The following is a 55,556-nucleotide window of genomic DNA, read 5'->3' as shown; positions in this document are numbered from 1 at the left end:
GAGGTGCTGGCCGATCCGCAGATCCAGGCGCGTGGCATGGTGCTGGAGCAGGCGCATCCGGCGCTGGGAACGATCCGCCTGCCCAACCTGCCGTTCCGCTTCTCCGGCTGCGACACCACCGAGACCCGGGTCGCGCCCGACCTGGGCCAGCACAACGCCGAGATCGCCGCCGGCCTGGGCTTCGACGAGGCCGAGATCGCCGCCATGCAGGCCGACGGCGTGCTCTTCGGCAAGTGAACGAAAGAACGGAAGACTTCCCATGAGCGACCGCTACGCCGTCATCGGCAACCCCATCGGCCACACCAGATCCCCGCTGATCCACGGCAGCTTCGCCGCGGCCACCGGCCAGGACATCGACTACACCGCCATCGAAGGGCCGCTCGACGGCTTCGCGCACGCCGTGCACGCCTTCCGCGACGCGGGCGGCCGCGGCATGAACGTGACCGCGCCGTTCAAGCTGCAGGCCCTCGAACTCGCCACCGAGCGGCTCGAACGCGCCGAACTCGCCGGCGCCACCAACGCGCTGAAGTTCGAGGGCGACCGCATCCTGGCCGACAACTTCGACGGCGTCGGGCTGGTCGCCGACATCACGCGCAACCTCGGCGTGGCGATGAAGGGCGCGCGCGTGCTGCTGCTGGGCGCCGGCGGCGCGGCGCGTGGCGCGCTGCTGCCGTTCCTGGCACAAGGTCCGACCGAACTGGTCGTGGCCAACCGCACGCCGGCGACGGCCACCGCGCTGGCCGAGCGCTTCGCCGCCCACGGCCGCGTGACGGCGGCGGCCTGTGCCGACCTGGCCGGCGAGCGTTTCGACGTCGTCGTCAACGCCACCTCGGCCAGCCTCAGGGCGGAACTGCCGCCGGTGCCGGTCGGTGTCTTCCACGGCGCGCAGCTGGCCTACGAGCTGGTCTACGGCAAGGGCCTGACGCCTTTCCTGCGCCTGGCGCGGGACGCGGGCGTCGCGCGGCGGGCCGACGGCGTGGGCATGCTGGTCGAGCAGGCGGCCGAGGCCTTCGCCTGGTGGCGCGGCGTGCGACCCGACACGCGCGCCGTCATCGAGCGCATGACGATCCCGCTGGTCTGACACGGAGCGCCGATCCATGACCCACCGCATCCTGATGCTGCACGGCATCAACCACGACATGTTCGGCAAGCGCGACCCGGCCCAGTACGGCACGGTCACGCTGGCCGAGATCGACGCGCGACTGCAGGCCCTGGGCCGCGAACTCGACGCCGAGGTCGAAAGCTTCCAGACCAACGCGGAAGGCGCGATGTGCGAGCGCATCCACCGGGGCTTCACCGACGGCGTCGACGCGGTGCTGATCAACGCCGGCGCCTGGACGCACTACAGCTACGGCATCCGCGACGCGCTGGCGATCCTGACCTGTCCGGTGGTGGAACTGCACATGTCCAACATCCACGCGCGCGAGGCGTTCCGGCACCATTCGGTGTTCGCGGAGATCGTGAAGGGCCAGATCTGCGGCTTCGGCGTCGACAGCTACCTGCTGGCGCTGCGCGCGGCGGTCTCGGCCGTCCGGCAGGCCGCGGGCTGACGTCTACAGTCCCCCCTCTCCGGATCATCTCCGGCGTCCCGTCGCGGGGACGCCCGCCCACGGCATGCTCGACGTCCTCGCCATCACCTCGCCCATCTTCATCGCCATCGCGCTGGGCTTCCTCACCACGCGCGCGGGACTGTTCGAGCGCGCCGACATGCGGGTGCTGGGTCGCTTCGTCGTCCACCTGGCGCTGCCGGCGCTGCTGTTCCGCCTGATGGCGACGCGGCCGCTGGCCGAGATCCTGAACGCCACCTACCTGCTGGCCTACCTCGGCGGCTCGCTGGCCGTGCTGGCGGGGGCATGGTTCTGGCATCGCCGCGTCGGCCGGCTCGACGAGGCCGCCAGCGCCTTCCGGGCCATGGGCATGGGCTGCGCCAATTCGGGCTTCGTCGGCTATCCGATCCTGCTGCTGCTGTTCGCACCGGTGGCCGGCGTCTCGCTGGCGCTCAACATGCTGGTGGAGAACGTCGTGCTGATCCCGCTGGTGCTGGTGCTGGCCGAGCGCGGGCGCGCCGGCGCGACCCCGGGCTGGCGCGCGGTCGGCGCGTCGCTGCTGCGCCTCGGCCGCAACCCGATGATCCTGGCGATCTTCGCGGGCCTGGCGGTGTCGCTGGTCGGCGCCCGGCTGCCCTCGCCGCTCTCCCGAGCGATCGAGTTGTTCGCCGCGGCCAGCGCGGCGCTGTCGCTGTTCGTCATCGGCGGCAGCCTGGTGGGCCTGCCGCTCCAGGGGCTGGGGCGCGAGATCGCGCCGATCGCGGCGGGCAAGCTGCTGCTGCATCCGATGGCCGTGGGGGTCGCCCTGTAGACCGTGCAGGGGCTGGGCCTGCCGCCGCTCGAGCCGATGCTGCGTAACGCCCTCGTGCCGATGGCCGCCACGCCCATGCTGAGCATCTACCCCGCGCTGGCCCAGCCCTACCGTCAGGAGCGCATCGCCGCGCCGGCCCTGCTGGTGACGACGCTGGCCTCGTTCTTCACGCTGAGCGCGGTCATGTGGATGCTCGGGTCCGCCGGCCGCTGAGGCCGGCCGACCGGGGTCCGCTCGATCCGCCAGGCCCGTGCCGTGCGGACGATCACCCGGCGGGCCCGCACGGCCGGGGAGACCCGCGCCATCGGCGGCAGGACCGACGCGGCGATCGTCACGACGCCACCACCACGGCGGCGGCGTCGGCGCCGATGCGGACCTTCCCGCGCGGCGAGGCCACGACCAGGAAATCGACGATCAGCGCCACGGCGCACACCACCAGCGCGCAGAGGGCCAGATCGCGCCAGACCGTCCAGCGGGCGCCGGGCGGGACGGAGGGGTCGAGGTCTTCGGTGGCAACGAGTGGCATGGGAATCTCCTGCGGGCATCGGCATCGGTGGCGCGCACGTCCGGTCGGCGTCGATCCGGCGGATTCTGCGCACGGAGGGTGGCGCCGCCAACGAACGAATGCGAATTTGCAGATCGGTTTTTCGTCGCCGCGACGGCGCCTGTCGTGCAGCACGATCCGTGCCCGTCGATCCGCGCCCCCGCCGGCATCCCGGCCCGGCGACGCCGCTACCGCCGGAGGCCGCGCCCGCTTCGCCGCCGCGCGGCGACCCGGCGCAGCAGCCGCGAGAGCTGCTCGACCGAATAGGGCTTGTGCAGCAGTTCGAACCCGTGGCTGCCGTCCTGCGCCAGCACGTGGCTGTAGCCGGAGGTCAGGAGCACGGGCAGGTCGGGATGCCGGCGCCGGATCTCGCGGGCCAGGTCGATGCCGTTCATCCCGGGCATCAGGACGTCGGAGAACACCACGTCGAAGCGGTCCGCGTCCTTCGCCAGCTCGGCCAGGGCCGCCTCGGCGTCGCGGGCCAGCACGCTCACGTAGCCCAGGTCCTCGAGCGTCTGCACGGCGATGGCGCCGACGTCGGCGTCGTCCTCCACGACCAGTACGCAGGTGCCGTGTCCGTCCGACGCGGGCTCGGGCTCGCCTCGCGGCGGCGACCGCTCGGGCGCGACCACCCGCGGCAGGTAGAGGGTGAAGGTGCTGCCCCGGCCGACCTCGCTCTCGACCACCACCTCGCCCCCGGACTGCCGGGCGAACCCGAACACCTGCGAGAGGCCGAGGCCGGTGCCGTGTCCCACGGCCTTGGTGGTGAAGAACGGCTCGAAGATCCGTTCCAGCCGCTCGGCCGGGATGCCGCCGCCCGTGTCGGCGATGGCGACCGCGACGAACGCCCCGGCCCGGGCGGGGTGCTCGCGGACCGCGGGCATCCCGTCGACCGCGCGGACGCCGATCGTGATGCGACCCTGTCCGTCCATGGCGTCGCGCGCGTTCACGGCCAGGTTGACCAGCGCCGTGTCGAACTGGTTGGCGTCGGCATGGAGGTGGCAGGGCTGCGCGGGCAGTTCGGTGACGATCTCGATGCGCGTGCCGGTCAGCGTCGCCAGCATCCCCACGAGCGACCGCACGCTGTCGCAGGCCGCGAACACCTCCGGATGCAGCGCCTGCCGCCGCGCGAACGCGAGCAGCTGCGCGGTCAGCCTGGCGGCCCGGTCGACCGTGTCGGAGATCGCCGCGATGTAGCGGTCGCGCCGCTCGTGCGGGAGGCCGGGACGCTTGAGCAGCTCGGTCGACGACCGGATGACGGTCAGCAGGTTGTTGAAGTCGTGGGCGACCCCGCCCGTGAGCTGGCCGATGGCCTCGAGCTTCTGCGACTGGCGCAGGGCCTCCTGGGCCTGCGCCAGATCGTCCTGCCGCCGGCGCTCCTCGGTGACGTCGCGCCCGGTGGCGTAGGTCAGGTCGCCGGCGGGCGCGGCGGTCCAGGCGATCTGTCGCGTCGAGCCGTCCCGGTGGCGGTAGCGGTTGACGATGCGCGGCAGCCCGCCGGTGGCCGCCTCGGTGTAGGCCTCGATCGTCTCCGTGTGGTCCTGCGGCACGACGAACTCGTTGACGTGGTGCCCCACCAGCTCGTCAGGCGCATAGCCGAGCACGCGCGTCCAGGCCGGATTGACCCGGCGGAACACGCCCTTGAAGTCGAGCACCAGCATCAGGTCGGGCGAGGCGTCCCACATCCGGTCCTGCTCGGCCGACTGCGCCTGGACCCGTCGCTCCAGCGCGACCCTGCGGGCGTGCGACCGCGCCTCGGCCCGCACCAGGTCCGTCACGTCCTGGAAGCTGCCCAGCATCCGGCGCTCGCCGTCCGGACCCTGGATCACGATGCCGGTGCTCCTGACCGAGCACCGCGCGCCGCCCGGATGGACGACGTCGTAGCGGCAGTCGATGCGGGCGCCGGGTTCCCCGGCGTCGAAGGCCACGCCCAGCCCGATCGTCGCCATGGTCTCCGCCTGCACGCGATCGACGTCCTCGGGCGCCAGGCGCGCGAAGACCTCCGAGACCTCCACCGGGCCGTCCGGTGCGAAGGCGAAGATCTCCCGGCCCCGGGCGTCGATCTCGACGGCGCCGGTGGCGAGGTTCCAGTCGAAGGTGCCCAGGCGCGCCAACCCGAGGGCCGTCTCCAGCCGCGTGCCGGTCTGCCGGGCCAGCCGTTCGGCCTCCAGCCGTCGCGTCGTCTCGGTGGCCAGCAGCACGACCCCCGCGAACTCGCCGCTCTCGCCCTGTACCGGCGAGAAGCTGTAGGTCCACACGGTCTTCTCGTCCCGCCCGTGCCGGCGCATCACCAGCGGCAGGTCCTCGATGGCGAAGCCCTCGCCGGTGCGCAGCACCTGCGCCACCTGCGGTCCGAGCACCGGCGCGATGTCGGGCAGCGCCTGCGACATCGCGCGTCCGAAGGCCCAGGGATGCCGGTCGCCGAGCGCGTCGGCATAGGCGTCGTTGTAGAGCAGCCGCTGCTCCGGCCCCCAGTACAGGGCGGCGATGCCCTTGGCGTTCAGGACCAGCGACAGCGAGGACCGCAGCGACTGCGGCCAAGTCCGGTAGTCACCCAGCGGCGTGCGGGACCAGTCCGTCTCGCGCAGCAGCCGGCCCATCGCGCCGCCGCCGATCGGGGGAGGCACGGAACCGTCAGGCAGGGAGGTCATGGAAGCAGGCCGGTCTCATCGATGGACGAAGAATCGACTCGAAACTTCGCGAACTGGACGGCTGTCGAGCATAGGCGCTGGTGCGGCGTCCCGACGCCCACGCCGGTCCCGGAACCCGCGAAAGTCGACTCGCTCTTCCCGCCTAACACTTTCCATTTAAGGAGCAGACCGCGCTCCGTCCCTGGCGATCCGGACGCCGGTCGGCTCGCGGCGGCGTGTCCGCCGTGATTCCGGGGGATGCCGAGCCCGCGAAAAGGCGGTAGAAATCCGCGAACGGCGCGCGAATGGCGATTCCCCGCCCACCGACGCCGCCGTCCCCGGATCGATTCCAAGGAGCACTTCCCATGTCCATCCATCTGTACTACCACCCCTATTCCCGCGCGGCCGGCACGGTCTGGGCGCTCGAGGAGGTCGGCGTTCCCTACGAACTCGAGGTGATCGACATCGCGCGCGGCGAGCAGAAGGGCCCCGCGCTGATCGCCAGGAACCCGATGGGCAAGCTGCCCACGCTGGTCGACGGCGAGACGGTGGTCACCGAGGCCGCCGCCATCGCGCTGTACCTGGCCGACCGCTACGCGCCGGGGCGGCTGGCGCCGGCGCTGGACGACCCGCGGCGCGGCACCTACCTGCGCTGGTCGGTGTTCGCGCCCAGCGTCGTCGAGCCCGCCGTCATGGCCGCGGAGGCCGGCTGGGAGGTCAAGGAGGTCTCGGCCGGCTGGGGCAACCGCGACGCCATGCTGGCCGCCGCCGAGAGCGCCGTCGCCGGCCGGGATTTCGTGCTGGGCGACGCCTTCTCGATGGCCGACGTCGTCTTCGGCGGCACCTTGCGCTTCATGGCCGGCTTCAGGCGCATCGAGCTCACGCCCTCCCTCGCGGCCTACGTGGAGCGCCTGGACGCGCGCCCCGCCAGCCGGCGCGCCGACGCCAAGAACCTGGCCATGCGGAAGGAACTGGGGCTGCGGTGAGCGCGTCGCCGTCGCGCTGCGATCAACGCATCGGTACCTCTCCGGATGGAAATGTACATGATGGTAATATACATATCATGATCGATCTCGACACCATCACGGGTTTCGACTGGGATGACGGCAACGCCCGCAAGAACGAAAAGCACGGCGTTACGACCGCCGAGGCCGAGCAGGTCTTCTTCAATGCCCCCCTGCTGCTTCTGGAAGATGCAGCGCACAGCCTCCAGGAAGTGCGCTTCCACGCCTTGGGCAAGACCGACGCCGGACGTGTGCTGCACGTCACGTTCACCCTGCGCCGGTCGGGGCTGTCGATCCGCGTGATTTCAGCCAGGGACATGCACCGCAAGGAACGAGCCATCTATGAACAAGCCGACTAAACCGATTCCGAAATTCGCCACCGAAGCGCAGGAGCGCGCGTACTGGGAAACGCACGACTCCACCGATCACCTCGACTGGACGAAAGCCAGGAAAGCGACGCTCCCCAACCTGAAGCCGACGACCAAGACGATCTCGCTGCGACTGCCGCAACATCTGCTCGATTCCATCAAGGTGGCGGCGAATGCACGTGATGTGCCCTACCAGTCGCTGATCAAGGTCTGGTTGCAGGAGAAGCTCCACACGTCCTGAGTCGACGCCGTAGGACCGCCCCACGCTCACTTCCACAGCGCGCAGCGGCTCTCGGCCTTGGTCGTGAAGACCTCCTCGCCCTTGAGCTTCTGCACCACCTTGTAGTAGTCCCAGGGCTCCTTCGACTCGGCCGGCGACTTGACCTGCACCAGGTACATGTCGTGGACGAAGCGGCCGTCGGCGCGCACCGTGCCCTTGGCGTAGAAGTCGTCGATCGGCGTCGACTTGATCTTCGCCATGACCTGATCGGCATCGACGGTCTTGGCGGCCTGCACGGCCTTGAGGTAGGTGGTGGTGGCCGAGTAGTCGGCGGCCTGGATGTCGGTGGGCATGCGCTTGGTCTTCTCGAAGAAGCGGCGGCCGAAGGCGCGCGTCTTCTCGTCGAGGTTCCAGTCCCAGCTGGTGGTCAGCAGCAGGCCCTCGGTGGTCTTCAGGCCCAGGCTGTGCACGTCGGTCACGAACACCAGCAGCCCGACCATCTTCATCGTCTTGGCGATGCCGAACTCGCGCGCCGCCTTGATCGCGTTGATGGTGTCGCCGCCGGCGTTGGCCAGGGCCAGCACCTGGGCCTTCGAGTTCTGCGCCTGCAGCAGGTAGGACGAGAAGTCGGAGGTGTTGAGCGGGTGCTTGACGCTGCCCAGCACGCTGCCGCCCTTCTCCTTGATGACCTTGGTGGCGTCGGCCTCCAGCGCCTGGCCGAAGGCGTAGTCGGCGGTGAGGAAGTACCAGCTCTTGTCGCCGCGCGCGATCACCGCGCTGCCGGTGCCCTTGGCCAGCGCGACGGTGTCGTAGGCGTAGTGCACGGTGTAGGGGCTGCACTGCTCGTTGGTCAGGGCCGAGCTGCCCGCGCCGTTGACCACGAAGACGCGCTTCTTCTCCTGCGCCACCTTGGCCATGGCCAGGCCGGTGCCCGAGCTGGTGCCGCCGAAGAGCATCGTCAGGCCCTGGGTGTCGATCCACTCGCGCGCCTTGGAGGCGGCGATGTCGGCCTTGTTCTGGTGGTCGGCGGTCAGCAGCTCGATGGGCATGCCGTTGACCTTGCCGCCGAAGTCGTCGATGGCCATCTGGATCGCCAGCGCGCCGTTCTTGCCCTCGACGTCGGCGTACAGGCTCGACATGTCGGTGATGAAGCCGATCTTCAGCTTGTCCTGGGCCTGGGCGGCGCCGGCGGCCAACGCCAGCGCGGCGACGGCCAGGACGGGGATGCGGTGCGGGTGCTCGTGCTTCTTCATGGATCGGGTCTCCGTTCGTTCGGTCGTGGAAGGGCCATCAAGGCGGAAAGGACCGGGTGCCTCGTGCGCGACACCCGGCAAGGCGCTCGGCTCGTCAAATCACGGCCGACGAAGGAATATCCGGTGCGCCGCCCGGCGCGGCATCCGGACTTCTCCCCACCGTACAAACCCATGCCTCGCCCCGTCGATCGAGGAACGGAGACCCGCATGACCACCGATGCCCCCCTGCTGCTCGCCCGCGACGGCGCCGTGGCCACGATCCGCTTCAACCGGCCGGCGGCGCTCAACGCCATCGACCCGCCGATGGCGCGCGCCTTCCTCGCCGCCGTGCGCGAGGTGGCCGCCGACCGGAGCGTGCGCGCCGTGCTCATGAGCGGCGCCGGCAAGGGCTTCATGGCCGGCGGCGACCTGGCCGTGCTGAGCGCCGACCCGCAAATCGGCGCGGCCGGGCTGATCGGCCCGCTGCACGAGGCCCTGACCGTGCTCGACGCCATGGACGCGCCCGTGGTCGCCCAGGTGCACGGCGTGGCCGCCGGCGCGGGCCTCAGCCTGATGCTGCAGGCCGACTTCGTGCTCGCCGCCGCCGGCACGCGCTTCAACCTCGCCTACGCCAACATCGGCGCGAGTTGCGACGTCGGCGCCTCGTGGGCGCTGCCCCGGCGCGTCGGCCTGCGCCGGGCGCTGGAGATCGCGCTGCTGGGCGACACGCACGACGCCGAGGCGGCCGAGCGCATGGGCCTCATCAACCGCGTGGTGCCCGCCGCCGACCTGGCGACCGAGGCGATGGCATTGGCGCAGCGCCTGGCGCGCGGCCCGACCGTGGCGCTGGGCCACCTGCGCCGCCTGATGCGCGGCGCGCTCGACCGCGACCTGGCCGGCCAACTCGACGCCGAAGCCGCCGCCTTCCAGGCCTGCGCGGCCACCGACGACTTCCGCATCGGCCTGGACGCCTTCCGCGAGCGCCGGCCGCCGGCCTTCACCGGGCGCTGAACCGTTCCCTCGCTTCTCTTCTTTTTTCCTCTCTGAAAACCTCTGGAGACCGCTTCATGACCCTGCCCGACATCTTCGTGATCGGCACCGCCCGCACCGCCATCGGCACCTTCGGCGGCGCGCTCAAGGACGTACCCAACACGCAACTCGCCACCACCGCCGTCAAGGCCGCCATCGAACGCAGCGGCGTGCCCGCCGACGCCATCGGCCACGTCGTGATGGGCAACGTGATCCCCACCGACGTCAAGGACGCCTACCTGAGCCGCGTGGCCGCCATCGACGCCGGCTGCCCGATCGAGACGCCGGCCTTCAACGTCAACCGCCTGTGCGGCTCGGGCCTGCAGGCGATCGTCTCGGCCGCGCAGGCCATCGCCCTGGGCGACTGCGACATCGCCATCGGCGGCGGGTCCGAGTCGATGAGCCGGGGGCCGTACTTCGACACGGCGGCGCGCTACGGCGCGCGCATGGGCGACGCGGTGCTGCTCGACTACATGCTGGGCATCCTGCACGACCCCTGGGAGAAGATCCACATGGGCATCACGGCGGAGAACGTGGCCGCGCGCTACGGCATCTCGCGCGAGCGCATGGACGCGCTGGCCGCGACCAGCCAGCAGCGCGCGGCGGCGGCCATCGCGGCGGGGCGTTTCAAGGAACAGATCGTCCCGGTCGAGGTGAAGACGCGCAAGGGCGTCACCCTCTTCGACACCGACGAGCACGTGCGTGCGGACACCACCGTCGAATCGCTGGCCAGGATGAAGCCGGCTTTCAAGAAGGACGGCGCCGTGACGGCGGGCAACGCCTCGGGCATCAACGACGGCGCCGCCGCCGTGGTGCTGGCCAACGCCGATCGCGTGCGCGCGCTGGACCTGAAGCCGCTCGCGCGCCTGGTGGGCTACGCGCACGCGGGCGTCGAGCCGGCCTACATGGGGATCGGTCCGGTGCCGGCCACGCGCAAGGTGCTCGAGCGCACCGGGCTGAAGGTGGGCGACTTCGACGTCGTCGAGTCGAACGAGGCCTTCGCGGCGCAGGCCTGCGCGGTGATGCAGGAACTGGACTTCGATCCGGAGAAGGTCAACCCCAACGGCTCGGGCATCTCGCTGGGCCACCCGGTGGGCGCGACCGGCGCCATCATCACGACCAAGGCCATCGCCGAGCTGCACCGCACGGGCGGGCGCTACGCCCTGGTGACGATGTGTATCGGCGGCGGCCAGGGCATCGCGGCGGTGTTCGAGCGGGTCTGAGGACGGCGCATCGCTATGCGGCCAGCCGCTCGCGCAGTTCCCGCTTGAGCAGCTTGCCGCCGGCGTTGCGCGGCAGCGGCGCATCCGCCCAGGTGATCGTCTCGGGCACCTTGTAGTCGGTGAGCTGCGCGCGGCAGTGGGCGCGCACGGCCTCGTCGTCGTGCGGCACGCCGGGCGCGTGGATGAAGGCGTGCACGCGCTCGCCCAGCACCGGGCAGGGGCGGCCCACCACCGCCGCCTCGACCACGCCCGGCAGCGCCATCAGCGCGTGCTCCACCTCGACCGAGTAGATCTTGAAGCCGCCCCGATTGAGCATGTCCTTCTTGCGATCGACCAGGCGCACGAAGCCGGCCGCGTCGATGCTCCCCAGGTCGCCGGAATGCCAGTACCCGCCGGTGAAGGCGCCCGCCGTCGCCGCAGGATCGTCCCAGTAGCCGCGCACCACCATCGGGCCGGCGATCCACAGCTCGCCGGTCTCGCCGGCGGGCAGCTCGCGCCCGGCCTCGTCCATCGCGCGGACGTCGGCGCAGGGCAGCGGGACGCCGACGGTGTCGGCGTGGTCGCGCGTCAGGCCCGGGGGCATGAGCGTGGCGGGCGAGGTGGTCTCGGTGGCGCCGTAGGCGTTGAGCAGCGTCAGCCCCGGCAGGCGCCGCGCCAGCCGGTCGATGGCGGCCACCGGCATCGGCGCGCCCCCGTAGCCGCCGATGCGCCAGCGCGACAGGTCGGCGCCCTCGAATTCCGGACTCATGAGGCACAGCGTGTACATCGCCGGCACCATCAGCGTGTGCGTGACGCGCTCGGCTTCCATGACGCGGATGAACGCGGCGGCCTTGAACTCCGGCAGCATCACGACCGCGCCGCCCACGTGGACCATCGCCGCGACGATGGCGACCAGCCCGGTGACGTGGCTGGCCGGCACCGCCAGCGCCGAGCGGTCGCCCGCGCTCAGGCCCATGCCCACCTCGTAGTGGCGCACCGAATGCGCGATGTTCAGGTGCGTGAGCATCGCCCCCTTGGGGCGGCCGGTGGTGCCGGAGGTGTAGAGGATGACGGCCGTGTCCTCGGGCTGCACGACCTGCGCCTCGACGCGTGCCGTGCCCGTGGCGGCCAGCGCCTCCAGCGTCACGACGTCGTCCGCTGCCGATGCCGATGCCAATGCCGAGCCCGCGGTCGCGGCGTCGTCCCGGGCCGGAACGCCCGCCGCCGACCCCGGGCCGGCCGCCGCGCCCGCGACCACGCGCAGCCGCAGGCCGGGCGCTTCCGCGACGTCGGGCACGCGAGCGGCCAGCGCGGCGTCGACCACGATGGCGCGGGCGTCGCATTGCCGCAGCACGTAGGCCAGGCCCGGGCGCTGCTCGCGCTCGCCCACCGGCACCGCGATGGCGCCCAGGCGCTGCAGGGCGAACAGCACGGCCATGAAGGCCGGCCGGTTGCCCATGAACAGGACCACGCGGTCGCCGGCGGCCACGCCCCGCGCCGCGAAGCCGCCGGCCAGGCGCGCGACCTCGGCGTCGAGCCGGGCGTAGGTCCAGCGCACGTCGCCGCACACCACGGCGTCGGCCTCCGGATGCATCCGCGCGGCGCGCTCGAGCAGCGCGTGCAGGCTGGCGGGCCGTTCGGCGAAGCAGCGCACGACGCGGTCGCCGTAGACGCCCTCCCGGCGCATCGCCGGCAGGCCGCCCGGCAGCTCGTCCCAGGGCGAACGCGTCATGCGGGCACCTCCGGCATGGCGTCGGCATCGGCGGCCGGGTCGTGCGCGGCTTGCGGCGCGACGTTGGCGCCGCGCTCGATCACGTACTCCACGTCCACCAGCCGGCGCGAATGGTTGAGGTCCGACTGCGCGATCAGCACCGTCAGGTCGCCGCCGCGCAGCCCGGCGATGACCTCGCCCAGGCGCATCGACAGGGCCGGCGCCACGCCCTCGAAGGGCTCGTCGAGCAGCAGCAGCCGCGTGCCCACGCCCAGGGCGCGGGCCAGCGCGACCAGCTTCTGCTGCCCGCCCGAGAGCAGCAGGGCACGGCGCTCGCGCATGGCCGCGAGTTCGGGCAGCACGCCGTAGACGAAGTCCAGGCGCTGCGCGACCGCGCGCGACTTGGTCGCCCACAGCGGCACCAGGATGTTCTCCTCCACCGTCAGCTCGGGCACCAGCCCGCGGTCCTCCGGCATGTAGCCGATGCCCATGGCGGCGCGTTCGTGGCGGCTGCAGGACGCCAGGTCACGGCCGTCGAAGGCGATGCGGCCCCGGGACGGCGCGAGGTGGCCCATGACCGAGCGCAGCAGGGTCGTCTTGCCCGCGCCGTTGCGCCCGATGAGCCCGGCCATGCGCCCGGCGGCGACGTCGAGCGACAGGCCGCGCAGCACCTGCACGGCGCCGATGGCGACATGGATCGATTCGATGGCGAGCATGGTGTCTAGTCCCTCGGCGGTTCGGCGTCCGGGCGCAGCGTGCCCGTGACGTAGCGGCGCACGTCGTCGGCCGCCAGCGCCACGGCCGGCGCGTCGTCCGCGATGATGCGGCCGGCGTAGAAGGCGATCACGCGGTCGGCGTAGCGCGCGACGATGTCCATGTCGTGCTCGACGAACAGCACCGTCATGCGCTCCTGGCCGAGCGCGCGCATGACGATCTCCATCATCGGGAACTTCTCCTCGGCGGAGACGCCGCTGGTGGGCTCGTCGAGCAGCAGCAGGCGCGGCTCGCCGGTCAGGGCCATCGCGATGTCCAGCAGCTTGCGCACGCCGCCGGGCAGCTCGGCGACGCGGCGCTCGCGGTGCTCGGCGAGGTTGAAGCGCTCGAGCAGCGCGTCGGCGCGCGCCACCGCGTCGGCGCGCCGGGCGGTGCGCCAGAACGACAGCCGCTGGCCGTGGCAGGCCAGCGCCACCAGCATGTTCTCCAGCACCGACATGCCGGCGAACAGCTGCGGGATCTGGAACGAGCGCGCCACGCCCAGCCGCGTGATCGCGCGCGGGTCCAGGCGCGTGATGTCGCGCCCGCCCAGCACGATCGAGCCGGTGTCGGGCTTGAGGTAGCCGGTGATCATGTTGACGAAGGTGGTCTTGCCCGCGCCGTTGCTGCCGATCAGGCTCACGCGCTCGCCGGCGGCCACGGCCACGTCCAGGCCGCTGGCCGCGACCACGGCGCCGAAGCGCTTCTCGATGCCGCTGGCGCGCAGCAGGACCTCGCGGCCCGCTGCGGCCGCCAGCGCGGCGCGGTTGCCGGCCGACACCGGCCGCGCCGCCGCCGGCGGCTCGTCGACGACCGCGCTCACGACCGGTCCCCCCGGGCGCCGCGGTCCACCCACAGCGAGCCGATGCCGCGCGGCAGGAAGCGGATCATCAGCAGCAGGAAGATGCCCAGCGACAGTTGCCAGGTGTTGGGGAAGTACAGGCTGGAGAACGAGCGCACGACCTCCAGCAGCGTCGAGGCCACGAACACCGCCAGCACGCTCTGCCAGCCGGCCAGGATGGCGACGAAGACGAACTCGCCCGAGGTCGTCCAGTAGCTGAAGTTGGGGTCGATGTGGCCGAGCGACATCACCGTGAGCGCGCCGCCCGAGCCGCCCGCGAAGGCCGCCAGCAGGAAGTTGATGCTCATGGCCTGGCGCACCGAGCCGCCCAGGTACTCGACCCGCAGCTCGTTCTCCCGCACCGCCTGCGTGACCAGCCCGCGCGTGGAATCGAAGTACGTCCGCGCCGCCAGCGCCAGCACGCCCGCGACGACGATCGTCACGCCGTAGAGCACGTGGCCCGAGCGCGCGTCCGGCAGCGCCTGGCCGAACAGCGTCGGCCGCCCCATGTTGAAACCGTCCGAGCCGCCCAGCGCGCTGGTCTTGACCAGCACGCCGTAGGCCACCATCGACATCGCCAGCGTCAGCATGGCGAAGAAGATGCCCCGGTAGCGCGCGAGCAGCGGCGCGAACGGCGCCGCCACCGCCGTCGCCGCCACCCCGCCCAGGACCGCCAGCCCCAGCGCGTCGGTGAAGCCCAGCCGGTTGAACGCCAGCGCCGCCGCGTACCCGCCCACCGCGAACACCAGCCCCTGCCCGAAGGACACCACCCCGCCACGCATCAGCAGCACGATCCCCAGCGACACCAGCCCGTGCGACGCCGCCATCGTCAGCAGGAAGGTCAGCCACTTCGGCATGAACGCCCCCGCGACGACCAGCGCCACGATCAAGACAACACCACCCGCCATGACCCAAACGCCGCGAAGCGGCGAAGCGCCAGAAACACCGAGGAACCGGCTTTGCCGGGCCTCTGGTGTTGCCCCCTGCAAGGGGGTTGGCGAAGCGACACGAAGTGCGCGAAGACTGGGGGTGTTCATATTCTTCTTGCCTGGATGCGCTGGAACAGGCCTTCGGGTCGGACCATCAGCACCAGCGCCATCACGATGTAGATCGAGAACAGTTCGGCCTGCGGCACCACGTGCACGGCGAAGGACCGCGCCAGCCCGACGATCAGCGCGCCGATGGCCGCGCCCTCGATGCTGCCGAGCCCGCCGATGATCACCACGGCGAAGGACACGATGATCACGCCCACCGACACGCCCGGCTGCACCGAGATCAGCGGTGCGGTGAAGGCGCCGCCCAGCGCCGCCAGGAAGACGCCGACGCCGAAGGCCAGCATGTAGACCCGCGAGACGTTCACCCCCATGCTGGCGGCGACCTCCTCGCTGTGGATGACGGCCAGCACGATCTTGCCCTGGCGCGTGCGGTTCAGCCCCCACCACACGGCCAGCCCGACGGCCACCGCCAGCCCCATGAGCATGAAGTCGTAGCCGACGTAGACCTGATCGCCGATCTCGACGTTGCCGAACATCGCGTAGGGCTCCGAGACGTAGTACGGGTTGGCGCCCCACAGCAGCTTGGTGACGTCCTCCAGCACCAGGAACAGCGCGTAGGTCACCAGCACCAGCAGCACCTCGTCGCGGCCGTAGAAGAAGCGCATCAGGCCGCGCTCGGTCAGGGGCGCCACCAGCACCGCCACGGCGACGGCCGCGAACAGCATGGCCACCAGCGACCACTCGGGCGCGAACTTCATGCTGGCGAACCAGCCGACGAAGCTCGCCGCCGCGTACGCGCCCAGCGCGTAGAAGCTGCCGTGCGCGATGTTCAGGATCTTCAGCACGCCGAAGACCAGGGTCAGCCCGAGCGCGACGATGAACAGCCACGAGGCGTAGCTCAGGCCGTCGATCAGGATGGTGAGGGCGGTGGCCATGAGGGCGATCGCGGACTCAGTTGCACTTCGCGCCGGCGAAGTCGGACTTGATCCAGTCCTCCGACTTCACGTTGACCGGCGGATTGACGCACTCGGCCGGGAAGCGCTGGATGTCGTCGAGCACCACCATCTTCTTGCCCGCGTCGTAGCGCGTCCTGCCGATCGCCGTCTCCTGCGTGGCCTGGTGGCCGCCGCCGAGCGTCATGCGGATGCGCCCGCCGGGCGAGTCCCATTCGGCATTGGTCAGCGCGGCGGCGAGCTGCTCGGTGGTCGGCTTCTTGCCGCCGTTGGCGGCCATCGCCTTCTCGGCGGCCATCTTCAGGCCCATGAGCGCCTGCGCCATCCGGTACGGCGCCTGCGCCGGGTAGGTCTGGTAGCCCTTCTGGTAGACGCTCCACCACCAGTCGTTCAGGGCCGACTTGGGGGACAGCAGCCCGTAGGCGCCGCGCGCGCCGAGGATGGCGCCGTCGGGCATCTTGTCGCCCAGGTTGGTCAGCACGTGGTCGGCCGCCGACAGCACCACCTGCGAGCGCTTGAACAGTCCGCGCGGCCCCGACTGCAGGATGAAGGCCTGCAGGTCGCCGCCCCACAGGCTCGAATGCGTGACGTCGGCGCGCTTGGACATCAGCGCCGAGATCTCGGTGCCGTACTGCCCGGCGCCGAACTTCGGCAGCAGGTCCTCGCCCAGCTTCGCCTGCGGATAGAGCTGCGCCATCGACAGCGTGAAGTCCTTGCGCGAGTCCTGGCCCCAGGCGTAGTCCTGGTTGATCATGTTGAAGCTCTCGGCCTTGACGTTGCGCGCCTTGAGATAGCGCGCCAGCGCCACGTTGTCCATCGTGGCGTGCGAGGCGGTGCGGAAGACGTAGGCGTACTTGGCGTCCTCGAAGATGCGCGGCGTGCCACAGTCGTAGAGGATGAGGAACTTCTTCATCTCCTCGGCCACCGGCGCCACCGCCAGGCAATCGCCGGAACTCACGTACCCGACCACCGCGTCGACCTTCTCGCGGTCGTAGAGGTTGCGCAGTTCCTGCACCTGCTTGGTCGCGCCGCCGTTCTCGTCGATGTAGACGGCCTCGATCCGCATGCCGCCGATGCCCGGCTTGTTGTAGGGCGCCGGCGCCTCGCCCTTGTTGAAGGCGTCGACCAGCACCTTGGCGCCGTTGACCGCCGGGATGCCGAAGCTCTCGGCCGCCTGCCCCGACAGGAAACTGACGATGCCGACCTTGAAGGTCTCCGTGGCGGGCGCCTGGGCCTGGGCCCGGGCGGCCGGGGCGATGGCGCCGGCGAGTCCGGCGATGGCCAGGGCCAGGGTCGGGACCGTGCGGGATGCGCGTGCTTTCATGCTTGTCTCCTTCGTTGTGTTCATTGACCCGAGGGTGGCGCGCCGGCGGACCGGTCGGCCGTGGCCGCCTGGACCGGCGTGCCCATGTCGAGCCCGGTCATCTCGAAACCCTTGCGGAAGTCGTTCATGTGCCGGCGCGTCCACTCGGCCGCACCGTCGGCGTCGCGCCGCCGCAGCGCGTCCAGGATGGCGCGGTGCGCGTCCAGGTTGCGCGCCTTGGACTGCGGCAGGTGCAGGTGGATCCGCAGCAGCGTCGGGTTGTAGAGCAGGCTGATGGGCTCGCGCGCCAGCATCAGCGCGCGGTTGTGGCTGGCGCGGCCGACCAGGGCGTGGAACTCGACGTCGAGGTCGACCAGGCGCCGGTGGTCCTCGACGGTGGCGGCGCCCCGGGCCTGCAGCTGCCGGGTCAGCGCGGTGTTGGCCTCCAGCGCGTCCAGGTCCTCGTCGGTGGCGTGCGCCGCCGCCAGCCGCGCGGCCAGCGGCTCCAGCGTGATGGCGACCTGCCACAGTTCCTCGAAGGTGGTCTGCTGCAGCAGCAGCAGGCGCGCCGCGCGCGGCGCCAGGTCGTAGAGGCCGGGCAGCGTGACGAACAGCCGCCGGCCCTCGCGGCGCTGCAGCAGTCCCTCCTGCTCGACCTGCCGGATCGCCTCGCGCACCGTCGAGCGGTGCACGCCGAAGCGCTCGGCCAGGCTCTGCTCGGTCGGCAGCGGCATGCCGGGCTTGATCTGGCCGCTGAGGATGCTGCGTTCGATCTCCGAGGACACGACCTTGTACGCCGGCGCCAGGTTGAGCCGGTCGAACAGCCCGGCCGCGTCGGGCGACGGCGTCGGCGCGGTCGGGTCCGCGGGTTCGATGGTGCTGGCTGCCAAGGATCGTCTCCTGTCCGGTGGCCGTGCGACGCGGCGGAAAGGTGGGTCCGTCGGTTTGTCGGACAAGCGATTCTGGGCAGTGAGGACCGCCGCGCAGGAGCGGGTTTCCCCTCCTCGCCTGACGCGGTCGCGACAGCGGGCCATGGCGCCCGGGTAATCCCTCGATCGTTGCGGCTGGCGGAAACGTCGCGCTTCGGCCGTAATGGATCGCGCGCCGGACGGGGACCATCATCCGGTCGCCAAACAACGATTGGAGACAAGACACATGACTCGGATTTCGGATTGGACGATTCGCGGTGCCGCGCACGGCGGCATCGTGCTGGTGGCGATGCTGCTGGCCGCCTGCGGCGGCGGCGACGGCGGCGGCGACACCTCCACCGGGCCGGCGGGCACGTCCCGCCTGCCCGCCGCGCGCAGCGCCCTGGTACCGCCGGAGAGCACCTCGCCCTGCACGATCACGCGCTCGGCCATCGAGCGCTTCGACGTCAAGGGCAGCGGCCTCGCCTTCGGCGGCGCGAGCTTCGGCGATGCGGGCACCTACACCTACATCCTCGCCGAGGCCACGGCCACGGTGGCACCGGCCGACGAGTGCGCCGGCACCATCGTCGACCTGAAGAACGCCGTGCCCGACGCCGCCGGCAACGTGCGCTACCGCTTCGACATCGTGCTGCTCGCGCCCACCGACCCCGCCCGCGCCAACGGCACGCTGTTCTACGAGGTCACCAACCGCACCCGCTCGCTGCTGGTCCCGGCCCTCAACGAGGGCTCCGCCAACGACCTGTTCGCCGGCGTGCGGCCGCAGGTGGTGGCCACGGCGTCGGGCGGCGACGTCGCCGGCATGGGCGCGGGCAACGGCTTCCTGATGAACCAGGGCGCGAGCATCGTGTGGGCCGGCTGGCAGGGCGACCAGCCGCAGACGCTCGCCGGCCCCTCGGCGGCCATCACCGCCGCGCAGCGCTGGTACGCGCCGGGCATGACCTTGCCGGTCGCGGTCGACCGCGCCAACGGCGACGCGCCGATCACCGGCCGGGTGCAGGACGAACTGGTCGCCGACAGCGCCACGGCCAACCTGCTGGGCACCTACTACAAGATGGCGCCCGGCACGCTCGCCACGGCCACCCTCACGGTACGCCGGACGCCGACCTCGGCCCCCGTCACCGTGGCGCGGTCGCTGTGGACCTACACCGCCGGCACCGCCACGGCGCCGGCCGGCGGCACCGGAGCCGACGGCTACGGCTTCGTGACCATCGACCGCGCCGCCGTGCGCGCCGACGCCGCGAACGCCCCCGCGCTGGACGCCGGACGGGACGACGGCTCGATCTACCAGTTCGACTACACCGCCGTCGAGCCCCGGGTCATGGGCCTGGGCTTCCTCGCGACGCGCGACTTGGTGAGCTTCCTGCGCCACGGCACGGTCGACGCCGCGGGCAACCGCAACCCGCTGGCCGGCCGCGTCCGGACCACGCTGTTCGGCGGCATCTCGCAGTCGGGGCGCTACGTGCGCGACTACCTCTGGCAGGGCTTCAACGCCGACGCGCAGAACCGCCGCGTGTTCGACGGCATGTTCCCGCTGGTGGGCGGCTCGCGCAAGACCTACACCAACTACCGCTGGTCCAAGCCCGGCGACTACGCGCGCCAGCACGAGACCCACTACACCCCGGGCGACCAGTTCCCCTTCGGCTACGCCACACTGACCGATCCCGTGAGCGGCCGCACCGACGGCCTGCTGGCCAAGTGCACGCGGGACGCCACCTGCCCCAAGGTCGTCCAGTACGACAGTCCGATCGAGTTCGGCGGCGCGCGCGCCTCCCTGGTGGCCACGGACGGCGCCGGCAACGACGTCGCGGTGCCGGAGAACGTGCGCCTCTTCTATGCCAACGGCACGCAGCACAGCCCCTCGGCGCTGTCCGCCAATGCGCGCACGCAGCCCGACATGACGACCAACCGCGCCGTCGCGGCGACCGCGCCGACCTACGCGCCCAACGTGCTCAACGCCAGCACGGCCCTGGTGCGCGCGCTCTACCTGAACCTGGAAGGCTGGGTCCAGGGCACGGCGCAGCCGTTGCCCAGCGTCTGGCCGTCGGCGCGCGGCGGCACGCTGGCCGTGCCGACCGTCTCGGTCGCCAGCCTGGGCGGACCGGACCTGTCGGCCGTCGCGTTCACCGGTGTGGCCGGCACGCCGGGCCTGAGCTTCAACGGCGTGTACAACACCCTGAGCCTGAACGACGAGAGCGTGATCCCGTCGGCCGTGTCGTCGAAGCTGTACGTGGTGCAGCTGCCGACCCTGGACGCGCAGGGCAACGACGTCGCCGGCGTGAAGATGCCCGACTCGGCGGTGCCGCTGGCCACCTTCAAGGGCTACAGCCTGCGCCGGCCGGGCTTCGTGGCCGGCGACCAGTACGGCCTGAACGGCTCGCAGCTGGCCTTCGCCGTCACCGACGCGCAGCGCCAGCCGGGCGATCCGCGCCGCAGTGTGCAGGGCCTCTACGGCTCGAAGGCCGGCTACGTGGACGCGGTCGACCGCGCGGTCGCCGACCTGGTGGCGCGCGGCCTGATGCTCGACGGCCGCTTCGGCGCCGACGACGCGGTGGCCTACCGCGCGCGGGCGCGCTCGCAGAGCCTGCAGCCGGGCTTCGCCGCCCTGCCCTGACCCCGGCGCCCGCTCACTCGGCCTCGATGCCCGCCGCCTTGACGACCTTGCCCCACTTGGCGAGGTCGGACCTGATCAGCGCCGCGTAGGCCTGCGGCGTGCCGCCCTGGACCTCGATGCCGGCGGCCTCCAGCTTGGCGCGCACGTCGGGCAGCTTGAGCGCGGCGTTGATCTCGGCGTTGAGCTTGTCGACGATCGCTTTGGGCGTGCCGGCCGGCGCCAGGAAGCCGCCGTTGGTGTTGGCGTCGTAGCCCTTGAGGCCCTGCTCGTCGGCGGTCGGCACGTCCGGCAGCGAACTCGTCCGCTTGAGCGTCGAGACCGCGACGGCGCGCACGTTGCCGGCCTTCACCTGCGACTGGATCGCACTGATGGTGTCGATGTAGAGCGCGGTGCGGCCGGCCAGCAGGTCCGGGTGCGCCGCCGACGAGCCCTTGTAGGGCACCAGCAGCATCGGCGCGCCGCTGGCCAGGCGGAACATCTCGGCGGCCATCTCCTGGGCACTGCCGCGCCCGGATGTGGCGACCTTGGCGTCGTTCGGGTGCGCCTTCATCCAGGCGACGAACTCGGGCAGGGTCTTGGCCGGGATCTGCGGCGAGATGGCGAACACCAGCGGCACCTCGTGCGTGTAGACGATCGGCTCGAAGCTCTTCTCCGGGTCCCAGCCGAGGTTCTTGAACAGGAACTTGTTGATGTTGTGGCTGCCGCCGACGATGCCGATCGTGTAGCCGTCGGGCGTCGCCTTGGCCAGCACGTCGGTGCCGAGGTTGTTGGAGGCGCCCGGCCGGTTGTCGACGATCACGGGCTGCCCCATGGACGCGCCGATCTTGTCGCCGACGACGCGCGCGATGGTGTCGATGGCGCCGCCCGGCGGGGCCGGCACGATGATCCTGACGGCGCGCGTCGGGTAGGCCTGGGCCGAGGCGGCGACCGGCACGGCGGCCAGGGACGCCGCGACGGCGAGGACCTTGAGCATGGAAGCGATGGGCATGGAAGTCTCCTTGTTGTGAAAGATCAGGATCCGGCCGTCAGCCGCGGCCGACGAAGGGCATGGCGCTGGCCATGACGGTCATGGTCAGCACGTTGGCCGACAGGGGCAGCGCGGCGATGTGGCGCACCGCGTCGGCCACGTGGACCGCGTCCATCATGGGTTCGGCCGCCACCGTGCCGTTGGCCTGCGTCACGCCGCGCGTTATGCGCTCGGACAGCTCGGTCAGGGCGTTGCCGATGTCGATCTGGCTGGCCACGATGCCAAAGGCGCGACCGTCGAGCGCCAGCGACTTGGTCAGGCCGGCGACCGCGTGCTTGCTCATGGTGTAGGGCGCGGTGTTCGGTCGCGGCACGTGCGCCGAGATCGAGCCGTTGTTGACGATGCGCCCGCCCTGCGGCGACTGGCGGCGCATCAGGCCGAAGGCGGCGCGGGCGCACAGGAAGACGCCGGTCACGTTGGTGTCGAGCACGCTGAACCAGCGCTCCAGCGGCAGCTCGTCCATCGGCACGGCCGGGGCGTTGACGCCGGCGTTGTTGAACAGCAGGTCGAGCCGCCCGAAACGGTCCTCGATGGTGGCGAACAGCGCCTCGACGCTGCCGGGCACGGTGACGTCGGTCGGCACGGCGAGCGCGCTCCGGCCCCGGGCCTCGGCCTCGTCGGCCAGCGCCTTCAGCGGCTCGAGGCGGCGGCCCGCCAGCACGACGCGCCAGCCGTCGTCGAGCAGGCCGAGCGCCACGGCGCGGCCGATGCCGCTGCCGGCGCCGGTGACCAGCGCGATCTTTCCGTGGGGGGTGGTCGTCATGGGGTGTCTCCTGGGTTCGACGGGATGAGGGACGGCGCGCCGTCGACGGTCATGGCGAACTCGCCGATGCCGGCCACGCCGCCGGTGACGCGCTCGCCGTGGCGCAGCGCGCCGACGCCCGCGGGCGTGCCGGTGTAGACGAGGTCGCCCGGCGCCAGCGTCACCGAGCGCGACAGCATGGCGATCAGTTCGGCCACCGGCCACGACAGGTCGGACAGGTCGGCGCGCTGGCGCTCGACGCCGTCGACCGCGAGCCAGATCGCGCCGCCGCGCGGGTGTCCGCACACGGCGGCCGGCACCAGCGGCGTGCAGGGCGCCGAGCGGTCGAAGGCCTTGGCGGCCTCCCAGGAAGCGCCCGCGCGCTTGGCCGCCTGCTGTAGGTCGCGCCGCGTCAGGTCCAGCCCGGCGGCATAGCCCCAGACGTGGTCGGCCTCTACCCGCGCCGCGTCGATGTCGCGGCCGCCGACGCCGATCGCCACGACCAGCTCGATCTCGTGGCAGAAGTCTTCCGTGCCCGGCGGATAGGGCAAGGCGCCGCTCGCCGGCACCACCGAGGTGGCCGGTTTCATGAACCAGCCGGGCAGCGCGCGCGGCGGCGGCTCGTCCGGTCGCCAGGGGTAGTTGCGGCCGATGCAGAACACCCGGCCGACGGGGAACCGCGCCGGGGTGTCGCGCACCGCCAGCGTGGTCGGCGCCGGCGGGGGGAGGACGAATTCCGTCATGGTCGGCGGCGCCTCAGGTGGTCAGGCTCATCGCCGGGCGCTGGCCGGCCAGCGCCTGGGCGATGCCCGCGAGCACCATCTCGCCCATCGCCGTGCGGGTCTCCCAGGTGGCGCTGGCGCGGTGGGCCTGGAGCGTGGCGCGCTCCGAGCGGCGCAAGGCCTCGGGTACGCGCGGCTCGTCGACGAACACGTCCAGCCCCGCGCCGGCGATGCGGCCGGCGGCCAGCGCCTCGGTCAGGTCGGCCTCGTTGATCAACCGGCCGCGCGCGACGTTGATCAGGAAGCCGCGCGGGCCGAGCGCCTCGAGCACCGCCGCGTCGACGATGCCCTCGGCCTGGTCCGCCGCCGCGCACAGCACCAGCGCATCCGCGCCCCGGGCCAGGTCGACCAGGTCGGGGACGAACGGATGGGCGACGTCCTCCATCGCGCGCAGGTCGGTGTACGAGATCCGGCAGCCGAAGGCCGCCGCCCGCACCGCCACCGCGCGGCCGACCCGGCCCATGCCGACGATGCCCACGCGCATGCCGCTGAAGCGCCGCGCCAGCGGGATCGCGCTCGGCTGCGGGTGCAGCTCCCACTGGCCGTCGCGCACGAAGCGGTCGCCGGCGCACAGGTTGCGGCAGGCCGCGATCAGCAGGCCGATGGCCAGGTCGGCGACGTCCTCGGTCAGCGCGCCCAGGGTGGCCGTGACGGGCAGGCCGCGCTCGCGGCAATAGGCCAGGTCCACGGCGTCGGTGCCCACGCCGTTGACCGCCACCACCTTCAGGCCCGGCAGGCGCTCCAGCAGCACGCGGGAGATGCCGGTGTGGCCGCCGGTGATGACGGCCTGGATCGCGTCGGCGTGCTCGCGCAGCCAGGCCTCCGGGTCCGTGAGTTCGTAGAACCGGTGGACGTCGTAGAGCGCCGCGAGCTGGTCGTTGATCGCCGGGATCAGGATCGGGTTGAGTTGCAGGACCGAGGGTTTCATGGGGAGATGGAAGGGGTTGTCTCGAAGTGTCCCGATGGTATGTATCAGTTGATTCAACGGTCAATATTGATGTATAAAATCAATATATATAGATCCGAGAACGCGATGGGAGGACGGTCATGGGTGCGTGGATGTCGATGGACGAGGCCTGCCGGCTCCTGGGGGTGCGGCCGCAGACGATCTACGCCTACGTCAGCCGCGGCAAGCTGGAGGTCGCGGCCGATCCGGCCGACACGCGACGCAGCCTCTACCGCGCCGAGGACGTCGCCGGCCTGGCCCGGCGCAAGCAGGCCGGCCGCAAGCACGAGACCGTCGCCACCAACACGCTGTTCGGCGCCGAGCCCAGCATCCCGACGGCGCTGTGCGCGTTCGTCAGGGGCCGGCCCTGCTACCGGGGCCGCGACGTCGTCGAGCTGGCGCGCTCGGCCGGCCTGGAGGACGCGGCGCGGCTGCTGTGGGACACGCGGGAGGCGGTCGACTTCGCCGTCGCCCGGCCGGCCCGGGCGCGGCGCGCCGCCGAGCCCGGTCGCGTGGCCGCCTTCACGGCGCTGGCCGGGCTGGCGGCGGTCGGGCATTCCACCCGGGGGCGGCTGACCCGCGTGCTGCACGTGGAGGGCCAGAGCCTGGTGGGCACGCTGGCCGAGGCCTTCGGCGCCGCGCCGGGCGACGAGGCGCTGCACCGGCGCTTCGCGCGCGGCTGGAAGCAGCCCGACGAGGTCGCCGAGCTGCTGCGCACGGCCATGGTGCTGCTGGCCGACCACGAACTGACGAGTTCGGCCTTCGCCACCCGCATCGCCGCGTCGACCGGGGCCTCGCTGCCGGCCTGCCTCATGGCGGGGCTGGCCACGCTGTCCGGGCCCCTGCACGGCGACGCCTCGGGCCGGGTGCAGGCACTGTTCGGCGAGGTCGAGCGGCTGGGCGAGGACGCGGTGCTGGCGCACTACCTCTCGACCGGCTCGCCCCTGGCCGGCTTCGGCCACCACCTCTACCCCGACGGCGATCCGCGCGCGGCGGCGCTGCTGGCGCTGTTCGATCCGCCGCCGGTGATCGCGCGCTTCATCCGCCAGGTGGCCGACCAGACCGGCCTGCAGCCCTCGATCGACGTCGCCCTGGCGGCGCTGGCGGCCCACCACAGGCTGCCCGCCGACGCGGCCTTCGGCCTGTTCGCCACGGCGCGCAGCGTCGGGCTGCTGGCGCACGGCCTGGAGCAGCTGGGCACGGCGCAGGTGATCCGTCCGCGCGGGCGCTACGTCGGCCCGGTGCCCGACGCGGCGCCCGGTCCGAAGGCCGGCCCCGGGTGAGGCGCGGCACGCCGGCCCGGCTTCCCCACGCGGCGACGCGGGTCAATCGCGTCGGTGTTCCACTGGCTGCCCAGACAACAACTCCCGGAGAACGCGCATGGAAATCCACATCAACACCGGCAACGGCATGGACAACCGCGAGGACCTCGAACGCTGGGCCGACGGCGAGATCCGCCTGACCCTCGCGCGCTTCGCCGAGGACGTCAGGCGCGTCGAGGTGCACCTGTCCGACGTCAACGGCACCAAGGGCGGCGCGACCGACAAGCGCTGCCTGATCGAGGCCCACATCCCGCAGCACGCGCCGGTGGCCGTCTCGCACCAGGCGCCCTCGCTGGACCAGGCGTTCCGTGGCGCCGAGACCAAGGCGTTGAGCGCCCTGGACAGCGTGCTCGGCAAGGAGAAGCGTCACCGCGACCGCACGAGCATCCGGACCGATCCCGAAGCGGTCTGACGCGCGACCCGTCCGGACCAAGCGCTCGGGCCTCGCCGCCGATGCGCAGGCGGCAGGGCTCGGCGGATCACGACCGAACGCCGTCGCCCTGTCCCTGGCCGGCAAGGACCCGGATCAGGACGTGATCGGCGAACGGCCTGAGCGCGTGATGCTGCGCCGCCGCGTCGGTGACCAGGGTCCAGGCCCGGTTCATGGGCGTCCAGTACATCTGCGAACGCCGGCTGAGCTTCTCGGCGGTGGCCAGCACCACGACCTCGCGGGCCCGGCGGAACACCTTCTCCTTGAACCAGGCCTGCTCGGCCGATCCCTCGCACAGGCCCAGGTCCGCGTCCACGCCGTCGGCGCTGGTGAAGACCTTGTCGAAGGTCAGCCGCTCCAGCGACAGGTCGGCCAGCGGCCCGAACACGCTCATGCTGCCCGCGCGCAGGTCGCCGCCGAGCAGCGACACCGACATGCCCCGGGAGGCGAACACCTGCACCGCCAGCAGGTTGTTGGTGAAGACCTTCGCCGTCGAGTCGGCCGGCAGTTCCATGGCGAGGAACTGCGTCGTGGTCCCGGCGTCGATGAAGACCGTGTCGCCCTCGGACACCAGGCGCGACGCCTGGCGGGCGATGTCCGTCTTCGCCGCGTGGTGGTGCGACTGGCGCGACTCCAGGGACTCCTCCGGCTCGTGCTGGATCGGATGGGCCACCGCCCCGCCGTAGGTCCGCAGCAGGCGCCCTTCCTGCTGCAGGACGTGCAGGTCGCGCCGCGCGGTGGCTTCCGAGACGCCGAACTTCTCGCACAGCGACGTCAGGTCGGAGGTGCCTTTCTGCACGGCATCCAGGATGGCCTCGCGGCGATTGGCGACTTTCATACTTCGGGCTTTTCGGGGGATGGAAAGGGTTGACGGGGGAACGGCGGAGCGCGGAAGGCGCCATTGTCACGGCACGCCGAGGTGGGTCCGGCGGCCGGAACCCGGCGAGTCACGGGAAGACAAGATCTTCGCATTTCTATCGGTTCGATCATCAGAGGAAGGGAAAGTACCGATTTTTGCATTTTCCGATCATGTTCTGATCGGTGCAATCATCGATTGATCGAAACCCGCAGCGGTTGGCGAACGATCCATGAGCCGTGGCTCGGCCGTGAACGCTTCGGGCGGATGGCGGGCCTGTGTTGCGAGACCCTTTTCACCAGCGATCCACCATGACTCCAATCCGCTCCTCGAAGCGCCGCCTCCTGTCGGCGGGATTCCAGTTCGCCCTGGCCGCCGCGCTGGGCGCGGCCGCCCCGTTCGCGGCCGCCGCCGAGGCCTATCCGGCCCAGACGATCAAGGTCATCATTCCCTTCCCGCCGGGCGGCACGCTCGACGCCGTCGGCCGCACCCTGGCGCAGCGCCTGGCCGAGCAGCTGGGCCAGCCGGTCATCGTGGACAACCGCCCCGGCGGCAACGCGACCATCGGCGCCGGCGCCGTGGCCCGCGCCCCGGCGGACGGCTACACCCTGCTGTTCAACGCCTCCACGTTCCTCAGCGGCCCGATGATCTCCAACGCGGTGCCCTACAGGATCGACAAGGACTTCCAGCCGATCGCCCTGGTGGCCAAGGCGCCGCTGTCGGTGGCCGTGAACAAGAACCTGCCGTTCGGCGACATCGCCGGCATGGTCCGGTACGCCAAGGCCAATCCGGGCAAGATGACCTTCGCCGTCGGCTCGATCGCCTCGGCCGGCCACCTCTCGACCGAGCAGCTCAAGCGCACGGCGGGCATCGACACGCTGATCGTCCCGTACAAGGGCACCGCGCCGGCCTTCCAGGACCTGATCGGCGGACAGATCGACGCCTTCGTCGACCCGGTGCTCGGCTCGCTGCAGTACCACAAGTCCGGCATGCTCAAGGTCATCGCGACCACGGCGAAGAACCGCGTCGCGTCGCTGCCCGACGTCCCGACCGTGGCCGAGACCCTGCCCGGCTTCGAGTTCTTCAGCTGGTACGGCCTGTGGGCGCCCGCCGGCACGCCGGCGGCCATCGTGACGCGCCTCAACAAGGAGGTGAACATCGCCCTGAAGTCGGAGGCGATGGCCAAGTTCTCGGCCCAGGGGCTGGAGCTGGACCCGCAGTCGGTCGACGCCTTCGTCAAGTTCCAGAAGGCCGAGACGGACAAGTATCAGAAGATCGTGACGGAGGCCGACATCAAGCTGTGAGGCACGGCATCGACGGGCGCCGCCTCGCGCGGCGCGGTCTACGAGTGCGAAAGGCCGGGTTCCCGGCCTTTCCTGCGTCTGCGGAGGCGCCGATCGGATGCCATGGACAGTACAAACCCTGATGATGATCGAATCAGTCGTAAATTATGATTGGTTCAATCAAAATGATTGCTTCCTGATTTCCTTCTTCACCGAACGACCCTCGTGAACCACGCCTTCCTCATCATCGCGGACGATCTCTCGGGTGCGGCCGATTGCGCCGTGGGATTCGTCGCGGCCGGCTTCGACAGCGTCGTGATGCTCGGCACCGGGAGCCGGGACGTCCTGTCCTCGACCGCGGTGGTGGCGGTGGACACCGACAGCCGGCGCGACGCCGCTCCCGTGGCGGCCGGCAAGGCGCTGGCGGCGCTCGACGCCCACGGGGCGGAGCGCCGCGTCGTCAAGAAGATCGATTCCACGCTGCGCGGCGGCTGGGCGGCGGAGGTCGCGGCGATGCAGCCCGCGCTCGGCCTGGCCCTGGTCGCCCCGGCGTTCCCCGACCTGGGCCGCACCGTGCGCGACGGCACGGTCCTCGTCCACGGCACGCCCCTGGCGGAAACCGCGACCTGGCGGCTGGAGCACGCCGATCGCGAATCGCGTCCGGCGCGGCTGCTCGAAGCCGCCGGCCTGCGCTGCGACACGGTGCCGGCGGCGCTGCTGGACGGCGCGCCCGACGCACTGCGACACGCGATCGCGCAGGCCCGCGACCGGGGCTGCCAGGCGCTGGTGTTCGACACCGCGCACGCCGCGCAGCTCGGCATGCTCGCCGAGGCCACGCGCGACCTGCCGGACGTGTTCTGGGTGGCGTCGGCGGGCCTCGCCCGCGAGATCGCCCGCTGCGCGCGCCTGGAACCGTCGGCCGTCGCGGCGGAGGCAATGTCGACCGCGGGACGTGGGGTGCTGACGGTCGTCGGCAGCCTGTCGCCGATCGCCGAACGGCAGATCGCCTGCCTGGCCGAACGGCCCGGCTCCCCGGTCCACACGATCGCTCCCGGCCTCCTGCGCGACCTGCCGGTGTCCGGCGCCGTGGCGCAGCCCTGGGCCGAGGCGATCCGTGCCGACGTCGCGCGGGGCCTGGACCCGGTGGCGTGCATCGGCGCCGATGCCGACCTCGATCCGTCCGAAGGCCCGCTGCTGGCGCGCTGCCTGGCGCGCCACCTCGCGCCGGCGATGCGCGACGCGGCCGGCCTGGTGCTGACCGGGGGCGAGACGGCGCGCGCCATGCTGGAGCAACTGGGCATCGCTCGCCTGAGGGTGCTCGGCGAGACCGAGCCCGGCGTGGCGCTTTCGTGCAGCATGGCGACCCGTCCCCAGTACGTCGTCACCAAGGCCGGCGCCTTCGGCGACGCCGGCTCGCTGGCGCGGGCCCGCGAGGCCATCCGATCCCGTTCGACCGCCGCACCGGCGCCCTGAATCCCACGTTCCCCGTTCGAAAGACCCTCATGACTGCTTACGTCCCCACCATCGGCATCACCCTGGGCGATGCCGCGGGCATCGGCCCCGAGATCATCGCCAAGAGCTTCGCGAACCACGACCTCTCGACCATGGCCCGCGCCGTGGTCGTCGGCGACGCCGGCCGGCTGCGCAAGGTGGCCGACCTGCTGGGGCTCGACGTGCGCGTGCGGCCCATCGCCTCGATGGAGGAGGCGCGCTTCGAGCGCGGCGTCATCGACTGCTTCGACCTGCAGCTGATCCCCGAGGACCTGCCGTTCGGCAAGCTGTCCGCGGTGGCGGGCGACGCGGCCTTCCGCTTCATCGAGAAGGCGGTCGAACTGGCCAAGGAGGGCAAGATCGACGCCATCTGCACCGCGCCGCTCAACAAGGAAGCGCTGCACGCGGGCGGCCACAAGTTCCCCGGCCACACCGAGATGCTGGCCCACCTGACCGGCGTCGAGGAGGTCTCGATGATGCTGGTGGCGCCCAACCTGCGCGTGATCCACGTCACGACGCACATCGGCATCATCGACGCCATCCGCAAGATCGAGCCCGGCCTGGTGGAGCGCACCATCCAGCGCGGCTACGACACCCTGCGCAAGGCGAAGATCGAGAACCCGCGCATCGCCGTCTGCGGCATCAATCCGCACGCCGGCGAGAACGGCCTGTTCGGCTACGGCGAGGAGGAGGAGAAGATCCTCCCGGCCATCGAGGTGTTGCGAGCGCGCGGCATGAACATCGAGGGACCGCTGCCGGCCGACACCCTGTTCTTCCGCGCCGGCCGGGGCGACTTCGACCTGGTGGTGGCGATGTACCACGACCAGGGCCACGGCCCGGTCAAGGTGATGGGCCTGGAAGCGGGCGTGAACATCACCGTGGGACTGGACGTGATCCGCACCTCGGTCGACCACGGCACCGCCTTCGACATCGCCGGCAAGGGCATCGCCGACGAGCGCAGCCTGCTCGAGGCCCTGCGCCAGGGCGCCGAGCTCGCCACCCGCCGCTGATCCTCACCTCATCCCCCCTCTTCCGGAGCCTCCCACCATGCACATCCACAGCACCGTCCTCGCCGGCGTCGGTGTCCTCGACGACATCGCCTACCTCGTGAAGGGCAGGAACCGCGTGCTCTTCGTGAGCGACGCCAACATCATCCGCATCGACGGCGTGCAGCGCCTGCTGCAGCAGCTGCGCGGCCTGGCCGCCGAGGTGCAGGTGATCGATTCGGTGCCGCCCGAGCCCAGCGACGAGGACGTGCGCGCCATCCTGCGCGACTACCGCCTCGACGGCCTGGACCTGGTCGTCGGCGTGGGCGGCGGCAGCGTGCTCGACGTCGCCAAGCTGCTGTCGGCCCTCGCCGCACCCGATTCGCCCTCGCTCGACGCGCTGCTGTCGGGCACCGTCAAGGTCGGTCGCCGCATCGCCTCGATGCTGGTGCCGACCACCGCCGGCACCGGCTCGGAAGCGACGCCCAACGCCATCCTCGCCATCCCGGCGCGCGAGACCAAGGTCGGCATCATCTCGCCGGTGCTGCTGCCCGACTTCGTGGTGCTGGCGCCGGAGCTGACCACCTCGATGCCGCACCGCATCGCCGCCTCCACCGGGGTGGACGCGCTGTGCCACCTGATCGAGTGCTTCACCTCGAACATCGCGAACCCGGTCTGCGACGACCACGCCCTGATCGGCCTGAAGAAGCTGTTCGCCAGCATCGAGACCTCCGTCGCCGAGCCGGACGACCTGCAGGCGAAGCTCGACATGCTCTGGGCCTCCTACCACGGCGGCGCCTGCATCGCGCATGCCGGCACGCACCTGGTCCACGCCATGTCCTACCCGCTGGGCGGCAAGTACCACATCGCCCACGGCGTGGCCAACGCCATCCTGCTGGCGCCCTGCTTCGAGTTCGTGCGCCCGCTGGCGGTCGAGAAGCTCGCCCGCGCCTACGATCTGGTGCCCGGCGCCGACACCGGCCTGGACGCCGAGGCCAAGTCCAAGGCGCTGGTCGCGTACTTCGCCGACCTGGTGCGGCGCCTGAAGCTGCCCACCAGCCTGCAGGAGCTGGGCATCGCCCCGGACCACCTGCCCACGCTGGTGCAGGGCGCGCTGGACGTGCAGCGCCTCATCAAGAACGTGCCCGGCCCGGTGGCCGCGCCCGACATCGAGGCGGTCTACCGCAAGCTGTTCGCCTGACGCCCCCGCCTGTCCCTCCCCCCACCGACTCCCAAGGAAGACCCCATGTCCAAGAAGATCGAAGGCGTGCTGACCGCCATCGTGACGCCCGTCGATGCCGACGACCGTTTCCACGAGAAGTCCTTCCGCGAGCAGGTCGAGCGTCAGCTCGCCGCCGGCAACGGCATCTTCTGCGGCGGCACCAACGGCGAGTTCTTCGCCCTGACCGAGTCCGAGCGGCTGGCCGTGGCGGAGGTCTCCGTCGACCAGGTGCGCGGCCGCGCGCCGGTGGTCGGCCACGTGGGCGAGAACTCCACCGCCGAATGCATCCGCACGGGCCGGCGCATCGCGGCCATGGGCGTGGACGCGGTCGCCGCCATCACGCCCAACTTCGTGCCGCTCTCGCAGGACGACCTGGTCTGGCACTTCACGGCCGTCGCCGACGCCCTGGACGTGCCGGTCTACCTCTACAACATCCCGGCGCGCACCGGCAACACGATCGCGCCGGAGACCGCGCTGCGCCTGGCGGCCCATCCCCGCATCGTCGGCATCAAGGACAGCGCGGGCACCTACGAGAGCCTCAAGGGCTTCATCGACGCCGCGCGCCAGGCCGAGGACTTCGCCGTCTTCAACGGTCCCGACAGCCTGATCCACCAGGGCTTCGTCGAGGGCTGCGCGGGCGCCGTATCGGGCCTGGCGAACGTCGCGCCGCGCGAGATCAACGCCATCTGGCGCCACTTCGCGGCCGGCGACGTCGCCGCCTCGCGCCAGGCGCAGGAGGCCGTGACCCGCCTGCGCGAAGCGCTCTACAAGGTCGCCTTCGCGCCGGCGGTCGTCAAGCGCGCGGTGCGCCTGCTGGGCTTCGACGTCGGCAACAGCAAGTACCCGGTGCGCCTGTCGGCCGAGCAGGACGAGGCCATCCGCCAGGTGCTGCGCGACTGCGCCATCCAGCCCTGAGCGCGGCCGCCCGCGACCCGCCCGAAGCCCCGGAGAACCAGATCATGACCGAGACGAGCACCGAGGACATCCGCCGCGACGGCGTCCTCGCCCCCCACCCGGACGACGCCGCCCGCCGCCAGGCGATGCTGCCGACCGACCGGCCGCAGAACCACGCCTCCAACCTGCTGCCCCTGCCCGACGGCGACCTGCTGTGCGTCTGGTTCGCCGGCACCCAGGAGGGCGTGGCGGACATCTCCATCTTCATGTCGCGCCTGCCCGCCGGCGGCACGCGGTGGACGCCGGCGGTGCCGCTGTCGGACGACCCGGACCGCTCCGAGCAGAACCCGATCCTGTTCCTGGCCGACGACGTGCTGTGGCTGATCTGGACCGCGCAGGCCTCGGGCAACCAGGACACGGCCGTGGTGCGCTACCGCCAATCGACCGACCTGGGCCGGACCTGGGGCGCGATCGGCACGCTGTTCGCCACCCCGGGCACCTTCGTGCGCCAGCCGCCGGTGGTCACGGCCAGCGGCCGGTGGCTGCTGCCGATCTACTACTGCCGCACCCGGCCCGGCGAGAAATGGAGCGGCAACCACGACGTGAGCGCCGTCAAGATCTCCGAGGACCGGGGCCGCACCTGGCGCGAGGTGCCGGTGCCCGAGAGCACCGGCTGCGTCCACATGAGCATCGCGCCGCTGGCCGACGGCAGCCTGCTCGCCCTCTTCCGCAGCCGCTGGGCCGACGCCATCCACGAAAGCCGTTCCAGCGACGACGGCGAGACCTGGTCCGCGCCGGTGCCGACCGAGCTGCCGAACAACAACTCGTCGATCCAGGTCGCGACGCTCGCCAACGGCGACCTGGCGCTGATCTTCAACGCCAGCAGCGCCGCCGACGCCACCGAGCGGCGCGAGTCGCTCTACGACGAGATCGAGGACGAGAACCGCCACGGCGACGAATCGAACGTGCTGACCGAGGCGCCGGTGGTCGAGCGCGCGGCCTTCTGGGGCGCTCCGCGCGCGCCGATGACGCTGGCGATCTCGGCCGACGGCGGCCGGACCTGGCCGTGGCGGCGCAACCTCGACGAGGGCGACGGCTACTGCATGACCAACAACTCGGAGGCCAAGCTCAACCGCGAGTTCTCCTATCCCAGCGTCAAGCAGTCCGCCGACGGCCGCCTGCACCTGTCCTACACCTACTTCCGCCAGGCCATCAAGTACGTGGTCGTGGACGAAGCGTGGGCCAAGGCATGAGCGGGACGACGTCGGCGTCCGGACCCCGCCGCGCGCTGGTCACCGGCGTGAGCTCCGGCATCGGACAGGCGATCGCCCGCACGCTGCTGGACGCCGGCTGGATCGTCGACGGCATCAGCCGCTCGGCGGTGGACGGACTGGGCGACGGCTTCCACGGCCACCGCGTCGACCTGGCCGACCACGCCCGGGTCGCGGCCTGCCTGGCGGAACTGCCGGTGCCCGACGCCCTGGTGCACGCGGCCGGCCTGATGCACGCGGCGCCGCTGGGGGAACTCGACCCCGCCGCCGGCGCCCGGCTGTGGCACCTCCACGTCGCGACCAGCGAGTTGCTCGCCGGCACCTTCGCGCCGCGCATGGCCGCGGGCGGGCGCATCGTGCTGATCGGCAGCCGCACCTCGCGCGGCGCGGCCGGCCGCAGCCAGTACGTCGCCACCAAGGCCGCCATGGTCGGCATGGCCCGCAGCTGGGCGGCGGAACTCGCACCGCATGGCATCACGGTCAACGTGGTGGCGCCGGGCGCCACCGAGACGCCGATGCTGCTGCAGCCCGGCCGCGCCAGCTCGCCGCCGAAGCTGCCGCCGATGGGCCGCTACATCCGGCCGCAGGAAGTGGCCGACCTGGTGGCCTACGTGCTGTCGCCCTCCGCCGCAGCGATCACCGGGCAGGAGCTGGTGATCTGCGGCGGAGCGTCGCTCTAGGGATCCGTCGACGCCGCGCGAGGGGTCGCGACGGTCGACGAGGTGCGGGCGAGAGGGTGTCTGCGTCGCTCCCGGCCTCGCGGGGCAAGCTGCGACCATCGGGTCCCGGCACGACCCCGGCGCGTCGGCCGCGGGTCTCAGAACCGCGGGCCGCCCGAACGCGCCGTCGCCTGCTGCCGGAACTCGCTGGGCGTGACGTGCTTGATCTCGCGGAAGCGCCGATTGAAGTTCGCCAGGTTGTTGAATCCCACCTCGTAGCAGATGCTGGAGATGGGCGAGGCGCTGCGCGCGAGCAGCTCGCAGGCCTTGTTCACGCGCACGCGGTTGACGAAGCCGGTGAAGTTGCCGTCGGTGGTGTTGCCGAAGTAGCGCGACACGCTGCCCTTGCTCAGGCCCACGTGGGCCGCCACCTCGGCGAGCGACAGGGATTCGGCGTGGTTGTCGTGGACGTAGCGCAGGATCTTCTGGATCGTGGCGCCGACCGTTCCCTCGCCCGGATCGACGGCCGAATCGGACGACAGCAGCCGCACGTCCTCGCAGCGCTGGAGCAGCGAGAGCAGGGCCGCGAACTCGGCGAAACGCTGCAGGCCCCGGCTGCGCTTGATGCGGTGGAAGCGCGCCGCCACGTCCTCGCTGATGCCGAAGAACTCCACGCCGCGGCGCGCGCGCTCCAGCAGGGGCCGCAGCTCCTCCAGCTCCCGGATCGACTGCATGGCCGCGGTCAGCGGCTCGCCGCGGAACTGGACCACCAGGCTGCGGACGTCGTCGGCGACCTCGGACACGACCTCGGTCGTGATCCAGTTGTGCGGCAGGCGCGGGCCGGTGAGCACCAGGTGGCCCGGCTCGAAGTGGCCCACGTGGTCGCCGACGAAGGCCCGGCCCCGTGCCCCGACGATCAGCTGCAGCTCGTACTCGTCGTGGTAGTGCCAGCGCTCCAGCGAGGTCGGCCGCGCGTGCTCGACGCAGCGCACGAACTCGACCGTGTCGGGCGCCTCGTAGCCCAGGCTAGGGTGACGGATCAGGTCGTGCTCGAACTCGGCGTTCGGTCTGCGGCGGGTGGTGGCCATGGCGGTTCGCCCGCGCGTCCCGGCGGGATCGGGGAAAAGGAGCCGCGCATCTTAGAAGCAGCCGCGCGACGCGGCACGCGCCGCGCCGGGACACGCCGTCACGCCCCGGGGCTTCTCCGGATCGCTTCGCCGCCAGCGTCGTCGTCACCGCCACGCTCCATGGCCTCGACGCCCGTCCTGATCGACGGCTCGGGCACCGGCGCGTCGCCCGGCGCGGCCGCGTCCGGCACGTTCCTGCCGCTCGGTCCATCGAGGCCGGATGCGGGACCGCCCGTGCCGGGGAAGATCGATCCACCGGGATGACCCGCCGTGCCGGCGCCCGTCCGCCTCGCCGCGAACGCCGGCGGATCGAAGGCGGTGACGACCGGCAACGCGCCGCGCCAGCGCTCCACCTCCACCTGCGTGCTCTGCGCGGCGCAGCCCTGGCTCAGGCGCGAGCTGCCGACGTCGCGCGTCACGACGTTGGGGTTGCCGTGCTTGTCGAGGCTGCCCGGCGTCGCGGGGTCGATCGGGTCGTACCAGGCGCCGGTGGCCATGTGGACCACGCCGGACCGGACGTCCTCGGAGACCACCGCGCCCGCGAGGAACTGGCCGCGGGCGTTGAAGACCCGCACCACGTCGCCCGGGGCGATGCCGCGTGCCCGGGCGTCGTCGGCGTTCAGGGTCAGGGGCTCGCGGCCGGCGATCTTCGAGGCGCGGCTCACGCCGCCGTGGTCGTACTGGCTGTGCAGCCGGGTCGCCGGCTGGTTCGACAGCAGGTGGAGCGGCCCGTCGGCAGGCTCGGGCTCGTACCAGCGCGCATGGCCGGCGCAGTCGTCGCAACCGAAGCCGTGGATGCGTTCCGAGAAAAGCTCGATACGGCCCGACGGCGTGGGCAGTGGATGGGCGACCGGATCCGCCCGGTAGCGATCGAGCAGGACGACCGGTCCGCGCGGCCGGCGGGCCGCCTGCGCCAGGTCGACGCGTCCGGCACGCCAGAACGCGTCGAAATCGGGCAGCGCGATCCCGGCCGCCTCGGCGCGCGGACGGGACGCCTCGTACAGGTGACGCAGCCATTGCCCCGCGTCGCGCTCCTCGGTGAAGGCGCGCTCGAAGCCCAGGCGGCCGGCGAGCCGCGCGAACACGGCGTGGTCGTCGAGCGCTTCGCCCACCGGCGCGATGGCCGCGCGCATGGCGATCATGAAACGCTCGCTGCCGGCGCTGCCGATGTCGTCGCGCTCCAGCGGCGTGGTGGCCGGCAGCACGATGTCCGAGTACCTGGCCTGCGCGGTCCAGTAGGGCTCCTGGGTGACGACGGTCTCGGGCCGCCGCCAGGCCTCGATGGTGCGGTTGAGGTCCTGGTGATGGTGGAACACGTTGCCCCCGGCCCAGTACACCAGGCGGATGTCGGGATAGCGATGCGAGGCGCCGTCGTAGTCGAAGGCCCAGCCGGGCCGCAACAGCATGTCGGCCACGCGCGCCACCGGGATGAAGTCGGCGACCGGGTTGTCGCCCTGGGGCAGGCGCGCGCCGGAGAAGTCGCCGTGCCCGCTGCCGATGTAGTTCATGCAGCCGTAGCCCAGGCCGAAGCCGCCGCCGGGCAGGCCGATCTGCCCGAGCTGCGCGGCCAGCGTCACCGTCATCCAGAAGGGCTGCTCGCCGTGCCGCGCGCGCTGCAGCGAGAAGCTGCAGTTGATCAGCGTGCGCCGGCTCGCCATGCGGCGTGCCAGGTCGGCGATGGCCGCCGCGTCGATGCCGCAGCGTTCGGCGGCCCAGTCCGGGGTCTTGGGAACGCCGTCCGCCACGCCCAGGACGTGGTCGCGCACGGCGTCGAAGCCGACCGCGTGGCTGCGGCAGAAGGCCTCGTCGTGCAGGCCCTCGTCGATCAGCACGAAGGCCAGGCCGAGCATCAGCGCCGTGTCGGTGCCGGGGCGCACCGGCAGCCACCGGGCGCCGGCCACGGCATCGAGGTCGGCGCGCACCGGGCTGACGTTGACGAAGGCGGTGCGCCCCGCCGCGGCCATGCGGGCGATGGCCGGCGCGGCGCCGTGGTCGCTGGCGCCGCCCGGGCTCACCTGCGTGTTGCGCACCGGCAGGCCGCCGAAGGCGACGAACAGCTCGCAGTGCGCCTCCAGCACGTCCCAGGAGGTGTGGTGCTGCAGCAGCGCGTCCATGCCGTCGACGATGTGCGGCATCAGGACGCGGCCGGCCCCCAGGCTGTAGCTGTCGCGGCTGGCGACGTAGCCCCCGAAGCCGTTGAGGAAGCGGTGGAGCTGGCTCTGCGCGTGATGGAAGCGCCCCGCGCTCGACCAGCCGTAGCTGCCGCCGAAGATCGCTCGGTTGCCATGGGCCTCCTTCACGCGCCGCAGCTCCCCGGCCACCAGGTCGAGCGCCTCGTCCCAGGGCACCTCGACGAAGGGCTCCAGCCCGCGCGAGGCGCCGCTGCGATGCCGCGTGGCCGGATCGAGGAAGCCTCGGCGCACCGCCGGACGCCGCACCCGCGTGGCCGAATCGACGGCGCCGGGCATCGATCGGCCGATCGCCGACGGCGCCGCGTCCCAGGGCGCGGGGCGCATCTCGCGCAGCCGGCCGTCCACCACGACCGGTTCGTAGACGCCCCAGTGCGTCGAGGTCAGCGCCGCCGGCATCGGGTCGACGTCGCGTCAGGCCGGGAGGCGGGCGAGGTGGTCGGCGACCCGGACCTTCTCCGGCAGAATCCTGCGCTCGGACAGCCAGTCGGCCGCCTGCTGGAATTCCTGGATGAACTTCGCGTCCTGCACGCCCTTCACGTCCCAGCGGCGCTTGAGCCTGATCAGGCTGTCGCGCACCGCGTCGCTGTAGCCGGCGTCCTGCTGGTTGAGCGTCTCGGCCTCGACCGGGTGGGCCCCGACCCAGCCGGCCTCCGCCGCGTAGGCCGCGTTGACCGCACGCACGATGGCCGGATTCTCCTCGGCGAAGCGGCGGTGCGTGACGTAGGAGTTGAAGTCGATCAGGAACGGCAGGTCGCGGCCCTCGAAGAAGATGTCGTGGGCCTTGTACTCGCTGCGCGCGATGTCCACGCCCGGGCTCCACATCGACCAGGCGTCGATCTTGCCCTGCGCGAAGGCCGGACCGGCATCGGGCGGGTTGAGGTAGACGAACTTGACCTTGGCGCGGTCGATGCCGTGCTTCTCCAGCGCCGCCACCAGCAGGAACTCGCCCAGGCCCGAGCGGTTGACGGCCACCGACTTGCCCACCAGGTCCTGCACGCGATCGATCCCCGAGCCGTCCTTGGCGATGATGGCCGTGCTGCGCGGCTCCACGATGGCGAACTGCGTGAACACTAGCGGCGACCCCGCCAGCATGGCGGCGAGCGCCGGCGTCGTGCTGCCGCCGAAGCCGAAGTCGGCGCTGCCGCCGGTCACGGCCTGCAGCGACGGCGCATGGTTGGGAAACGGTCCGATCCACTGGACCTTGATGCCGTCCCTGGCCAGCAGCTTCTCGAAGTCGCCGCGCGTCTTCGCCAGCGCCGGCAGGCCGCCGCGGCCCCAGGTCAGGCGCACGGTGTCGGTGTTGCGGCCGGCTTTGGCCGCGGGCGCCGACCGGGCCGGCGCCAGCCCGCAGGCCAGGGTACCGGCGCCGAGCACGGCGGCCTGCAGGAAATCGCGGCGCGAGGTGACGGAAGTGGTCGCGGAATGGGTCGTGCGGTCGGCGTCGGTCATCGAAGATACGGAGAAGGAATGGAAGAACGGAAAAGCGGAATGGACGGGGACGACCGAGGCCGGGCGGCGGAACGTTCGGACGGTCGACGCGACGCCGCTCAGGCCGCGAGGTCCTCGGCCGCCACGCCCAGCTGCGCCAGCAGCGCCTCGCGCAGCGCGACGGCCTCCGGGTGCGTGCGCCGCTCGCCGGCCGCGCTGGAGACCGCGTACTCGCTGGCGATGGCGCCGTCGCGCATCACCAGCACGCGGTCGGCCAGCGCGATGGCCTCGTCGACGTCGTGCGTCACCAGCAGCACGCCGGGCCGGTGACGCCGCACCAGCGCCTTGACCAGCCCGTGCATGCGGATGCGCGTGAGGGCGTCGAGCGCGGCGAAGGGCTCGTCGAGCAGCAGCAGCCGGGGCTCGCGCACCAGGGCCCGCGCCAGCGCCACGCGCTGCGCCTGGCCGCCCGAGAGGTTGCGCGGCCAGTCGTCGAGCCGGTCGCCCAGGCCGACCTCGGCCAGCGCCTCCCGCGCCCGCGCCTGGCCGACGGCGTCGTCCAGGCCGAGCGAGACGTTGCGCCACAGGCAGTCCCACGGCAGCAGCCGGTGCTCCTGGAACACCACCGCCGGCTGACGCGCGCCCTCGATGCGGCCGCCGTCGATGGGGTCGAGTCCGGCGAGCGCGCGCAGCAGCGTGGTCTTGCCGCAGCCGCTCTCGCCGAGCAGCACCACGAACTCACCGCGGCCGATGCGCAGATCGAGGCCGCCGATGACGATGCGCTCGCCGTAGCGCCGGCGCAGGCCTCGTACCACCACCGCCGGGGCCTCGTCCGGCCCGGCGGCGACGCGGTGCCGCGATGCCGCCGCGCTCACCGGCGGCCTCCCGCGGCGTAGTTGGGATGCCACTTGAGCAGCCGGCGCTCGAGCAGCCGCGCCACGGCGTCGGAAGCGACACCGATGGCCGCGTAGATCACGATGGTCAGGACGATGACATCGGTGCGCAGGAATTCGCGCGCGTCCATCGCCAGGAAGCCCAGGCCCGAGCTGGTGGCGATGGTCTCGGCCACCACCAGCGCCAGCCACGCCACCGCCAGCGCGTAGCGCACCCCCGCCAGGATGGAGGGCAGCGCTCCGGGCAGCACGATGCGGCGGATCAGCGTGGCGGTGCCCAGTCCGGTCACGCGGCCGAGTTCGATCAGCTTGGGATCGACCTGGCGGATGCCCAGGACGGTGTTGATGTAGATCGGGAACATGACGCCCAGCGACACCAGGAAGATCTTGCCGCCCTCGTCGACGCCGAACCAGACGATCACCAGCGGCAGCATGGCCAGGAACGGGATGGCGCGAACCATCTGGATGCTGCGGTCGAGCACCGCCTCGGCCAGGCGCGAGAAGCCCACCACCGTGCCGAGCGAGAAGCCGATGGTGCCGCCGATCGCGAAGCCGGTCGCCGCGCGCAACAGGCTGGTGGCCATGTCGCCGATCAGGCGCCCGTCCTGGATCAGCCGCCACGCGGTGGCCACGACCTTGCTCGGCGCGGGCAGCACGTGGATCGACAGGTGGCCCGCGCGCGCGGCCAGCTCCCACGCGGCCACCAGCAGGGCCGGCACCAGCCAGGAGATCAGCAGCAGCCGGCGCGGCGAGAGCGCCCGCCGGGCCGGCCGGGGGCCGGGCTCGGGCACGCGCGGCCGCCCGCGGACCGTGGCCGTGGCCGTGGCCGGAGGAGAGAGAGGTTCGAACACATGCGACATCGGGAGAACGGACTTTCGGAAGAGGCGACACCCGTCGAACGAGCGGGACGACGCACCTTAGCCCGCGGGCCGGACCGGTCCAAGGAAGGAAACCGAGGCTGCGTATGCGCAAACCGCGCTTGGTCGGGGCGCGGACCCTCGATCGCGCCGGCTCGCCGCCGCTTCAGGTGCGCCCCCGGGCGGCCGCGCCGCCGGTCGGCGGCGCCTCGACCAGTTCCCGCAGCAGCACGCCCAGCCGGTCGAGCACCACCGCGTGCTGGATGTGGTCGCCCAGCAGGGCGTTGGCGGGCATGGCCGTGAAGGAGGCCTCGCTCGGGCTCTGGACCACGCGCGTGCCGTGGACCTCGGTGATGGCCAGCAGGCCCCGCGTGCCGTCGTCGCCCAGGCCGCTGAGCACCACGCCCACCGTTCCGGCCCCGTACCGGAAGGCGGCCGATTCGAACAGCCGATCGGCGCCGGCGTGCGGACCCGCGCGGACGATGCCCAGGATGCCCGTGTCCGTGAAGATCGGCTCCCGGCCCGCCGGGGCGACGTAGAAGCCGCCCGCGCGCACCGGCTCGCCGTCGCGCGCGAAGACGACCTCCGGCGTGGCGGGGAAATAGAGCTTGTTGCGCACCAGTCGCGTCATCGACGCATTGCGCAGGCCGCGCACGTGGGCCACCACCTGCACGGGAAAGGTGGAGGGCAGGCCGTTGATCAGGCGCGCCAGGGCGTCGATGCCCTCGACCGACCCGGCGACGACGACGACCCTGCGGGCCGCTGAGGCCGTGCCCGACGCCGGGGGCGCTTCGTCCGGGACCCGCATCCTTCGTTTCCTACCGCCGATCGTCGTGGTCGGCGTGGCGAGGCCGCTCGTGCGGCCGGCGCGGCGGTGGATGGCCGTGGCCGTCGGTGTGGCCGTCCTCGCAGGCGCGCGACCGATCGTCCGGCGTGCCCCCGTGCCTCGGACCGACCGGATGGCGGCGTCCGCCGGGGGCATGCGGGACCGGTGCTCTCATGACGTCGCTCCTCCGCCCGTCGCCGGATCGATGATGGCCGAGATCCACGTGGTTCTCGTTCTTCGCGGACGTCGATCCGGTGCGAGGACCGACGTCGGATCGCCCGGCGGTCGATTCTCCCCGCGTCCGCCCGCTCCGGGCGCCCCGGCCTCCTCGGGACGGAGGATGCGCCGGGGACCTCCTAGGCGTGCAGCCAGCGCGCGTGCAGCCAGCGCGCGCCGTGGTCCAGCAGGTAGCCCAGCGCGCCGATGAGCACGATGGCGGCCATGAGTTCGGAGTACGCCAGCCGGTCGCGCGTGTCGAGGATGAAGTAGCCCAGCCCGGCCGACACGCCCAGCATCTCGGCGGGCACCAGCACGATCCAGATGATGCCGATCGACAGGCGCACCCCGGTGAGGATCTGCGCCGTGATGCCCGGCAGGATCACGTGCCGCACGGTCTCCCGGCGCGTGGCCGACAGGCTGCGGGCGAGCAGCCGCCAGTGCGGGTCGAGCTGCGCGACGCCCGCGGCCGTGCTCAGCAGGATCGGCCAGACCGCCGCGAAGGCGAGCAGGAAATAGACCGGTGCGTCGCCCACGCCCAGCACCATCACCGCGATGGGCATCCACGACAGCGGCGAGATCATGCGCAGGAACTGGAACACCGGCGTGCTGGCCCGCGCGAAGCCGCGCGACAGCCCCGTGAGCACGCCCAGCGGCACGCCCACCACGAAGGCCAGCAGCAATCCGACGCCCACGCGCTGCAGGCTCAGGAAGGTGTGGTGCCAGATGTCGGCGCCGGCCAGCAGCCCGGCGAGCGCCTGCAGCGACGGCCCCGGCGCGAAGGCCGCCGCGACGGGCGTGCGCGCCGTCAGCAGCCGGCTGCCGAGCGACCACAGCAGCAGCACCAGGCCGATGCCCGCGGCCGGCGGCAGGAAGCGGCCCGCGACGGCCTTGGCGGTCGCTTTCAAGCGCCGATCGTCTCGCGCCGCGTGTAGTCGGCCGGGATGCCGAACACCTGCGGCCCGCCGACGCCCTCGATGGCCTTGCGCACGAAGCGCGTCTCCACCAGGTCCCCGGCGACGAACTTCGGGTCGAGCGCGTCGAGGAAGGCCGCGTCGCCCTCCACCTTGGTCGCCTTGATGGAACGCACCAGCTGCTCGGTGTACGAGGCGTACGGATAGGGCTGGAAGTCGATGCGGCGCTGGGCCCAGCCCTTGTGCTGCACGACGCCGCTCTTCTCGTAGTCGATGTAGTCGGTGGCGGCCAGCACCTTGGCCAGGGTCTGCGGCGGGTGCGGCGTGTAGCGGCGCTCGCCGGCGTTCGACAGCAGTCGCGCGGTCTCCAGGCGGTTGTCGCGCGTCCACAGCTGCGCCCTGACCAGCGCGTTGGTCACGCGCTGCGCCCACTCCGGCTTGTCCGCCACGTCGCGCTCGGCCAGGAAGGTGACGCAGCAGGCGTGGTCCTTCCAGACGTCGCCGGAGAAGCGCAGCACCCTGCCGACGCCGGCGATCTCGGCGGCGGCGTTGAAGGGCTCGGCGACGATGAAGCCGGCGATCGACTTCGCCGCCAGGGCCGACACCATCTCGGCCGGCGCCAGCACGACAAGGTTGACCTCCTTCGGTCCGAGCGCCGCGCCGCGCGGGCGCGTCACGGCGACGAGGCCGTCCTTCCTCAGCACGTCCTGCAGCAGGATGTTGTGGATCGAGTACCAGAACGGCACGGCGACGGTGCGCCCGCCGAGGTCGGCGACCTTGGCGATCTCCGGCAGCACCGTGAGCGCCGAGCCGTTGACGTGGTTCCAGGCCACGACCTTGGCCGGGAACTTCGCGCCGTAGCGCACCCACAGCGTGGCCGGCGAGAGCAGGTGCACCACGTTGACCTGGCCGGAGACGAAGGCCTCGACGATCTGCGCCCACGAGCGGAACAGGCGCGGCGCCTCGGCCTTGAGGCCTTCCCGCTCGAACAGGCCGCGGCCGTGCGCGACCAGCAGCGGCGTGGCGTCGGTGATCGGCAGGTAGCCGATCCTCACCGGCTGGTCGTCGCCCTTGAAGGCCTGCGCGCGGGCGTCGCCGGCGCTCAGCAACGGCGCGGCGACGCCGGCCCCGGCCAGCGCCGACAGCCGCAGCAGGTCGCGCCGCGTGAGGCCGCAGCCGCAGGCCGGCGAGGCGCAGACGTGCGGCGGCGCATCCGCCGCTGCGGCCGGGGCGGATTCGGGAGAGGAGGCGCGAGGGTTCATGCGCAGGACTTTCAGGAAGGAAGAAAGGAAGGAAGTTGGAAGTCGGGAACGACGGGATGTCGGGCCGGTGCGGCGATCAGGCCGCGGCATCGGTGCGCGCGTCGCTGCGCACCGCGTGCAGCGCGGCCAGGATCTCCAGCCGCAGCGCGGTGAGCGCCGCCGGATCGGCCTCGCGCGGCCGGGCGACGTCGATGCGCCACTCGCGCAGGATGCGCCCGGGCCGGCCGCCCATCAGCAGGATGCGGTCGCCCACCCGCAGCGCCTCGTCGATGTCGTGCGTCACCAGCAGCGCGGCGGTATGCCAGCGATGCACCAGGGTCACCAGCAGGTCCTGCATCCCGGCGCGGGTGATGGCGTCGAGCGCGGAGAAGGGCTCGTCGGCCATCAGCAACTGCGGCTCGCGCGCCAGGGCCCGGGCCAGCGCCACGCGCTGCGCCATGCCGCCCGAGAGCTGCGACGGGTAGCGCCCGCCCTGCCCCGCGAGTCCGACGGCGTCGAGGGCCTCGGCCACGCGCCGTTCGCGCGCCGCCTTCGACAGCGTCGGCTGGCGCGCGAAATCCAGGCCGAAGCCGACGTTGCGCGCGGCGTCGAGCCAGGGCAGCAGGCTGGGCTGCTGGAACACCAGCGCGGCGCGCGGATGCGGCGCGGCGAGAGGCGCGCCGAGGAACTCCACGCGGCCCCGGGCCTGGCCGGCGGCGGACGACGGCGCGGGTTCGAGCCGCGCGAGCACGCGCAGCAGCGTCGACTTGCCGCAGCCGCTGCCGCCCAGCAGGCAGACGATCTCGCGCGGCGCGACGCGCAGCGACACGCCCTCGAACACCGGCGGCGCACCGGCATGGGCGAACGCCAGGTCGTCCGCCGCGAGCACGGCGCCGTCGCCGGCGCGGTCGCGGGGGTGGTCCTGCGGCGCCCCGCTCATGCGGCGGCGGTCCGCGCGGCGGCGGCGTGCTTCAGGAGCTCGCCCTGCAGCTGGGTCACGCTGGGCGTCACGATGGGGATGAAGGCGGCCTCGCGCCAGTGGCGCGCGAAGGCCAGCGGCTGGTCGCGGTGGTAGGCCCGGCCGCCGCTGGCCTGGAGTTCGAGCTGCACCGCGCGCTGCGCGACGTCGGCCAGCGCCAGGCGCAGTTGGAACAGCTCGGCCGGCCGCGCCAGGAAGCGCCCGTCGGCGACGCCGGCGAGCAACGCGTCGGTCGCCTCGCGCAGGGCCCGCCGCTGGGCGGCGATCGGTCCTTCGAGCACCTCGCGCCCGGCGCCGCTGCGCTGGGCGGCGTGGTCGAGCGCCACGCGCGCCAGGCCGATCGACATCCCGCATTGCAGGCCGAGGAAGGCCGGCCGCGCCCGCGGCAGGAACTGCCGGCCGTCGGCGTGGACGAGGTCGGCCTCGTCGATGGCGGCGCCGTCGATGCGCAGGGCCGCCGTGTTGCTGCCGCGCAGGGCGATCAGGTCGAGGTCGTCGCTGCGCAGCACGCCCGCGCGCTCCGACGGCAGGGCCACGATCAGCGGCGGTCGGCCGTCCTCGCGCTGGACCGCCGCGGCGACGACGAAATTGCCCGCGCGCAGGTTGGTGCACCAGGGCACGGCACCGTCGAGCACCCAGCCCGCGCCGTCGGGCCGCGTGCGGGCGCGGATGGCCAGCGCCTCGATGCCGCCGAGGAACTTCATCGCGTTCGACAGCCCCGTCGCGCCCGAGCGCGTGCCGTCGAGCAGCGACGGCAGCCAGCGCTCGCGCAGGGCCGCGTTGGGCGACTGCAGCAGGTACTCGATGAAGGCGCGCTGGCCCCAGAAGGTGAAGGCGGCGGCCAGCGAATGCCCGGCCACGCGCGCGATCGCCTCGATGGCGTCGGCGATGCCGCCCTCGCCGCCGGCCTCGGGCGGCACGCCGAGCCGGAACAGGCCGGCCCCGGCCAGCCGCGGCACCACCTGCGCGGCCTGCGTCGCGTCGGCGTCGAGCGCCTCGGCATGCGCCGCGAGCCAGTCCCAGGGAGTCTCAGGCGCCATGCGCGGCACCTCCGTCGCGCGGCAGGTTCCCGGGCAGGTAGGGCTGCAGCTGCGGGTTGACGGGACTGCGCGCGAGGCTGTTGGCGAAGTTGCACAGCGTCGCCAGGCTCACGCCCAGCACCACCTCGAGGGCCTGCTGATCGGCGTGGCCGGCGGCGCGGAAGGCCTCCAGCGCCGCGTCGTCGACGTTGCCGCGCGTGGCGATGACGGCTTCGGCGAAGACGCGCACCGCGTCGAGCCGGGCGTCGCCGGTGGCGTCGCCGCGCTGCAGCGCCGTCACGGCGGCGGCGTCGAGCTTCGCCTGCTTCAGCGCCGCGGCGCTGTGGCCGGCGACGCAGAAGTCGCAGCCGTGGATGCGCGCGGCGGTGATCTGCACCACCTCGCGCTCGGCCAGCGTCAGCGTGCCCCGCGCGGCGATCTGCGACACCGTGAGGTAGGTCTCCAGCGCCTGCGGCGAATTCGCCAGCACGCCGATGAGGTTGGGCAGGAAGCCGTTGTTGGCGGCGGCGCGCGCGACGAAGGCGCGGCTGGCCTCGGGGGCGGAATCTTCGGTGTGGAGGGTCAGGCGGGTCATGGCGTGGCGTCCGGGGAAAAGGGGTGATTCTTGTCCCGCGACGGCGGCGGTTCAATGACCGGGCGTCGCGGCTTTGTGCCCGATCGTGCGCGTGCGCTGCCAGGCCCCGGGCTGGGCGCCGACCAGCCGTTTGAACGCGCGCGAGAAGGCCGCGTAGGAATCGTAGCCGACCGCCTGCGCCACCTGCGCGATCGACTCGCCCTGGGCCAGCCGGCGCATGGCGACCTGCATGCGCAGCAGTTGCAGGAACTGCAGGGGCGACTGGCCGCAGGCCTGCGCGAACTGCCGGAAGAAGGCCGCGCGCGACAGATGGACGTGCCGCGCCATGACGTCGACCGTCCAGGCGCGCTCGGGGGCCTGCAGCAGCTGCGCGACCAGGGGCGCGAAGCCCGGCCGGCGCAGCAGCGCCCAGAGCCCGCGCGTGCGCGCGTCGTCGCGGGCGACGTGGCGCAGCCCGTAGAAGAACAGCAATCCCGCCAGGCGGTCCATCAGGGCCGACGGCGCCGACCCGGCGCGGTGCGCCTCGCCGCGCATCAGGTCGAACAGCATCGCCGCCGAGGCCAGCGTGCGGTCGTCGGCGCGCAGTACCAGGCAATCGGGGAAGGCGTCGAGCACCAGGTCGCGGAACGGGCCGTCGAAGGAGAAGAAACCGCAGGCCAGGCCGGTCTCGCCCAGCGCCGGCGTGGCCGACAGCGGCTGCATCGGACGCGGCGCGCAGTCGATGCCGGGGTCGTCGTAGGGCGACAGGAAGTGCGGCACGTCGCTGCGCAGGAAGACGCCGTCGCGCGCCGACAGCGGCACGGCCGCGCGCCCGGGGAAGTGCAGCCAGCAGCGTCCCTCCAGGATCAGGTGGAAGCTGGCGCAGGCGTGGCCGGCCGTCGAGGCGCGCCAGCGGCCGCAGTACTGGCCGACGTGGAACACGCTGGCGTTCCATTCGAGGCCGCCGAGCAGCCAGTCGACGATGCGGTCGGCCTCGCGTTCGGATTCGCTGGCGGACGTGTGCGGGGGACCGGGGACGGCGTTCATCGGGTCCGCGAGTGTGGCGTCTCCCCGTGACGGAATCAACGACGTTGTGGGTCTGAGCTTATGCCGGCGGGATGCGGACACCTCGGACACCTCGGACACCGCGGACGCGGCGGGCGGCTTCGAGCGATCCGGGCACGCGCCTCGAAGCGCTCGGCCGTCGCCGGGACCGACACGGCGGCGCAGCCCCGCCGTGACCTCGTCCGAGCCCGACGCCTCCGAGGTCGGGAGCGATCGATCGTCGTCCCCGCCGCTTCGCACGCGCCGGCCCCGTCCTTCGCGAACCACACGGGCCCGGTCCAGCCTTCAGCGCCCCGTCGACGGCGCGTGCCAGACGACGTCGCGCACGTCGATCCTGCGCGGGATGATGCCCAGCGCCTGGAAGGTGTCGGCCAGCTGCTGCTGCTGCGCCACGTGGGCGTCGGTGACCGGACCGAGCGAGAAGTCGGCGCGGGCGAAGGCGGTCGACCACGATCTGACGTCGATGCCGGTGGCCTCGGCCGCCAGCGCGGCCAGTTCCTCGCGGTGGCGGCCGGCCCGGGCCGTGACCTGGCCCAGCTCGTCGAGCACCGCCGCCAGCGTGGCCGGATGGCGCGTGGCGAAGTCGCGGCTGGCGACGTAGTAGGAGGAACTGGCCAAGCGGCGGTCGGTGGTGTCGGCGATGGCGCGGGCCCCGTAGCGCTGCTGGGCGATGGCGTAGTACGGGTCCCAGACCACCCAGGCGTCGACGTTGCCGCCGTTGAAGGCCGCGGTGGCGTCGGCCGGCGACAGGTAGATCGGCACGATGTCCTGGAACGCGAGGCCGGCCGTGGCCAGGGCCTTGATCGTGACGTTCTGGGCGCTCGACCCCTTGCCGAAGGCGACCTTCTTCCCTTTCAGGTCGGCCAGCGTCTTCAGCGGCGAATCCCTGGGCACCAGCACCGCGTGCTGGGCCGAGGGATTGGCCGCCGCGTAGACCAGGTCGGCGCCGCCGGCCTGCGCGAACACCGGCGGCGTGTCGCCGACCGAGCCGAGGTCGATCGCCCCGGCGCCCAGCGCTTCCATCATGGGCGGGCCGAACTGGAACTCCACCCACTTGACGCCCGGCACGCCCGAGGCCTTCAGGCGCTTCTCGATGGCCTGCTGCCTGCGCGCCAGCACCAGGATGGCCGAGCCCTTCTGGAAGCCGATGCGGACCTCCCTGGGCGGCGCGCCCTGCGCCGGAACGCCGCCGCCGAGACCGGCGAGGCCGAGTGCGAACGGCAGGGCCGCGAGATGCCGGCGACGCAGGCCGGCGGACGAAGATGCGATGGGCAAGAAAGGCTCCTGGACGACCCGTTCGGGCGAATGCCGGGAAGCTTAGGCGGCGCTCCGGGCGCCTGTCGAATGCGTCGTGCGCGCTTGCTTATGCGTTCTTCGACGTTGCGTGCCCGGCCGGCGGCGGGATGGGCGGAATCGGCGACCCGGCACGGAGCGGCTCGCCACGACGCTTTTCCGGAGGGATGCTCGACCGATCGCGTAGGACGGCGGCGGATTCGCCGGTGCCGGGTCCGCGACGCCCGGCGTGTTCGCGTCCAATGACCTTCCACAACAACTCCAAGGAAATTCCATGCGCACGTCCATCGTCGCCCTCGCGTTCGTCGACCTGATCTCGGTCGGCGGCATCGCCAGCGCCAAGGGTTGCATCAAGGGCGCCGCCGTCGGCGGCGTCGCCGGCCACGTGGTCGGCAAGCACGGCGTGCTGGGCGCCGCGGCGGGCTGCGTCGTCGGCCGCCACCAGGCCAACAAGAAGGACCGGCAGGAGGCGGTGGACCGGCAGGCCGCCGCGTCCGCGGCACCGAACGCGCCCGCGGCGCCGGTCAAGCAATAGCCGCAGCGGCCGGAACGGGCGCGCGCGACGTGCGCCGCCCGCCGGCGCCCGGTGACCCGCCTGCTCGCGCGGTCCATCGGCATGGCGATTGCATGCGGCCCGCCGGACGGGCACGATGGTGCCGCACCGCGCCGGCTCGTCCGTGTTCCCGCGTGTCCCTCGGGGGCACGGCGACGGCGGTGACCGACTCCCCACCAGGAATTGCCAGGTGCCGCCCATGACCTTTCTCTGGCCCCAGTCGCTCTGGCTCCTGCTGCTGCCGGTGCTGCTGCCCGCGTTCTATCTCTGGCTGCTGCGGCGACGCACGCGGGCCGTGCTGGCCTACAGCAACCTCGACGCCGTCCGGGCGGCGTCCCGGCGCACCTGGCGGCGCCACGTGCCGCCGGCGCTGTTCCTGCTGGCCTGCGTGCTGCTGCTGCTGGCGGCGGCGCGGCCGGTGGCCCGGGTGCCGCTGCCCTGGGCCCGGTCCTCGATCCTGCTGGCGATGGACGTCTCGCTGAGCATGCGCGTCGGCGACGTCCAGCCCACCCGCATGGTGGCCGCGCAGGAGGCCGCCAAGTCCTTCCTGCGCGAGCTGCCCCCGGGCATCGAGGTCGGGCTGGTCACCTTCGCCGGCAGCAGCCACGTCGCCCAGCGCGCCACGCTCGACCGCGCCGCGCTGGTGGCCAGCATCGACGCCTTCCAGATGCAGCTGGGCACCGCCGTGGGCGACGCCATCGTGCAGTGCCTGGCGGAGATCTTCCCTGAACACGGCATCGACCTCGGCCGGATGATGGCGGGCGACCTCACGGGCACCGCGCCGAGGAAGGGGCGCAGCCTCGACGAGCGTTCGCAGCCGCCGCCGCCCCGGCTCCACCCCGTGCCGCCCGGCTCCTACGACGCCGCGGCCATCATCCTGCTGAGCGACGGCCGCCGCACGGCGGGCATCGACACCCTGGCCGCCGCGAAGATGGCCGCCGATCGCGGCGTGCGGATCTACGTCATCGGCCTGGGCACGGTCGACGGCGAGGCGAGTTCGCCCGACGGCATGGCGATCTACATGAAACTCGACGAGCCGACCCTGCGCGAGGTGGCCCGCATGACCAGCGGCGAGTACCACCACGCCGGCACGGCGGAGAACCTGCGCGTCGTCTACCAGCAGCTCGGCTCGCGCCTGCAGGTGCTCACGCGCGAGACCGAGCTGGCCGGCGTGCTGGCGCTGGCGGCTGCCCTGCTCGCGTCGGTGGCGGCGGTGCTGTCGCTGCTGTGGTCGGGCCGCCTGCGCTGACGTCGCCTCGATGCGCGCTCAGCCCGCGCAGGGTTCCGGCCGGCCGCGACGCTTCCATTCCGCGCGGCGCCGCAGGGCGATCACGGTGACGCAGGCGCAGCCCACGAAGTTGATCAGCGAGATCAGCACGAACGGCAGGTCGCGCAGCACCAGCGTGCCGTAGAGCATCGCCGTCCCCTGCGACAGCACCCACGAGCCCCAGGTCAGCACCGACACCGAGCGGGCGCCGTCGGTGCAGCGCCACACCACCACGATCTGCGGCAGGTAGGTCACCAGGCGCGTGGCGTTGGTGAGGAGGTAGAGCCAGGCGATGGCGCCGAGCCAGTCGTTGTCGAGCGTCACGATGGCGTTCCTTTCCCGAGACGGTCGCTTCTCCAGGAAGCGCATCGAGGACTCTAGGAAGGACGGCGCGCGCCGGGAATGCCGCGAGGGCGTCGGGCCGATCGCGCGTTCGCGGGATGGCGACGGCGACGCGCGACGCGGCGTCCGTCACGGCGGCGTCGCGGCCGGGACCGGGGTCGAGACCGCGTCGCGCGCCGTCCCCGCCTGGCCGGGCGAGTCGGTCCGGCCGAGCGGCACGCGCAGCCGCACGACGGTGCCGCCGGCGTCCGAGTGCAGTTCCAGCTCGCCGCCCAGCTGCCGGGCACGGGCCTGCATGTTGACGATGCCGCGCCCCACCCGGCGCGCCGACGCGTCGGTGCCGCGGCCGTCGTCGCTCACCGCGAGTTCCAGCCGGTCGCCGCGGCGGCGCAGCTCGACATGCACGTGACGGGCGTCGGCGTGCTTGAGCACGTTGGTCAGGGCCTCCTGCGCGATGCGCAGCAGCTGCAGGCCCTGCTGGCGCGACAGCGCCAGGCGCTCGGGCTCGGCGTCCACCGACCAGTCGAAGACCACCCGGGCGTCGCGCAGCTGCGTCTGCCAGCGGAACAGGAAGTTGCTCAGCGCGGCCTGGAGATCGTCGTCGGGCGCCAGCACCTCGAGCGCCAGCCGCATGTCCGCGATGCAGTCGCGGAAGGCGCCGGCGACCGAGCGCGGGTCCATGTCGCCGCGCTCCACCCGCAGCAGCGAGGTGAACAGGCGCGAGCCCAGGCCGTCGTGGATCTCGCGCATGATCAGCTGGCGCTCCTGCGCGGCGGCGCTCTCGCGCTGCAGTTCGGCCATGCGCTCGAAGTTCTCGGCCAGCCGCCGCTCGCGCTGCGCCACGCGCGACTCCAGGGTGTCGTTGAGGTCGGCCAGGCGCCCGTTGGCCGACTCCAGCAGCGACAGCGCCTGCAGGAACCGGGCGGTCAGCAGCCCGCCCATGCCCAGCAGCACGAGGTTGGCGCCGTGGTGGAGCAGGAAGATGCGCTGGTCGACCCACCCGTGCGGCAGCACCCGGGCCAGCGCCCCGGCGTTCCACGCCAGCAGGTAGTCGTGCACGCCCGCGAGCACCGCGATCACCAGCGTGGCGGGCATGACCGCCGCGGCGAAGGTGCGCTGGCGCCACATCGTGCGCACCGACAGCCACAGGATCGCCAGGCCGATCGGGATCAGGCCGGCCGTCCAGACGCGGCCGACCCAATCCTCCTGCCCCGGACCGGCCCACCACAGCCACAGCGGGCCGACGAACCAGTACGCCAGCAGCACCCGCTTGGGCATCGGCCGGTGGATCGCGGCGAAACGCAGCGCGAACAGCGCCAGCACGACGATGAACCCGCCCGTGGCCGCGTGGTAGACGACGCGCCAGAGGTACCAGCTCTCCACCGGCATGCGCTCGACGACGAAGGTCAGGGTCCGCACGCCCCACAGCGCGCTGGCCAGGCCGAACAGGCCGTAGAGCCGCTCGCTGGGTCGGCGCCAGTAGATGAACAGCACGAAGCCCGAGACCAGCAGGCAGACCACCACCGTGACCTGGGGCATGGTCCGGACCCAGAAGGTGCGCCGGTCGGCGCGCGGGCGCACCTCCGCGTCCGGCCCGATCACCAGGCGCGGGAAGCGCCGCAGGCCCGGCTCCAGCAGGTCGCCGACGCGGACCGCGACCTCGTTGCGGCCGGGCCGCAGCAGGCCGGGCGGCAGGGGGATCAGGTGCGGACGCTCCCAGCGCACGCGCAGCGCGGGCGTGCTCTCGGGCACGCTGCCGGCGAGCACCCCGTTGATCCAGACCTCGCCACCCTCGTGGAAGAAGGGCAGGCACAGCACCCACGGGGTGCGCGCCCCGGCGTCCGGCCCGATGTCGAAGTCGCCCCGGTACCAGAGCGCGCGCGACGAAGGCGGTTCGGGCGAGGCGGTGAAGTCCGGCAGGGCGACGTCGGTCCAGATCGCCGAGCCGGCATCGCCCTGCCCCTGCCCCGGCGGCGGCGGCGGCATCGCGCTCGCCGTCGTGGCCGTCGCCGACGGCATCGCCCGCTGCATGCGGGCGAACTCGATCACCGCCGGCCAGGCCGCGCCGACCCAGGCGCCCAGCAGCAGCGCCGCCAGCACCCGCCGCCAGCCGTGCCGATCACACCGCCCGGGGCGGCCACCGGCACGCCGGGTCACAGCAGCCCCAGCTGCCCGGCTTCGTACACCGCTTCGCTGCGCGAGTGGACGGCGAGCTTGCGGTAGATCTTCTTGACGTGGGCCACCACGGTGTGCGGCGAGATGTCCAGCAGCGTACCGATGGTCTCGAAGGTGAAGCCCTTGGCGATCATCCGCAGCAGCTCGCTCTCGCGCGGGGTCAGCGGCGACGCCTCGGCCGCGGGCGCCGTCGGCGTCGCGGCCGGGACCGCCGGGGTCGCGGACCGCGCCCGGAAACGCGCCAGGACCCGCCGCGCGATGCCCGGGCTGATCGGCGCGCCGCCGGCGCGCAATTCGTGGATGCTGGCCGCGATCCGCTCGGCCGACGCGTCCTTGAGCAGGTAGCCGCTGGCCCCGGCCTCGATGGAGGCGACCACGTGGTCGTCGTCGGCGAACATGGTGACCACCAGCACGTCGCAGTCCGGATGGTGCCGCGCGGCGTGCTCAATGACCGCCACACCCTTCATGTCGGGCAGGCCCAGGTCCACCAGCAGGACCTCCGGCGTCTGCAGGTCCAGCATCGCGATGCCGGCTGCGCCCGTGCTGACGGCCGCCGTCAGGCAGAGCGCCGGATCGGCGAGCACCGCGCTGGAGAAGCGGTGCATGAATTCCGGCTCGTCCTCGACGATCAGCACCCTGGTCGGCATCTTTCCTCCTGGCGGCGACCGGCCATTCTGGCACCGCCCCTGCGCGCCGGCCATCACGTCTTGACGCGATGGCCGGGGACGCCCGTGCGCCGTATCGTCGTGCGCTTCGTCGCATCCGGAGCCGCCATGATCACCGTGGAAGAAGTCCTGTCCCGCGCCCTGTCCATGCCCGGGCGCGGCACGCTCTACTGGGCCGGCAGCGGCGGCCACGACCCCCGCGCCGCGTCGCCGGCCGAGCCGCTGGCGGTCGGCCGCGAGTGGCCCGGGCTGCCGGCCGACCGCCAGGCAGCGCTGCGGCCGCTCGCCGAGGCGGCCGGACTGGACCTCGACGATCCCGCGCTGGTCGTGCCGGCCTGCGACTGCTCGGGCTTCGTGTGCTGGGCGCTGGGCATCTCGCGCCGCATCCGGGGCGGCGGCATCGGCGGCCACGACCAGTGGATCAACACCGACACGATCTGGGCCGACGCCACCGGCGGCGGCGCGCAGTTCCGCCGGCTCGACGCGCCGGTGCGCGGCGGCCTGGTGGTCTATCCGCAGCAGGGCAGCGGCGAGCGCTACGGTCACGTCGGCCTGGTGACCGGGGTCGGCGCCGACGGCCGGACGGCCAAGGTCGTCCACTGCTCGGCCGCGCACTTCGCCGCGGTGCCCTTCGACGCCATCCAGGTCGATGCCGGCGAGGCGTTCCGGCGGCAGCCGAAATCGGTTTACGCGTGGTTTCGCGGCGTCGTGCCCTGACTTTTTTTGATGATTAAAGACTATGGCGTGAATTGGTGAGGTCTTTGGTTTTCGATTTCCGGCGCTGCGTCGCCGGGCGGGTCGGTATTCTTCCGGCCCATGAGTTCCAACCCTTCTTTCGACGACTCCGGCCTCCTGCGCCGCCTCGATGCCATGTCCGATGCCGAGCTGGACACGCTGGCTTTCGGCGTCATCGGTTTCGACGCCGAGCGCGTGGTGCGGCGCTACAGCGCCCACGAATCGAAGGCTTCCGGCCTGTCGCGAAACCGCGTCGTGGGTCTGCCCCTGTTCGACGAGGTCGCCGTCTGCATGAACAACTACATGGTGGCGCAGCGCTTCGAGGACGCGGCGGCCGACGGCAGCGAGCTCGACGCCACCATCGACTACGTGCTGACCCTGCGCATGCGCCCGGTGAAGGTCCGGCTGCGGATGCTGGCCGGGCCGGGAGTCACCGGCCGGTTCGTCGCGATCGACCGGCGGACCTGAGGGAAGTCCGGGCGATGTCGCAAGCCGTCGAGAAGGAATACGAGGCGCTGCTGCAGTTCCTCTACATCGCGCCGATCGGTCTGGCGCAGCTGCGCGCCGACGGCGAGATCGTGATGGTCAACCCGCTGTGCGC

Annotated in this window: 55 protein-coding genes (1 of these 55 running past the window's edge); 24 read left to right on the top strand and 31 right to left on the bottom strand. The window is 72.4% G+C overall.

The annotated features are described in order from the left end of the window. The 5 genes from ABID77_RS20240 to ABID77_RS20220 form a co-directional block, all read left to right on the top strand. On the top strand, positions 1 to 237 hold the 3' portion of the coding sequence (locus tag ABID77_RS20240) for a CaiB/BaiF CoA transferase family protein (RefSeq protein ID WP_429599757.1). It extends 1,008 nt beyond the left edge of the window; 237 of the gene's 1,245 nt are visible here — the last part of the coding sequence; its start codon lies off the left edge, out of view; it ends in the stop codon at positions 235 to 237. A 22-nt stretch (positions 238 to 259) separates the two neighbouring features. Beyond that, positions 260 to 1,081 carry a shikimate dehydrogenase gene (gene aroE, locus ABID77_RS20235; RefSeq protein ID WP_429599755.1) on the top strand — a complete coding sequence of 274 codons (822 nt, stop codon included), beginning with the start codon at positions 260 to 262 and terminating at the stop codon, positions 1,079 to 1,081. A gap of 16 nt (positions 1,082 to 1,097) precedes the next feature. Then, the gene (gene aroQ, locus ABID77_RS20230) at positions 1,098 to 1,550 is read left to right on the top strand and encodes a type II 3-dehydroquinate dehydratase (protein ID WP_429599752.1); all 453 of its coding nucleotides are present in this window, start codon (positions 1,098 to 1,100) and stop codon (positions 1,548 to 1,550) included. Positions 1,551 to 1,614: 64 nt separating this feature from the next. Continuing rightward, entirely contained in the window at positions 1,615 to 2,358 is a 744-nt protein-coding gene (locus ABID77_RS20225; protein ID WP_429599750.1) for an AEC family transporter, read from the top strand. Positions 2,359 to 2,361: 3 nt separating this feature from the next. Then, complete coding sequence (locus ABID77_RS20220; RefSeq protein WP_429599747.1) at positions 2,362 to 2,571, top strand: hypothetical protein; 210 nt, start codon at positions 2,362 to 2,364, stop codon at positions 2,569 to 2,571. Positions 2,572 to 2,689: 118 nt separating this feature from the next. Here ABID77_RS20220 and ABID77_RS20215 read toward each other — a convergent pair whose 3' ends face one another. Continuing rightward, the gene (locus ABID77_RS20215) at positions 2,690 to 2,884 is read right to left on the bottom strand and encodes a hypothetical protein (RefSeq protein WP_429599745.1); all 195 of its coding nucleotides are present in this window, start codon (positions 2,882 to 2,884) and stop codon (positions 2,690 to 2,692) included. A gap of 206 nt (positions 2,885 to 3,090) precedes the next feature. Further along, positions 3,091 to 5,529, bottom strand: a complete 2,439-nt coding sequence (locus tag ABID77_RS20210; RefSeq protein ID WP_429599742.1) for a PAS domain-containing protein — start codon at positions 5,527 to 5,529, stop codon at positions 3,091 to 3,093. Positions 5,530 to 5,897: 368 nt separating this feature from the next. Between ABID77_RS20210 and ABID77_RS20205 the strand changes: the two genes are divergently transcribed. The 3 genes from ABID77_RS20205 (at position 5,898) to ABID77_RS20195 (ending at position 7,145) form a co-directional block, all read left to right on the top strand. Further along, positions 5,898 to 6,518 carry a glutathione S-transferase family protein gene (locus tag ABID77_RS20205; RefSeq protein WP_429599740.1) on the top strand — a complete coding sequence of 207 codons (621 nt, stop codon included), beginning with the start codon at positions 5,898 to 5,900 and terminating at the stop codon, positions 6,516 to 6,518. Positions 6,519 to 6,595: 77 nt separating this feature from the next. Further along, positions 6,596 to 6,895, top strand: coding sequence for a BrnT family toxin (locus ABID77_RS20200; protein WP_429599738.1), 300 nt, complete (start codon positions 6,596 to 6,598; stop codon positions 6,893 to 6,895). Next, the gene (locus ABID77_RS20195; RefSeq protein WP_429599735.1) at positions 6,879 to 7,145 is read left to right on the top strand and encodes a BrnA antitoxin family protein; all 267 of its coding nucleotides are present in this window, start codon (positions 6,879 to 6,881) and stop codon (positions 7,143 to 7,145) included. Before ABID77_RS20200 ends, ABID77_RS20195 begins: the two co-directional genes overlap by 17 nt. Before the next feature lie 26 nt (positions 7,146 to 7,171). On the opposite strand, the gene ABID77_RS20190 is transcribed toward ABID77_RS20195, so the two are convergent. Further along, entirely contained in the window at positions 7,172 to 8,377 is a 1,206-nt protein-coding gene (locus tag ABID77_RS20190; RefSeq protein WP_429599733.1) for an ABC transporter substrate-binding protein, read from the bottom strand. Positions 8,378 to 8,584: 207 nt separating this feature from the next. Here ABID77_RS20190 and ABID77_RS20185 point away from each other — a divergent pair, with 207 nt between their 5' ends. Both ABID77_RS20185 and ABID77_RS20180 read left to right on the top strand, forming a co-directional pair. Beyond that, positions 8,585 to 9,367: an enoyl-CoA hydratase/isomerase family protein gene (locus ABID77_RS20185; protein ID WP_429599730.1), complete on the top strand. Its 783-nt coding sequence runs from the start codon at positions 8,585 to 8,587 to the stop codon at positions 9,365 to 9,367. Positions 9,368 to 9,423: 56 nt separating this feature from the next. Further along, positions 9,424 to 10,608 carry an acetyl-CoA C-acyltransferase family protein gene (locus ABID77_RS20180; protein ID WP_429599727.1) on the top strand — a complete coding sequence of 395 codons (1,185 nt, stop codon included), beginning with the start codon at positions 9,424 to 9,426 and terminating at the stop codon, positions 10,606 to 10,608. Positions 10,609 to 10,621: 13 nt separating this feature from the next. Here the strand turns inward: ABID77_RS20180 and ABID77_RS20175 are convergent, their stop codons facing one another. From ABID77_RS20175 to ABID77_RS20145, 7 genes are all read right to left on the bottom strand, one after another. After that, on the bottom strand, positions 10,622 to 12,319 hold the full coding sequence (locus tag ABID77_RS20175) for a class I adenylate-forming enzyme family protein (RefSeq protein ID WP_429599725.1): 1,698 nt from the start codon (positions 12,317 to 12,319) through the stop codon (positions 10,622 to 10,624). Further along, on the bottom strand, positions 12,316 to 13,014 hold the full coding sequence (locus ABID77_RS20170; protein WP_429599723.1) for an ABC transporter ATP-binding protein: 699 nt from the start codon (positions 13,012 to 13,014) through the stop codon (positions 12,316 to 12,318). The genes ABID77_RS20175 and ABID77_RS20170 overlap by 4 nt, the downstream gene beginning before the upstream one ends. A gap of 5 nt (positions 13,015 to 13,019) precedes the next feature. Next, on the bottom strand, positions 13,020 to 13,874 hold the full coding sequence (locus ABID77_RS20165; protein ID WP_429599720.1) for an ABC transporter ATP-binding protein: 855 nt from the start codon (positions 13,872 to 13,874) through the stop codon (positions 13,020 to 13,022). Continuing rightward, positions 13,871 to 14,800: a branched-chain amino acid ABC transporter permease gene (locus ABID77_RS20160; protein ID WP_429599717.1), complete on the bottom strand. Its 930-nt coding sequence runs from the start codon at positions 14,798 to 14,800 to the stop codon at positions 13,871 to 13,873. The genes ABID77_RS20165 and ABID77_RS20160 overlap by 4 nt, the downstream gene beginning before the upstream one ends. Before the next feature lie 125 nt (positions 14,801 to 14,925). Then, positions 14,926 to 15,822: a branched-chain amino acid ABC transporter permease gene (locus ABID77_RS20155; protein ID WP_429599714.1), complete on the bottom strand. Its 897-nt coding sequence runs from the start codon at positions 15,820 to 15,822 to the stop codon at positions 14,926 to 14,928. A gap of 16 nt (positions 15,823 to 15,838) precedes the next feature. Continuing rightward, entirely contained in the window at positions 15,839 to 17,164 is a 1,326-nt protein-coding gene (locus ABID77_RS20150) for an ABC transporter substrate-binding protein (RefSeq protein WP_429599712.1), read from the bottom strand. A 20-nt stretch (positions 17,165 to 17,184) separates the two neighbouring features. Next, complete coding sequence (locus ABID77_RS20145) at positions 17,185 to 18,033, bottom strand: FadR/GntR family transcriptional regulator (protein WP_429599710.1); 849 nt, start codon at positions 18,031 to 18,033, stop codon at positions 17,185 to 17,187. Between the two features lie 265 nt (positions 18,034 to 18,298). On the opposite strand from ABID77_RS20145, the gene ABID77_RS20140 reads away from it, so the two are divergent. Further along, entirely contained in the window at positions 18,299 to 20,683 is a 2,385-nt protein-coding gene (locus ABID77_RS20140; protein ID WP_429599708.1) for an alpha/beta hydrolase domain-containing protein, read from the top strand. A 13-nt stretch (positions 20,684 to 20,696) separates the two neighbouring features. Here the strand turns inward: ABID77_RS20140 and ABID77_RS20135 are convergent, their stop codons facing one another. Genes ABID77_RS20135 through ABID77_RS20120 form a run of 4 tightly spaced genes read right to left on the bottom strand, consistent with a single transcriptional unit; the run spans position 20,697 to position 24,162 of the window. Continuing rightward, positions 20,697 to 21,671 (bottom strand): Bug family tripartite tricarboxylate transporter substrate binding protein, encoded by a 975-nt coding sequence (locus ABID77_RS20135; RefSeq protein ID WP_429599705.1) that lies wholly within the window; start codon positions 21,669 to 21,671, stop codon positions 20,697 to 20,699. A 37-nt stretch (positions 21,672 to 21,708) separates the two neighbouring features. Next, entirely contained in the window at positions 21,709 to 22,473 is a 765-nt protein-coding gene (locus ABID77_RS20130; protein WP_429599703.1) for an SDR family oxidoreductase, read from the bottom strand. Further along, a complete protein-coding gene (locus tag ABID77_RS20125; protein WP_429599700.1) occupies positions 22,470 to 23,195 on the bottom strand; it encodes a fumarylacetoacetate hydrolase family protein in 726 nt (241 codons plus the stop codon). Before ABID77_RS20125 ends, ABID77_RS20130 begins: the two co-directional genes overlap by 4 nt. Positions 23,196 to 23,208: 13 nt before the next feature. After that, a complete protein-coding gene (locus tag ABID77_RS20120) occupies positions 23,209 to 24,162 on the bottom strand; it encodes a 2-hydroxyacid dehydrogenase (protein ID WP_429599698.1) in 954 nt (317 codons plus the stop codon). 119 nt (positions 24,163 to 24,281) lie between these two features. Here ABID77_RS20120 and ABID77_RS20115 point away from each other — a divergent pair, with 119 nt between their 5' ends. Further along, a complete protein-coding gene (locus ABID77_RS20115; protein WP_429599696.1) occupies positions 24,282 to 25,463 on the top strand; it encodes a citrate/2-methylcitrate synthase in 1,182 nt (393 codons plus the stop codon). A gap of 97 nt (positions 25,464 to 25,560) precedes the next feature. Then, on the top strand, positions 25,561 to 25,914 hold the full coding sequence (locus ABID77_RS20110; protein WP_429599693.1) for an HPF/RaiA family ribosome-associated protein: 354 nt from the start codon (positions 25,561 to 25,563) through the stop codon (positions 25,912 to 25,914). 67 nt (positions 25,915 to 25,981) lie between these two features. Here ABID77_RS20110 and ABID77_RS20105 read toward each other — a convergent pair whose 3' ends face one another. Further along, on the bottom strand, positions 25,982 to 26,770 hold the full coding sequence (locus ABID77_RS20105) for a DeoR/GlpR family DNA-binding transcription regulator (RefSeq protein ID WP_429599690.1): 789 nt from the start codon (positions 26,768 to 26,770) through the stop codon (positions 25,982 to 25,984). A 329-nt stretch (positions 26,771 to 27,099) separates the two neighbouring features. Between ABID77_RS20105 and ABID77_RS20100 the strand changes: the two genes are divergently transcribed. The 7 genes from ABID77_RS20100 (at position 27,100) to ABID77_RS20070 (ending at position 34,615) form a co-directional block, all read left to right on the top strand. After that, entirely contained in the window at positions 27,100 to 28,092 is a 993-nt protein-coding gene (locus ABID77_RS20100; RefSeq protein WP_429599687.1) for a Bug family tripartite tricarboxylate transporter substrate binding protein, read from the top strand. Positions 28,093 to 28,296: 204 nt separating this feature from the next. Then, positions 28,297 to 29,544, top strand: coding sequence for a four-carbon acid sugar kinase family protein (locus tag ABID77_RS20095; RefSeq protein ID WP_429599685.1), 1,248 nt, complete (start codon positions 28,297 to 28,299; stop codon positions 29,542 to 29,544). A 29-nt stretch (positions 29,545 to 29,573) separates the two neighbouring features. Then, on the top strand, positions 29,574 to 30,572 hold the full coding sequence (gene pdxA, locus ABID77_RS20090) for a 4-hydroxythreonine-4-phosphate dehydrogenase PdxA (RefSeq protein WP_429599682.1): 999 nt from the start codon (positions 29,574 to 29,576) through the stop codon (positions 30,570 to 30,572). A 37-nt stretch (positions 30,573 to 30,609) separates the two neighbouring features. After that, a complete protein-coding gene (locus tag ABID77_RS20085) occupies positions 30,610 to 31,749 on the top strand; it encodes an iron-containing alcohol dehydrogenase (RefSeq protein WP_429599679.1) in 1,140 nt (379 codons plus the stop codon). A gap of 45 nt (positions 31,750 to 31,794) precedes the next feature. Continuing rightward, entirely contained in the window at positions 31,795 to 32,685 is an 891-nt protein-coding gene (locus ABID77_RS20080; RefSeq protein ID WP_429599677.1) for a dihydrodipicolinate synthase family protein, read from the top strand. A gap of 44 nt (positions 32,686 to 32,729) precedes the next feature. Next, a complete protein-coding gene (locus ABID77_RS20075; RefSeq protein ID WP_429599674.1) occupies positions 32,730 to 33,917 on the top strand; it encodes a sialidase family protein in 1,188 nt (395 codons plus the stop codon). Then, positions 33,914 to 34,615 carry an SDR family NAD(P)-dependent oxidoreductase gene (locus ABID77_RS20070; RefSeq protein WP_429599672.1) on the top strand — a complete coding sequence of 234 codons (702 nt, stop codon included), beginning with the start codon at positions 33,914 to 33,916 and terminating at the stop codon, positions 34,613 to 34,615. Before ABID77_RS20075 ends, ABID77_RS20070 begins: the two co-directional genes overlap by 4 nt. A 137-nt stretch (positions 34,616 to 34,752) precedes the next feature. On the opposite strand, the gene ABID77_RS20065 is transcribed toward ABID77_RS20070, so the two are convergent. From ABID77_RS20065 to ABID77_RS20005, 13 genes are all read right to left on the bottom strand, one after another. Continuing rightward, positions 34,753 to 35,682 carry an AraC family transcriptional regulator gene (locus ABID77_RS20065; protein WP_429599669.1) on the bottom strand — a complete coding sequence of 310 codons (930 nt, stop codon included), beginning with the start codon at positions 35,680 to 35,682 and terminating at the stop codon, positions 34,753 to 34,755. Positions 35,683 to 35,780: 98 nt separating this feature from the next. Further along, positions 35,781 to 38,309 (bottom strand): molybdopterin-dependent oxidoreductase, encoded by a 2,529-nt coding sequence (locus tag ABID77_RS20060; protein ID WP_429599667.1) that lies wholly within the window; start codon positions 38,307 to 38,309, stop codon positions 35,781 to 35,783. A 15-nt stretch (positions 38,310 to 38,324) separates the two neighbouring features. Continuing rightward, entirely contained in the window at positions 38,325 to 39,362 is a 1,038-nt protein-coding gene (locus ABID77_RS20055) for an NrtA/SsuA/CpmA family ABC transporter substrate-binding protein (RefSeq protein ID WP_429599664.1), read from the bottom strand. Between the two features lie 98 nt (positions 39,363 to 39,460). Then, a complete protein-coding gene (locus ABID77_RS20050) occupies positions 39,461 to 40,216 on the bottom strand; it encodes an ABC transporter ATP-binding protein (protein ID WP_429599662.1) in 756 nt (251 codons plus the stop codon). Further along, positions 40,213 to 41,025 carry an ABC transporter permease subunit gene (locus ABID77_RS20045; RefSeq protein WP_429599917.1) on the bottom strand — a complete coding sequence of 271 codons (813 nt, stop codon included), beginning with the start codon at positions 41,023 to 41,025 and terminating at the stop codon, positions 40,213 to 40,215. The genes ABID77_RS20050 and ABID77_RS20045 overlap by 4 nt, the downstream gene beginning before the upstream one ends. Before the next feature lie 232 nt (positions 41,026 to 41,257). Beyond that, positions 41,258 to 41,899, bottom strand: a complete 642-nt coding sequence (locus ABID77_RS20040) for a chemotaxis protein CheB (RefSeq protein WP_429599660.1) — start codon at positions 41,897 to 41,899, stop codon at positions 41,258 to 41,260. Between the two features lie 374 nt (positions 41,900 to 42,273). Next, a complete protein-coding gene (locus tag ABID77_RS20035; protein ID WP_429599658.1) occupies positions 42,274 to 43,041 on the bottom strand; it encodes an ABC transporter permease in 768 nt (255 codons plus the stop codon). After that, positions 43,038 to 44,309, bottom strand: coding sequence for an ABC transporter substrate-binding protein (locus ABID77_RS20030; protein ID WP_429599655.1), 1,272 nt, complete (start codon positions 44,307 to 44,309; stop codon positions 43,038 to 43,040). The genes ABID77_RS20035 and ABID77_RS20030 overlap by 4 nt, the downstream gene beginning before the upstream one ends. A 76-nt stretch (positions 44,310 to 44,385) precedes the next feature. Next, positions 44,386 to 45,228: an ABC transporter ATP-binding protein gene (locus ABID77_RS20025; RefSeq protein ID WP_429599653.1), complete on the bottom strand. Its 843-nt coding sequence runs from the start codon at positions 45,226 to 45,228 to the stop codon at positions 44,386 to 44,388. Continuing rightward, positions 45,225 to 46,307, bottom strand: a complete 1,083-nt coding sequence (locus ABID77_RS20020; protein ID WP_429599651.1) for an acyl-CoA dehydrogenase family protein — start codon at positions 46,305 to 46,307, stop codon at positions 45,225 to 45,227. Before ABID77_RS20020 ends, ABID77_RS20025 begins: the two co-directional genes overlap by 4 nt. Then, a complete protein-coding gene (locus ABID77_RS20015; RefSeq protein WP_429599649.1) occupies positions 46,297 to 46,881 on the bottom strand; it encodes a carboxymuconolactone decarboxylase family protein in 585 nt (194 codons plus the stop codon). Before ABID77_RS20015 ends, ABID77_RS20020 begins: the two co-directional genes overlap by 11 nt. Positions 46,882 to 46,932: 51 nt before the next feature. Continuing rightward, entirely contained in the window at positions 46,933 to 47,907 is a 975-nt protein-coding gene (locus ABID77_RS20010) for an AraC family transcriptional regulator (protein WP_429599648.1), read from the bottom strand. A 303-nt stretch (positions 47,908 to 48,210) separates the two neighbouring features. Then, positions 48,211 to 49,200, bottom strand: coding sequence for an aliphatic sulfonate ABC transporter substrate-binding protein (locus ABID77_RS20005; RefSeq protein WP_429599645.1), 990 nt, complete (start codon positions 49,198 to 49,200; stop codon positions 48,211 to 48,213). 292 nt (positions 49,201 to 49,492) lie between these two features. Between ABID77_RS20005 and ABID77_RS20000 the strand changes: the two genes are divergently transcribed. Both ABID77_RS20000 and ABID77_RS19995 read left to right on the top strand, forming a co-directional pair. Continuing rightward, positions 49,493 to 49,753 carry a hypothetical protein gene (locus ABID77_RS20000; protein WP_429599641.1) on the top strand — a complete coding sequence of 87 codons (261 nt, stop codon included), beginning with the start codon at positions 49,493 to 49,495 and terminating at the stop codon, positions 49,751 to 49,753. 217 nt (positions 49,754 to 49,970) lie between these two features. Further along, positions 49,971 to 51,020: a VWA domain-containing protein gene (locus tag ABID77_RS19995; protein ID WP_429599638.1), complete on the top strand. Its 1,050-nt coding sequence runs from the start codon at positions 49,971 to 49,973 to the stop codon at positions 51,018 to 51,020. A gap of 18 nt (positions 51,021 to 51,038) precedes the next feature. Here the strand turns inward: ABID77_RS19995 and ABID77_RS19990 are convergent, their stop codons facing one another. The 3 genes from ABID77_RS19990 to ABID77_RS19980 all read right to left on the bottom strand — a co-directional run bounded on the left by ABID77_RS19990 (position 51,039) and on the right by ABID77_RS19980 (position 54,202). Beyond that, positions 51,039 to 51,362 (bottom strand): hypothetical protein, encoded by a 324-nt coding sequence (locus ABID77_RS19990; RefSeq protein ID WP_429599636.1) that lies wholly within the window; start codon positions 51,360 to 51,362, stop codon positions 51,039 to 51,041. 147 nt (positions 51,363 to 51,509) lie between these two features. After that, complete coding sequence (locus ABID77_RS19985) at positions 51,510 to 53,537, bottom strand: ATP-binding protein (protein WP_429599634.1); 2,028 nt, start codon at positions 53,535 to 53,537, stop codon at positions 51,510 to 51,512. Beyond that, complete coding sequence (locus tag ABID77_RS19980) at positions 53,534 to 54,202, bottom strand: response regulator (protein WP_429599632.1); 669 nt, start codon at positions 54,200 to 54,202, stop codon at positions 53,534 to 53,536. Before ABID77_RS19980 ends, ABID77_RS19985 begins: the two co-directional genes overlap by 4 nt. A gap of 126 nt (positions 54,203 to 54,328) precedes the next feature. Between ABID77_RS19980 and ABID77_RS19975 the strand changes: the two genes are divergently transcribed. Continuing rightward, on the top strand, positions 54,329 to 54,937 hold the full coding sequence (locus ABID77_RS19975; RefSeq protein ID WP_429599630.1) for a CHAP domain-containing protein: 609 nt from the start codon (positions 54,329 to 54,331) through the stop codon (positions 54,935 to 54,937). A 99-nt stretch (positions 54,938 to 55,036) separates the two neighbouring features. Then, positions 55,037 to 55,423 carry a phosphonate transporter gene (locus ABID77_RS19970; RefSeq protein ID WP_429599627.1) on the top strand — a complete coding sequence of 129 codons (387 nt, stop codon included), beginning with the start codon at positions 55,037 to 55,039 and terminating at the stop codon, positions 55,421 to 55,423. Positions 55,424 to 55,556 lie beyond the last annotated feature (133 nt).

This window comes from Variovorax sp. PvP013 (assembly GCF_050435945.1).
GTDB lineage: Bacteria > Pseudomonadota > Gammaproteobacteria > Burkholderiales > Burkholderiaceae_C > Variovorax.
This window is presented reverse-complemented; position numbering and strand designations above follow the sequence as displayed.

Coding starts and splice junctions, on each gene's coding strand:
- ABID77_RS20120 (WP_429599698.1), bottom strand. CDS start 24,162: ATGAAACCCTCGGTCCTGCAACTCAACCCGATCCTGATCCCGGCGATC.
- ABID77_RS20150 (WP_429599712.1), bottom strand. CDS start 17,164: ATGAAAGCACGCGCATCCCGCACGGTCCCGACCCTGGCCCTGGCCATC.
- ABID77_RS20040 (WP_429599660.1), bottom strand. CDS start 41,899: ATGCGGGTCCCGGACGAAGCGCCCCCGGCGTCGGGCACGGCCTCAGCG.
- ABID77_RS20085 (WP_429599679.1), top strand. CDS start 30,610: ATGCACATCCACAGCACCGTCCTCGCCGGCGTCGGTGTCCTCGACGAC.
- ABID77_RS20110 (WP_429599693.1), top strand. CDS start 25,561: ATGGAAATCCACATCAACACCGGCAACGGCATGGACAACCGCGAGGAC.
- ABID77_RS20180 (WP_429599727.1), top strand. CDS start 9,424: ATGACCCTGCCCGACATCTTCGTGATCGGCACCGCCCGCACCGCCATC.
- ABID77_RS20080 (WP_429599677.1), top strand. CDS start 31,795: ATGTCCAAGAAGATCGAAGGCGTGCTGACCGCCATCGTGACGCCCGTC.
- ABID77_RS20020 (WP_429599651.1), bottom strand. CDS start 46,307: ATGGCGCCTGAGACTCCCTGGGACTGGCTCGCGGCGCATGCCGAGGCG.
- ABID77_RS20160 (WP_429599717.1), bottom strand. CDS start 14,800: ATGGCGGGTGGTGTTGTCTTGATCGTGGCGCTGGTCGTCGCGGGGGCG.
- ABID77_RS19970 (WP_429599627.1), top strand. CDS start 55,037: ATGAGTTCCAACCCTTCTTTCGACGACTCCGGCCTCCTGCGCCGCCTC.
- ABID77_RS20030 (WP_429599655.1), bottom strand. CDS start 44,309: ATGAACCCTCGCGCCTCCTCTCCCGAATCCGCCCCGGCCGCAGCGGCG.
- ABID77_RS20225 (WP_429599750.1), top strand. CDS start 1,615: ATGCTCGACGTCCTCGCCATCACCTCGCCCATCTTCATCGCCATCGCG.
- ABID77_RS20185 (WP_429599730.1), top strand. CDS start 8,585: ATGACCACCGATGCCCCCCTGCTGCTCGCCCGCGACGGCGCCGTGGCC.
- pdxA (WP_429599682.1), top strand. CDS start 29,574: ATGACTGCTTACGTCCCCACCATCGGCATCACCCTGGGCGATGCCGCG.
- ABID77_RS20060 (WP_429599667.1), bottom strand. CDS start 38,309: ATGCCGGCGGCGCTGACCTCGACGCACTGGGGCGTCTACGAACCGGTC.
- ABID77_RS20065 (WP_429599669.1), bottom strand. CDS start 35,682: ATGGCCACCACCCGCCGCAGACCGAACGCCGAGTTCGAGCACGACCTG.
- ABID77_RS19995 (WP_429599638.1), top strand. CDS start 49,971: ATGACCTTTCTCTGGCCCCAGTCGCTCTGGCTCCTGCTGCTGCCGGTG.
- ABID77_RS20125 (WP_429599700.1), bottom strand. CDS start 23,195: ATGACGGAATTCGTCCTCCCCCCGCCGGCGCCGACCACGCTGGCGGTG.
- aroQ (WP_429599752.1), top strand. CDS start 1,098: ATGACCCACCGCATCCTGATGCTGCACGGCATCAACCACGACATGTTC.
- ABID77_RS20195 (WP_429599735.1), top strand. CDS start 6,879: ATGAACAAGCCGACTAAACCGATTCCGAAATTCGCCACCGAAGCGCAG.
- ABID77_RS20070 (WP_429599672.1), top strand. CDS start 33,914: ATGAGCGGGACGACGTCGGCGTCCGGACCCCGCCGCGCGCTGGTCACC.
- ABID77_RS20010 (WP_429599648.1), bottom strand. CDS start 47,907: ATGAACGCCGTCCCCGGTCCCCCGCACACGTCCGCCAGCGAATCCGAA.
- ABID77_RS20055 (WP_429599664.1), bottom strand. CDS start 39,362: ATGACCGACGCCGACCGCACGACCCATTCCGCGACCACTTCCGTCACC.
- ABID77_RS20105 (WP_429599690.1), bottom strand. CDS start 26,770: ATGAAAGTCGCCAATCGCCGCGAGGCCATCCTGGATGCCGTGCAGAAA.
- ABID77_RS20205 (WP_429599740.1), top strand. CDS start 5,898: ATGTCCATCCATCTGTACTACCACCCCTATTCCCGCGCGGCCGGCACG.
- ABID77_RS20130 (WP_429599703.1), bottom strand. CDS start 22,473: ATGACGACCACCCCCCACGGAAAGATCGCGCTGGTCACCGGCGCCGGC.
- ABID77_RS20015 (WP_429599649.1), bottom strand. CDS start 46,881: ATGACCCGCCTGACCCTCCACACCGAAGATTCCGCCCCCGAGGCCAGC.
- ABID77_RS19975 (WP_429599630.1), top strand. CDS start 54,329: ATGATCACCGTGGAAGAAGTCCTGTCCCGCGCCCTGTCCATGCCCGGG.
- ABID77_RS20135 (WP_429599705.1), bottom strand. CDS start 21,671: ATGCCCATCGCTTCCATGCTCAAGGTCCTCGCCGTCGCGGCGTCCCTG.
- aroE (WP_429599755.1), top strand. CDS start 260: ATGAGCGACCGCTACGCCGTCATCGGCAACCCCATCGGCCACACCAGA.
- ABID77_RS20025 (WP_429599653.1), bottom strand. CDS start 45,228: ATGAGCGGGGCGCCGCAGGACCACCCCCGCGACCGCGCCGGCGACGGC.
- ABID77_RS20075 (WP_429599674.1), top strand. CDS start 32,730: ATGACCGAGACGAGCACCGAGGACATCCGCCGCGACGGCGTCCTCGCC.
- ABID77_RS20000 (WP_429599641.1), top strand. CDS start 49,493: ATGCGCACGTCCATCGTCGCCCTCGCGTTCGTCGACCTGATCTCGGTC.
- ABID77_RS20175 (WP_429599725.1), bottom strand. CDS start 12,319: ATGACGCGTTCGCCCTGGGACGAGCTGCCGGGCGGCCTGCCGGCGATG.
- ABID77_RS20200 (WP_429599738.1), top strand. CDS start 6,596: ATGATCGATCTCGACACCATCACGGGTTTCGACTGGGATGACGGCAAC.
- ABID77_RS20155 (WP_429599714.1), bottom strand. CDS start 15,822: ATGGCCACCGCCCTCACCATCCTGATCGACGGCCTGAGCTACGCCTCG.
- ABID77_RS20115 (WP_429599696.1), top strand. CDS start 24,282: ATGGGTGCGTGGATGTCGATGGACGAGGCCTGCCGGCTCCTGGGGGTG.
- ABID77_RS20140 (WP_429599708.1), top strand. CDS start 18,299: ATGACTCGGATTTCGGATTGGACGATTCGCGGTGCCGCGCACGGCGGC.
- ABID77_RS20170 (WP_429599723.1), bottom strand. CDS start 13,014: ATGCTCGCCATCGAATCGATCCATGTCGCCATCGGCGCCGTGCAGGTG.
- ABID77_RS20100 (WP_429599687.1), top strand. CDS start 27,100: ATGACTCCAATCCGCTCCTCGAAGCGCCGCCTCCTGTCGGCGGGATTC.
- ABID77_RS20190 (WP_429599733.1), bottom strand. CDS start 8,377: ATGAAGAAGCACGAGCACCCGCACCGCATCCCCGTCCTGGCCGTCGCC.
- ABID77_RS19980 (WP_429599632.1), bottom strand. CDS start 54,202: ATGCCGACCAGGGTGCTGATCGTCGAGGACGAGCCGGAATTCATGCAC.
- ABID77_RS20215 (WP_429599745.1), bottom strand. CDS start 2,884: ATGCCACTCGTTGCCACCGAAGACCTCGACCCCTCCGTCCCGCCCGGC.